The organism is Klebsiella sp. JN_Kp121, assembly GCF_040062145.1.
In the GTDB taxonomy this organism is placed as follows: Bacteria; Pseudomonadota; Gammaproteobacteria; order Enterobacterales; family Enterobacteriaceae; genus Klebsiella; species Klebsiella aerogenes.
On sequence record NZ_JBEAHX010000004.1, the window covers coordinates 56,999 to 112,608 of the forward strand.

Annotated in this window: 54 protein-coding genes, 1 tRNA gene, 3 pseudogenes and 1 riboswitch; of the genes and pseudogenes, 31 read left to right on the forward strand and 27 right to left on the reverse strand. The window is 55.8% G+C overall.

Translation table 11 applies throughout. The features are described 5' to 3' along the window. Positions 1-108: 108 nt before the first annotated feature. The 3 genes from ABLU86_RS08425 (at position 109) to ABLU86_RS08435 (ending at position 4,163) form a co-directional block, all read left to right on the forward strand. Positions 109-1,797 carry an arylsulfatase gene (locus ABLU86_RS08425; protein WP_015369607.1) on the forward strand — a complete coding sequence of 563 codons (1,689 nt, stop codon included), beginning with the start codon at positions 109-111 and terminating at the stop codon, positions 1,795-1,797. 71 nt (positions 1,798-1,868) lie between these two features. Beyond that, on the forward strand, positions 1,869-3,131 hold the full coding sequence (locus ABLU86_RS08430) for an anaerobic sulfatase maturase (RefSeq protein ID WP_015369608.1): 1,263 nt from the start codon (positions 1,869-1,871) through the stop codon (positions 3,129-3,131). A 36-nt stretch (positions 3,132-3,167) separates the two neighbouring features. Continuing rightward, positions 3,168-4,163, forward strand: a complete 996-nt coding sequence (locus ABLU86_RS08435; protein WP_047043300.1) for an HAD family hydrolase — start codon at positions 3,168-3,170, stop codon at positions 4,161-4,163. Between the two features lie 112 nt (positions 4,164-4,275). Here ABLU86_RS08435 and ABLU86_RS08440 read toward each other — a convergent pair whose 3' ends face one another. The 8 genes from ABLU86_RS08440 to ABLU86_RS08475 all read right to left on the reverse strand — a co-directional run bounded on the left by ABLU86_RS08440 (position 4,276) and on the right by ABLU86_RS08475 (position 13,044). Further along, a complete protein-coding gene (locus ABLU86_RS08440; RefSeq protein ID WP_348796158.1) occupies positions 4,276-5,274 on the reverse strand; it encodes an oxygen tolerance domain protein in 999 nt (332 codons plus the stop codon). After that, positions 5,271-6,794, reverse strand: a complete 1,524-nt coding sequence (locus ABLU86_RS08445; protein ID WP_348796159.1) for a VWA domain-containing protein — start codon at positions 6,792-6,794, stop codon at positions 5,271-5,273. Before ABLU86_RS08445 ends, ABLU86_RS08440 begins: the two co-directional genes overlap by 4 nt. Beyond that, positions 6,791-7,768, reverse strand: a complete 978-nt coding sequence (locus tag ABLU86_RS08450) for a VWA domain-containing protein (protein WP_213759555.1) — start codon at positions 7,766-7,768, stop codon at positions 6,791-6,793. The genes ABLU86_RS08445 and ABLU86_RS08450 overlap by 4 nt, the downstream gene beginning before the upstream one ends. Beyond that, a complete protein-coding gene (locus ABLU86_RS08455) occupies positions 7,761-8,201 on the reverse strand; it encodes a DUF4381 family protein (protein WP_087876720.1) in 441 nt (146 codons plus the stop codon). The genes ABLU86_RS08450 and ABLU86_RS08455 overlap by 8 nt, the downstream gene beginning before the upstream one ends. Then, positions 8,202-9,104 carry a DUF58 domain-containing protein gene (locus ABLU86_RS08460; protein ID WP_087876719.1) on the reverse strand — a complete coding sequence of 301 codons (903 nt, stop codon included), beginning with the start codon at positions 9,102-9,104 and terminating at the stop codon, positions 8,202-8,204. Then, positions 9,104-10,102, reverse strand: coding sequence for a MoxR family ATPase (locus ABLU86_RS08465; protein WP_087876718.1), 999 nt, complete (start codon positions 10,100-10,102; stop codon positions 9,104-9,106). The genes ABLU86_RS08460 and ABLU86_RS08465 overlap by 1 nt, the downstream gene beginning before the upstream one ends. Beyond that, positions 10,099-11,394 carry an anaerobic sulfatase maturase gene (locus ABLU86_RS08470; protein WP_087876717.1) on the reverse strand — a complete coding sequence of 432 codons (1,296 nt, stop codon included), beginning with the start codon at positions 11,392-11,394 and terminating at the stop codon, positions 10,099-10,101. Before ABLU86_RS08470 ends, ABLU86_RS08465 begins: the two co-directional genes overlap by 4 nt. 81 nt (positions 11,395-11,475) lie before the next feature. Then, the gene (locus ABLU86_RS08475; RefSeq protein WP_020077900.1) at positions 11,476-13,044 is read right to left on the reverse strand and encodes an arylsulfatase; all 1,569 of its coding nucleotides are present in this window, start codon (positions 13,042-13,044) and stop codon (positions 11,476-11,478) included. Between the two features lie 322 nt (positions 13,045-13,366). Here ABLU86_RS08475 and ABLU86_RS08480 point away from each other — a divergent pair, with 322 nt between their 5' ends. Beyond that, positions 13,367-14,059 carry a helix-turn-helix domain-containing protein gene (locus tag ABLU86_RS08480; protein WP_015703536.1) on the forward strand — a complete coding sequence of 231 codons (693 nt, stop codon included), beginning with the start codon at positions 13,367-13,369 and terminating at the stop codon, positions 14,057-14,059. Positions 14,060-14,319: 260 nt separating this feature from the next. Here the strand turns inward: ABLU86_RS08480 and ABLU86_RS08485 are convergent, their stop codons facing one another. After that, positions 14,320-14,556 (reverse strand): hypothetical protein, encoded by a 237-nt coding sequence (locus tag ABLU86_RS08485; protein WP_227505315.1) that lies wholly within the window; start codon positions 14,554-14,556, stop codon positions 14,320-14,322. A 36-nt stretch (positions 14,557-14,592) separates the two neighbouring features. On the opposite strand from ABLU86_RS08485, the gene ABLU86_RS08490 reads away from it, so the two are divergent. The 7 genes and pseudogenes from ABLU86_RS08490 (at position 14,593) to ABLU86_RS08520 (ending at position 17,643) form a co-directional block, all read left to right on the forward strand. Next, positions 14,593-14,763, forward strand: coding sequence for a hypothetical protein (locus ABLU86_RS08490; protein ID WP_227505316.1), 171 nt, complete (start codon positions 14,593-14,595; stop codon positions 14,761-14,763). A 228-nt stretch (positions 14,764-14,991) separates the two neighbouring features. After that, positions 14,992-15,288: a hypothetical protein gene (locus ABLU86_RS08495; RefSeq protein WP_015703534.1), complete on the forward strand. Its 297-nt coding sequence runs from the start codon at positions 14,992-14,994 to the stop codon at positions 15,286-15,288. A gap of 218 nt (positions 15,289-15,506) precedes the next feature. Continuing rightward, positions 15,507-15,935: a hypothetical protein gene (locus tag ABLU86_RS08500; RefSeq protein WP_047039153.1), complete on the forward strand. Its 429-nt coding sequence runs from the start codon at positions 15,507-15,509 to the stop codon at positions 15,933-15,935. Between the two features lie 57 nt (positions 15,936-15,992). Next, a complete protein-coding gene (locus ABLU86_RS08505) occupies positions 15,993-16,205 on the forward strand; it encodes a hypothetical protein (protein WP_047043316.1) in 213 nt (70 codons plus the stop codon). Between the two features lie 243 nt (positions 16,206-16,448). Further along, positions 16,449-16,748, forward strand: a complete 300-nt coding sequence (locus tag ABLU86_RS08510) for a DUF1889 family protein (protein ID WP_047043319.1) — start codon at positions 16,449-16,451, stop codon at positions 16,746-16,748. Positions 16,749-16,823: 75 nt separating this feature from the next. Beyond that, a pseudogene (locus ABLU86_RS08515) lies at positions 16,824-17,185 on the forward strand (phage tail protein). Positions 17,186-17,195: 10 nt separating this feature from the next. Beyond that, positions 17,196-17,643, forward strand: a pseudogene (locus tag ABLU86_RS08520) (phage virion morphogenesis protein). Here the strand turns inward: ABLU86_RS08520 and ABLU86_RS08525 are convergent. After that, complete coding sequence (locus tag ABLU86_RS08525) at positions 17,597-18,391, reverse strand: DUF6216 family protein (RefSeq protein ID WP_047043322.1); 795 nt, start codon at positions 18,389-18,391, stop codon at positions 17,597-17,599. The pseudogene ABLU86_RS08520 and the gene ABLU86_RS08525 overlap by 47 nt on opposite strands. 102 nt (positions 18,392-18,493) lie before the next feature. Here ABLU86_RS08525 and ABLU86_RS08530 point away from each other — a divergent pair. Further along, a pseudogene (locus ABLU86_RS08530) lies at positions 18,494-18,562 on the forward strand (phage baseplate assembly protein V); the annotation flags it as partial. An 18-nt stretch (positions 18,563-18,580) separates the two neighbouring features. Beyond that, positions 18,581-19,649, forward strand: a protein-coding gene (locus tag ABLU86_RS08535; protein WP_260576995.1) for an IS3 family transposase whose coding sequence is annotated in 2 segments (ribosomal slippage) — positions 18,581-18,792 and positions 18,791-19,649 — 1,071 coding nt in all. Because the reading frame shifts where the segments join, the coding sequence is not laid out codon by codon here. A gap of 130 nt (positions 19,650-19,779) precedes the next feature. On the opposite strand, the gene ABLU86_RS08540 is transcribed toward ABLU86_RS08535, so the two are convergent. Beyond that, positions 19,780-19,855 (reverse strand) — tRNA-Ile (locus ABLU86_RS08540). Positions 19,856-19,980: 125 nt separating this feature from the next. On the opposite strand from ABLU86_RS08540, the gene mug reads away from it, so the two are divergent. Next, positions 19,981-20,487: a G/U mismatch-specific DNA glycosylase gene (mug, locus tag ABLU86_RS08545; RefSeq protein ID WP_045359807.1), complete on the forward strand. Its 507-nt coding sequence runs from the start codon at positions 19,981-19,983 to the stop codon at positions 20,485-20,487. Between the two features lie 69 nt (positions 20,488-20,556). On the opposite strand, the gene rpoD is transcribed toward mug, so the two are convergent. The 3 genes from rpoD to rpsU all read right to left on the reverse strand — a co-directional run bounded on the left by rpoD (position 20,557) and on the right by rpsU (position 24,690). Then, a complete protein-coding gene (gene rpoD / locus ABLU86_RS08550; protein ID WP_015369628.1) occupies positions 20,557-22,401 on the reverse strand; it encodes an RNA polymerase sigma factor RpoD in 1,845 nt (614 codons plus the stop codon). Positions 22,402-22,551: 150 nt separating this feature from the next. Next, a complete protein-coding gene (gene dnaG, locus ABLU86_RS08555) occupies positions 22,552-24,297 on the reverse strand; it encodes a DNA primase (protein ID WP_015369629.1) in 1,746 nt (581 codons plus the stop codon). 177 nt (positions 24,298-24,474) lie between these two features. After that, on the reverse strand, positions 24,475-24,690 hold the full coding sequence (rpsU, locus tag ABLU86_RS08560; RefSeq protein ID WP_001144069.1) for a 30S ribosomal protein S21: 216 nt from the start codon (positions 24,688-24,690) through the stop codon (positions 24,475-24,477). Positions 24,691-24,928: 238 nt separating this feature from the next. Here rpsU and tsaD point away from each other — a divergent pair, with 238 nt between their 5' ends. Beyond that, the gene (tsaD, locus tag ABLU86_RS08565; RefSeq protein ID WP_032712539.1) at positions 24,929-25,942 is read left to right on the forward strand and encodes a tRNA (adenosine(37)-N6)-threonylcarbamoyltransferase complex transferase subunit TsaD; all 1,014 of its coding nucleotides are present in this window, start codon (positions 24,929-24,931) and stop codon (positions 25,940-25,942) included. Between the two features lie 53 nt (positions 25,943-25,995). Here tsaD and ABLU86_RS08570 read toward each other — a convergent pair whose 3' ends face one another. After that, entirely contained in the window at positions 25,996-27,465 is a 1,470-nt protein-coding gene (locus ABLU86_RS08570; RefSeq protein WP_020077904.1) for an MFS transporter, read from the reverse strand. 213 nt (positions 27,466-27,678) lie between these two features. Then, on the reverse strand, positions 27,679-28,299 hold the full coding sequence (plsY, locus tag ABLU86_RS08575; RefSeq protein ID WP_015703522.1) for a glycerol-3-phosphate 1-O-acyltransferase PlsY: 621 nt from the start codon (positions 28,297-28,299) through the stop codon (positions 27,679-27,681). 233 nt (positions 28,300-28,532) lie between these two features. Between plsY and folB the strand changes: the two genes are divergently transcribed. Both folB and bacA read left to right on the forward strand, forming a co-directional pair. Continuing rightward, a complete protein-coding gene (gene folB / locus ABLU86_RS08580) occupies positions 28,533-28,916 on the forward strand; it encodes a bifunctional dihydroneopterin aldolase/7,8-dihydroneopterin epimerase (protein WP_020077905.1) in 384 nt (127 codons plus the stop codon). A 69-nt stretch (positions 28,917-28,985) separates the two neighbouring features. Then, positions 28,986-29,807 carry an undecaprenyl-diphosphate phosphatase gene (gene bacA / locus ABLU86_RS08585; protein ID WP_020077906.1) on the forward strand — a complete coding sequence of 274 codons (822 nt, stop codon included), beginning with the start codon at positions 28,986-28,988 and terminating at the stop codon, positions 29,805-29,807. An 11-nt stretch (positions 29,808-29,818) separates the two neighbouring features. Here bacA and ABLU86_RS08590 read toward each other — a convergent pair whose 3' ends face one another. Next, a complete protein-coding gene (locus ABLU86_RS08590) occupies positions 29,819-31,060 on the reverse strand; it encodes a multifunctional CCA addition/repair protein (protein ID WP_348796160.1) in 1,242 nt (413 codons plus the stop codon). A gap of 61 nt (positions 31,061-31,121) precedes the next feature. Next, positions 31,122-31,742, reverse strand: coding sequence for a TIGR04211 family SH3 domain-containing protein (locus tag ABLU86_RS08595; RefSeq protein ID WP_015369636.1), 621 nt, complete (start codon positions 31,740-31,742; stop codon positions 31,122-31,124). Positions 31,743-31,954: 212 nt separating this feature from the next. Here ABLU86_RS08595 and ABLU86_RS08600 point away from each other — a divergent pair, with 212 nt between their 5' ends. From ABLU86_RS08600 to hldE, 3 genes are read left to right on the forward strand one after another with little or no spacing between them, the layout of a single operon-like run. Beyond that, positions 31,955-33,250, forward strand: coding sequence for an inorganic triphosphatase (locus tag ABLU86_RS08600; protein ID WP_160184249.1), 1,296 nt, complete (start codon positions 31,955-31,957; stop codon positions 33,248-33,250). A 21-nt stretch (positions 33,251-33,271) separates the two neighbouring features. Beyond that, complete coding sequence (gene glnE / locus ABLU86_RS08605) at positions 33,272-36,109, forward strand: bifunctional [glutamate--ammonia ligase]-adenylyl-L-tyrosine phosphorylase/[glutamate--ammonia-ligase] adenylyltransferase (protein WP_199912064.1); 2,838 nt, start codon at positions 33,272-33,274, stop codon at positions 36,107-36,109. A gap of 58 nt (positions 36,110-36,167) precedes the next feature. After that, entirely contained in the window at positions 36,168-37,601 is a 1,434-nt protein-coding gene (gene hldE, locus ABLU86_RS08610) for a bifunctional D-glycero-beta-D-manno-heptose-7-phosphate kinase/D-glycero-beta-D-manno-heptose 1-phosphate adenylyltransferase HldE (protein WP_015369639.1), read from the forward strand. 77 nt (positions 37,602-37,678) lie between these two features. On the opposite strand, the gene ABLU86_RS08615 is transcribed toward hldE, so the two are convergent. Further along, the gene (locus tag ABLU86_RS08615; RefSeq protein WP_015369640.1) at positions 37,679-37,828 is read right to left on the reverse strand and encodes a hypothetical protein; all 150 of its coding nucleotides are present in this window, start codon (positions 37,826-37,828) and stop codon (positions 37,679-37,681) included. On the opposite strand from ABLU86_RS08615, the gene glgS reads away from it, so the two are divergent. Next, positions 37,820-38,017 (forward strand): cell surface composition regulator GlgS, encoded by a 198-nt coding sequence (gene glgS, locus ABLU86_RS08620; protein WP_015369641.1) that lies wholly within the window; start codon positions 37,820-37,822, stop codon positions 38,015-38,017. The two genes, ABLU86_RS08615 and glgS, sit on opposite strands and share 9 nt — an antisense overlap. A 34-nt stretch (positions 38,018-38,051) precedes the next feature. Here the strand turns inward: glgS and ABLU86_RS08625 are convergent, their stop codons facing one another. Further along, complete coding sequence (locus ABLU86_RS08625) at positions 38,052-38,321, reverse strand: accessory factor UbiK family protein (protein WP_015369643.1); 270 nt, start codon at positions 38,319-38,321, stop codon at positions 38,052-38,054. 127 nt (positions 38,322-38,448) lie between these two features. Then, a riboswitch (FMN riboswitch) is annotated at positions 38,449-38,600 on the forward strand. A 105-nt stretch (positions 38,601-38,705) separates the two neighbouring features. Between ABLU86_RS08625 and ribB the strand changes: the two genes are divergently transcribed. Both ribB and ygiD read left to right on the forward strand, forming a co-directional pair. Beyond that, the gene (ribB, locus tag ABLU86_RS08630) at positions 38,706-39,359 is read left to right on the forward strand and encodes a 3,4-dihydroxy-2-butanone-4-phosphate synthase (protein ID WP_015703517.1); all 654 of its coding nucleotides are present in this window, start codon (positions 38,706-38,708) and stop codon (positions 39,357-39,359) included. 205 nt (positions 39,360-39,564) lie between these two features. Next, entirely contained in the window at positions 39,565-40,359 is a 795-nt protein-coding gene (gene ygiD / locus ABLU86_RS08635; RefSeq protein WP_032715843.1) for a 4,5-DOPA dioxygenase extradiol, read from the forward strand. A gap of 55 nt (positions 40,360-40,414) precedes the next feature. On the opposite strand, the gene ABLU86_RS08640 is transcribed toward ygiD, so the two are convergent. From ABLU86_RS08640 to tolC, 3 genes are all read right to left on the reverse strand, one after another. Beyond that, a complete protein-coding gene (locus ABLU86_RS08640) occupies positions 40,415-41,575 on the reverse strand; it encodes a glutathionylspermidine synthase family protein (protein ID WP_015703515.1) in 1,161 nt (386 codons plus the stop codon). A gap of 5 nt (positions 41,576-41,580) precedes the next feature. Then, positions 41,581-42,252, reverse strand: coding sequence for a DUF1190 family protein (locus tag ABLU86_RS08645; protein ID WP_015369647.1), 672 nt, complete (start codon positions 42,250-42,252; stop codon positions 41,581-41,583). A 166-nt stretch (positions 42,253-42,418) separates the two neighbouring features. Further along, the gene (gene tolC, locus ABLU86_RS08650; RefSeq protein ID WP_015703513.1) at positions 42,419-43,873 is read right to left on the reverse strand and encodes an outer membrane channel protein TolC; all 1,455 of its coding nucleotides are present in this window, start codon (positions 43,871-43,873) and stop codon (positions 42,419-42,421) included. 195 nt (positions 43,874-44,068) lie between these two features. Here tolC and nudF point away from each other — a divergent pair, with 195 nt between their 5' ends. Genes nudF through parE form a run of 5 tightly spaced genes read left to right on the forward strand, consistent with a single transcriptional unit; the run spans position 44,069 to position 48,475 of the window. After that, the gene (gene nudF / locus ABLU86_RS08655) at positions 44,069-44,698 is read left to right on the forward strand and encodes an ADP-ribose diphosphatase (RefSeq protein WP_015369649.1); all 630 of its coding nucleotides are present in this window, start codon (positions 44,069-44,071) and stop codon (positions 44,696-44,698) included. Between the two features lies 1 nt (position 44,699). Then, positions 44,700-45,122: a DUF1249 family protein gene (locus tag ABLU86_RS08660; RefSeq protein WP_015703512.1), complete on the forward strand. Its 423-nt coding sequence runs from the start codon at positions 44,700-44,702 to the stop codon at positions 45,120-45,122. Between the two features lie 24 nt (positions 45,123-45,146). Further along, positions 45,147-45,974 carry a 3',5'-cyclic-AMP phosphodiesterase gene (cpdA, locus tag ABLU86_RS08665; RefSeq protein ID WP_015369651.1) on the forward strand — a complete coding sequence of 276 codons (828 nt, stop codon included), beginning with the start codon at positions 45,147-45,149 and terminating at the stop codon, positions 45,972-45,974. Further along, positions 45,974-46,549, forward strand: coding sequence for an esterase YqiA (gene yqiA / locus ABLU86_RS08670; RefSeq protein ID WP_015369652.1), 576 nt, complete (start codon positions 45,974-45,976; stop codon positions 46,547-46,549). The genes cpdA and yqiA overlap by 1 nt, the downstream gene beginning before the upstream one ends. A 30-nt stretch (positions 46,550-46,579) precedes the next feature. Next, on the forward strand, positions 46,580-48,475 hold the full coding sequence (gene parE, locus ABLU86_RS08675) for a DNA topoisomerase IV subunit B (protein WP_015369653.1): 1,896 nt from the start codon (positions 46,580-46,582) through the stop codon (positions 48,473-48,475). A 64-nt stretch (positions 48,476-48,539) separates the two neighbouring features. Here the strand turns inward: parE and ABLU86_RS08680 are convergent, their stop codons facing one another. From ABLU86_RS08680 to qseB, 4 genes are all read right to left on the reverse strand, one after another. After that, positions 48,540-48,854 carry a putative quinol monooxygenase gene (locus ABLU86_RS08680; protein ID WP_015369654.1) on the reverse strand — a complete coding sequence of 105 codons (315 nt, stop codon included), beginning with the start codon at positions 48,852-48,854 and terminating at the stop codon, positions 48,540-48,542. A 35-nt stretch (positions 48,855-48,889) separates the two neighbouring features. Then, on the reverse strand, positions 48,890-49,471 hold the full coding sequence (locus tag ABLU86_RS08685; protein ID WP_032709174.1) for an NAD(P)H-dependent oxidoreductase: 582 nt from the start codon (positions 49,469-49,471) through the stop codon (positions 48,890-48,892). Positions 49,472-49,577: 106 nt separating this feature from the next. Next, positions 49,578-50,927: a quorum sensing histidine kinase QseC gene (gene qseC / locus ABLU86_RS08690; RefSeq protein ID WP_045364186.1), complete on the reverse strand. Its 1,350-nt coding sequence runs from the start codon at positions 50,925-50,927 to the stop codon at positions 49,578-49,580. Then, positions 50,924-51,583 (reverse strand): quorum sensing response regulator transcription factor QseB, encoded by a 660-nt coding sequence (gene qseB, locus ABLU86_RS08695; protein ID WP_015369657.1) that lies wholly within the window; start codon positions 51,581-51,583, stop codon positions 50,924-50,926. The genes qseC and qseB overlap by 4 nt, the downstream gene beginning before the upstream one ends. Positions 51,584-51,733: 150 nt before the next feature. Between qseB and ABLU86_RS08700 the strand changes: the two genes are divergently transcribed. The 3 genes from ABLU86_RS08700 to parC all read left to right on the forward strand — a co-directional run bounded on the left by ABLU86_RS08700 (position 51,734) and on the right by parC (position 55,456). Further along, positions 51,734-52,129, forward strand: coding sequence for a YgiW/YdeI family stress tolerance OB fold protein (locus ABLU86_RS08700; RefSeq protein ID WP_015369658.1), 396 nt, complete (start codon positions 51,734-51,736; stop codon positions 52,127-52,129). Between the two features lie 77 nt (positions 52,130-52,206). After that, positions 52,207-53,076: an AraC family transcriptional regulator gene (locus ABLU86_RS08705; protein ID WP_063445123.1), complete on the forward strand. Its 870-nt coding sequence runs from the start codon at positions 52,207-52,209 to the stop codon at positions 53,074-53,076. A gap of 121 nt (positions 53,077-53,197) precedes the next feature. Further along, entirely contained in the window at positions 53,198-55,456 is a 2,259-nt protein-coding gene (gene parC, locus ABLU86_RS08710) for a DNA topoisomerase IV subunit A (protein ID WP_047039218.1), read from the forward strand. Positions 55,457-55,610 lie beyond the last annotated feature (154 nt).

Here is a 55,610-nt window from a genome sequence, read left to right on the forward strand (position 1 = left end):
CCGATGTCGCTCATCTCATATCGAGACTTATCTAATCTGACAACGCCTGCCTGATATTAGCCAAATCGTAAGTTAAATCAGGCGCATGCTGAGCAATGAGGTTTGAAGATGAATAAAAAATACAAGGGTATCGGCGTGCTGGCTTTTGCCGCCGGTTCGTTATTACCCGGCGCGACGGCCAATGCCGCCGATCAAAATGCGGCTGGCCCCAGCGATGGTGCGGCAAAGAAGCCCAATATTATCCTGATCGTCTCTGACGATACCGGCTATGGCGACCTCGGCGTCTACGGCGGCGGCGAAGGCCGCGGTATGCCGACGCCAAACCTCGACAGAATGGCCGATGAGGGGATGACCTTTTTCGACTTCTACGGCCAGCCGAGCAGTACGCCGGGCCGCGCGGCGATGCAGACCGGGCGCATTCCCAACCGCAGCGGTATGACCACCGTGGCTTTCCAGGGGCAGGGCGGCGGTTTACCGAAAGAAGAGTGGACGCTGGCCTCGGTACTGAAAACCGGCGGCTATAAAACCTTCTTTACCGGTAAGTGGCACCTCGGCGAAGCCGATTACGCGTTACCTAATGCTCAGGGCTACGACGAAATGAAATACGTCGGCCTCTACCACCTGAACGCCTATACCTATGCCGACCCGACCTGGTTCCCGGATATGGATCCGCAACTGCGTGAAATGTTTACCCGTGTCACCCGCGGCGCGCTCTCCGGCAAGGCGGGCGAAGCGCCGAAGGAAGAGTTCAAAATTAACGGCCAGTATGTGAATACCCCGGTCGTTGATGGCAAAGAGGGCGTGGTCGGGATCCCATTCTTCGACCGCTACGTTGAGAAGGCCTCGCTGGACTATCTCGAAGCAAACGCAAAATCTTCCGAACCGTTCTTCATGAGCATCAACTTTATGAAGAACCACCAGCCGAACATGCCGGATCCGGATTACGTCGGCAAGTCGATGTCGAAGAGCAAATACGCCGACTCGATGGTGGAAATGGATGCCCGCGTTGGCCATATCATGGATAAGCTGCGCGAGTTGGGGATCGATAAAAACACCCTTGTGGTATGGACCACCGATAACGGCGCCTGGCAGGACGTCTATCCGGATGCCGGCTATACGCCATTCCGCGGCACCAAAGGCACCGACCGCGAGGGCGGCAGCCGCGTTCCGGCTATCGCCTGGTGGCCGGGCAAGATTAAAGAGCACAGCCGTAACCACGATATCGTTGGCGGCCTCGATCTGATGGCGACCTTTGCTTCGGTGGCCGGGATTAAATTACCCACCAAAGACCGTGCCGGGCAGCCGATTATCTTCGATAGCTACGATATTTCACCGGTACTGTTTGGCACCGGTAAAGATCCGCGTACCTCCTGGTTCTACTTCACTGAAAATGAGCTGACCCCGGGGGCGGCGCGCGTCGGTCACTATAAGGCGGTGTTTAACCTGCGCGGCGATAACGGCGCGAAAACCGGCGGCCTGGCGGTGGACTCCAACCTCGGCTGGAAAGGGCCGGAGTCGTATGTCGCAACGGTGCCGCAGATTTTCGACCTCTGGCAGGATCCGCAGGAACGCTACGATATCTTTATGAACAACTATACCGAGCATACCTGGACGCTGGTGACCTTCAATGAAGCCATCACTAAGTTGATGAAAACCTACGTCGAGTATCCGCCGCGTAAGCCGCAGAGCGAAGCCTACAGTGGGCCGATTACCCTGTCGCAGTATCAACGCTTTAGTAATATCCGCGAGCAGTTACAAAAAGAAGGGTTCCAGTTGGCGATGCCGACCGGTAATTAAAATGACGTTGGCCCGGGCGAGATGTCCGGGCCTTTTGCTGTTGTGAGCATTCTAGAGATAGGTTCTGGTCGATGAAAAAAAGCACCACCATTCCATTAACGCCATTACAGAACCAGGGGCGCTATCTGCCCGCCTATAAACGCCGCTATCACATGATGGCGAAACCCAGCGGCTCCACCTGCAACCTGGACTGTCAATACTGTTTTTATCTGCATAAAGAGCAGCTTTTACATCAGCCGCACGACAAAGGAATGAGCGACGAGGTACTGGAGAATTTCATTCGTCAGTACATCCAAAGCCAGGACGGCGAAGAGATTATTTTCTCCTGGCAGGGCGGCGAGCCAACCCTGATGGGACTGGAGTTTTTCGAAAAGGTCGTTGAGCTGCAAAAGAAATATCAGCCGAAGCACCAGCGCATTGAGAACGATCTGCAGACCAATGGCGTGCTGATTAACGATAAGTGGGCGGCCTTCTTAAAGGCGCATAACTTCCTGGTCGGGGTATCGATCGATGGCCCGCGCGAGATCCACGATCGCTTCCGCGTGACGCGCAGCGGCAAGCCGACCTTCGATAAGGTTATGGAAGGGATCGCGGCGCTGAAGCGCCACGGCGTGCCGTTCAACGCGCTGGCAGTCGTTAACCGGGTGAATGCCCGTTTCCCGCGCGAGGTATATCGTTTTCTTACCCGTGAACTCGGTGCCACCTATATCCAGTTTACGCCCTGCGTAGAGGCCGCCGAGTTTAAAACCACCGCGCCGCAGTTCTGGCGCGAAGAGACGATCCCCATCACCGGCAGCCGCCGGGCGAAACCGGGGGATCTGGATTCAATCGTCACCGACTGGTCGGTGGATCCGGACGATTGGGGACATTTTCTGACCGAAGCTTTTGATGAGTGGGTGACCTGTGATCTGGGCCGCGTGCAGGTAAATTTGTTCGAAACCGCCGTGGTACAGACTATGGGGCTTCCATCCCAGTTATGCATCACCGCGCCGTTTTGCGGCAAGGCGCTGGCGATTGAGAAAAACGGCGACGTCTACTCCTGCGATCACTACGTCTACCCGGAATATAAGCTTGGCAATATTAAGGCGCATAAGCTGGCGCATATGGTCTTTTCCGAGCGGCAGAAAGTGTTTGGCATGGGCAAGAAAGAGACGCTGCCCGCCTACTGCAAAAGCTGCCCGCATCTGAATTTATGCTGGGGCGAATGCCCGAAAAACCGCATCGTGCGCGCCCCGGACGGCGAAGAAGGGCTCAATTATTTGTGTCCTGGCTTTCGCCATTTTTACGCGACGGTTAAACCGACGCTTGAGAAGATTGCCGCCATGCTGAAGTAGGTCTGTTTTTTGGCGGTGGAATAAGAAGGAAAAACAATGAAAAAAACAGTACTGCTCAGCATGCTGCTATTGAGCTTCACCAGCGCGGCAGCCACCGATATGCTGCCGGCATGGAAAGATACCCCTGCTAAACAGGCGATTGAGCAATGGGTGCAGGGGGCGACGCGTGAAGGCGGGGCGGACTTTATTCCGCTGGATAAGCGCTACGTGGTTTTTGATAATGACGGCACCCTGTGGCCGGAAGCGCCGCTGACTTTCCAACTACAGTTCGCGGTGGATGAAGTGAAACGGCTGGCGCCCGACCATCCGGAGTGGAAAAAGGATCCGCTGGTGGCGGCGGTACTGAACAACGATTTGAAAACGGTAGCGGCGGGCGGCGAAAAAGGGTTGCTCAAGCTGCTGGCGTTAACCCATAGCGGTATGACCACCGAAGAGTTTAGTCAGCGGGTCAGCGCATGGTTTGACAGCCATCAGGATAAACGTACCGGCTGCCGCTATGACCAGTTAGGATATCAGCCGATGCGCCAGTTGCTGGACTATCTGCGCGCCAATGGTTTTAAAACGTGGATCGTTTCAGGCGGCGGGATTGATTTTATGCGGGTGGTATCGGAAAAAATGTACGGTATCCCGCCGGAGCAGGTTATCGGTTCGTTCGCGCTCAGCGAGTTTAGTCTGACGGACGATGGCACCGAGCTTCGCAAGACGATGAAAGGCGCATTTAATGATGATGCCGCGGCCAAGCCGGTGGCGATCCACCTGTTTATGGGGCAGCGCCCGGTTGCGGCTTTCGGCAACAGCGATGGCGATCTGGCGATGCTACAGTACACCGCAGCCAACCCGAACTATAAAACCTTCGAGCTGCTGGTACACCATACCGATGCGGCGCGGGAGTATGCCTACGACAGCCATCCTTCCGCCAGCGGCAAGCTGGTGAAAGGATTGACCGAGGCGAAACAGAAGGGCTGGACGGTTGTCGATATGCAGCAGGACTGGAAGACGGTATACGACCCGGCGCAGTGTCAGGCGAAATAAAAAACGCCGCCGGGCAATGGCGGTGAGTTCGGAACCGTATTTTTGCCGGATGGCGGCTGCGCCTTATCCGGCCTACGAATCGTATCCGGTCAACCGCCGGGAAGTGCTTTGTCTAAGGGGCCAGCGGTGGTAACGGCTGCGGCTGCCAGAAACGCCGCCAGCGTCGGCTAATGCCGAGAAGCGTTCGATAACACCAGCGGCGGCCAAACCATCCCCCACCGGCCGCGGCAGCGGCAATCACTATCCACATCAGGCTCTGCCAGGTGACCATTCCCGTGGTACCGCGCAGCGCTTGCTCCGCGCCGCCCTGTCGCGCCGCGGCGACGTTCAACGTTTCTCCCGCCAGCTTCGCCGTTTGCCATTGATGATTAACGGTATCCCACCAGCGCAAGCTAATCGGTGGTAGCGTCAGCGTGCCGCTATGGCTGGGCAGATAACGCAGCCGCTCCACCCGATGAGCGCCGATGACATCGCCGCGCTCGCTTTTTAATGCCTCACTGACCGGCGCCAGACGCTGGCTTTCGCTACCGCTAATGGCGTACAGCAGCGGTGGAATTTGCCCCGGTAGCGCATCCTGCGCCTCGACGCTCACGATACGGTCAACGACATCACCAACCCGCAGCGTGGCGTCTTTCCCCGCGTGGTACTGTTGAATTTGCTGGCTGAGCGTCAGCTGGCTGGCCGGTAAAAAATGGTCCGCCTGAGTGGTATTGGCCGGCCAGTTTACCGGGCGTTCCAGCGCCGGAAGATGTACCGTGACCGGCGCCTGATTGGCGGATGATGCAGTAATGTCGATCGCCGGCAGGCGTAGCACGCCCTGCTGCCAGGCGCTGACCTGACGTTCAAGGCGAATGCCGCTCCAGACGATCCCGTTCTTTTTGCGCGTCACCAGCTGTGAAGGCAACGCGGTATTCAGAAGTTCGCCGTTTTTGACGGCAAACTCGGGCCACTGCGGCGGCGGGTTAAACCAGCTATCGGTCCACCAGGTGATCGCCACCCGAACCGGCTGGCCGGGGACGATCTGCGCCGGCGCTTCCAGTTCACGGGTGATATCCATCGCCGCATGCGCCGGAAGCGTGGCAACCAGCAGAAAAAGTAGCGCTTTGTTCATGGTGCGGTATCTCCTGAGCCGTTGCGATACAGGCTTTTCAGTAGCCCGGTAGGCGAAACATCCAGCGCATCAAACCATTGATTAACCTGCGGACTCTCCCCGGCAATAGCGCCGATTTGCTGCTGATCGATGCCCTGGTTTTTCTGCAGGTCGTGGACCAGCTTATCCGGGCCGTCGTCCATCGCATCGCCCTGCGCCTGTTGGCGCTCGCGCTCTTGCTGGCGAATGCCCATCACAATCTGCGAGATTTTATCGCGATTTTGCAGCGCCATGGACCAGTCAGGATGTAGGTAGAGGGCGCGATCGTAGCTGTCGAGCGCCTGCTGCCACTGCTTTTGCTGAGCATAGCTGTTGCCCAGCCACAGCAAGGTTTCCGCGGTTGGCGGCGCGGCGCGAAACGCGCTGGCGGCGGCAGGAAAGTTGCCCGCCCGATACCAGGCGATACCTTGCCATAACGGATCGCGATAATGCCCGGCGGCAGCGGCGTAGTCGCCGCGGCGAAAGGCGTGCTGTCCCTGAATATCGGGGCGAACCCAGGCATCGAGCCAGGCGGCATCGCTGTGCGGCGACCACAGCAGCGCGGGAAATAGTAGCGCTACCATCAGTAACTGGCGTCGCCAGAACAGCAGCAGGAACAGCATCGGCACGATCAGCAGGTAGCCGCTGTTTTTCCAGTGCAGATCCTCGCGGGCGTTATTTTGCTGAGTCACCGATTGTTGAATGTGGCTGGCGATGATCGGCAGATCGTCGCCATCATTGCTGGCCAGCGTCACCGGGATCCCGGCGTCGCGCAGCTGACGGAAACGATCGACGTTTAGTCGGGTATCGATGCCGAGGCTAGCGTACTTATCCGGCAGCGTTCCACCCGTGGCGGTACCGGGGACCCAAATTTGCAGCGGTAGATTTTGCCCTTTCAGCCAGGTGACATCGGCAGGCGACAGAGTATCGGCAACGAGGATTAGGCTACGCGGGCTGTCTTTGTCTGTAGGCAGATTTTTTAACGCCAGTGCGACGGCCTGCGGCAGGGCGGAACCGCTACCTTCCGGCAGCAAAGAGGGCGACTGAGCGTTGAGAAATAGCTGATAAAACTGCGGATCCTGCGTTAACGGCGTGGTGAGAAAGGCCTGGCTACTGTAGACCACCAGACCGAAATGCGAACCGGGCTGCCGTTGCATCAGCGCGGAGATTTTATGCTGCATGCGCTGATGACGCGAGGGGGGAAGATCCTGGGCATACATCGCCAGATCCTGCTGCAGAATCACCATCACGTTGCTTTGCGGCGTCAGCGCCGCCGGGAGTTCGCGCTGCCAGCTTGGGCCCGCCAGTGCGATGACACCGAGCGCCAGTAGCCACGGCAGCAGCCGGGTTAACCTGCGACGGCGTTGAATAATCAACGCGCGAAAAGGTTTATCCATTAGCGTTGACCATGCGGAAGCGCCATAGCCAGGAAGCCAGGCCACCAGCACACACAGCAGCAGCGCAGTTAAGCGCCACGGATAGAGGAAGTGAAAATCGCTCATGCCATTTTCTCCCTGAGGACACGGCCGCAGGCGGCCAGCAGTAACAGTAACAGCGCGGCGGCGAGCGGCCACGGATAGAGCGCCTGATGCCAGGACCAGCCGAGGCTTTTAACCTGCGCCGGAGTGAGGGCGTCGATTTGTTGCCAGACGCTATCCAGCGCGCTGCCGGAATGCGCGGCGGTCCAGCTCTGGCCGCCGGTGGTTTTCGCGATGCGCTGCAGTAGCGGCAAATCGACTTTGTCTTTACTGGTATCGCTGAGGTCGCCAAAGGCGATGGTATGAACCCGGACATTGTGGTCGGCAGCAAGCTTTGCCGCCAGTTCAGGCGACAGCTGCGAAGCGGTATCATTGCCGTCGGTGAGTAAAATCGCCAGCTTATCGGCCTGCTTATCGGGGCCATTATCCAGCACCTTAACCGCCACGCCCAGCGCATCGCCGATAGCGGTTTGCTGGCCAATCATGTCCGGCGCTAGCTGATTGATGCGCGTTTGCAGCGCCTGTTTATCTTCGCTTATCGGAGCGAAGGGCCAGGCTTTGCTGGCGAAGATGACCATGCCGATGCGGTCGGATTGGCGGGCGGCGACAAACTTGCGCACCGATTGCTGTACCGCCTGCAGGCGCGTATTACCGCCCTGGACGTCATTTTTCGCCATTGACCCGGAGACATCGAGGATCAGCACGATGTCGCGCATCGGCCTGGTAATATATTGTGGCGGCGTCAGGTATTCCGGCCGCGCCAGCGCGCAAACCAGCAGTGACCAGATAAGCCAGAACAGCACGGCGCTGGCCCCATTTCCGCGTTTTGGCCGAGTATCGAGCTGTAGCGCGTCAATGAGTGAGGGTAAAAACGGTACCCGCACGCGCTCGTCGGTGGTTTTTGCCGGTAGCGGGAGAAAACGAGTGAGCAGCGGCAGTGCCAGCAGTAGCGCGGCCCAGGGCCAGGCGAAATCAATGTGGGCGAGCCATTCAGACATGTGGAAGCTCCTTTAGCCACTGCGCCAGCTGAGCGCGAAGCCGCGCCGTCTGCTGGTCGTTCAGGGCGTTGTCGGCCCGGCAGTAGCGGGCGATGAGCTGGTTGCGCAGGTCAGCATCCAGCGTCAACGACACCAGCACGGCTTCCGGCGCCAGCGTTTGGCTAACGGTTTGGCGCGGCTGGTGGACCAGCTGCACGCGTTTAATCAGCTGCATCCAGCTATCGACGGTATGCGGATGATTGAGCGCCAGCAGCGCTTCTCGTCGCCAGCGGTTGCGCCGCCAGCGGGCGTAGCGGACAAGCAGGAACAGCGCCGCCAGGCCTACGGCAATCGCGAGCAGAATCAGCCAGCCGATTGGTAGCGGAAACCAGCTGGGAGCGGGGGGCAGCGCGGGCGTTAGTAGCTCCGGCACCGCATAGCCTTTCTCAAACATTTAAAGCCCTTTTTGTAACTGGCGCAGCAGGTCCTGAGTTACCGTCAGATGATTAACCCGAATACCCAACTGGTTGAGTTGCTGCTGCTGACGCGCCAGCCGACCGATGATGTGTTGACGAATATCGGCGCTGAGCGCGGAGGTGAGGTTGACGCTGGCGCTGCGCCCGCCGTAGCAGGCTGCCAGCGTGCCGGAGCGCGGCAGGCGAAGGTGTAAGTCGTCGAACAGCACAAATGCGCTGACCTCGCAGCGACGGCGCAGATGCGCCAGCATGGCCTTCGCTTGGGCGTCGAGATCGTGAAAATCGCTGAGGATCGCAACCCAGGCGCCGCGCGGAATCGTGCTGACCGCGCGCTGTAGCGCCTGCGAAAGCGTCTGCGTACGCTCAGTCTCGTGAGGATATTGCTGCGCCAGCAACTGGTTGTAATGCGTCAGATCATCCAGCAGCGCGGGTAGAGTGCTACGCGGGGCGCGGCAGGGGTGTAGCGCCAACGTGGTATCGTTAAATACCAGGCTGCCGAGGCGATCGCCATCGTGATGGCTACGCCAGGCCAGCAGCGCGGCGGTTTTGGCCGCGGCGCTGGCTTTAGTTTGCCCGCGGGTGGCGAAATGCATATCTAATCGTTGGTCGACCAGCAAAAAGACCGGGCGCTCGCGCTCTTCATTGTACTGGCGCACCCACGGCGTACGTAGACGGGCGGTCGTCTGCCAGTCGATCATGCGTATGTCGTCGCCGGGTTGATAACGACGCAGGCTGTCGAAATTGAGCCCACGGCCCTGCTGGCGGGAGGCGCGTTCGCCGGATAACGCCCCTGGTGGGATCTGTCCCGGTGGGTTAACCATCAACCGCGCCTGCGGCGCGAGGTCGAGCAGCATCTGGCGATTCACGCAGAGTTCGTTCATTAGATCACCACGGCGTTCAGCAGCATGGTAATCACATCGTCGGCGCTGCAACCATCGGCGCTGGCCTGATAGCTCAGCATCAAGCGGTGGCGCATCACCGCCGGCGCGATAAAGCGCACGTCTTCCGGGCGAACCGCGTCACGTCCCGCGAGCCAGGCCTGCGCGCGGGCGCAGCGCTCCAGCGCTAAGGTGCCGCGTGGGCTCAGGCCGTAAGCCAGATAACTAGCTAATTGTTCGCTGATGCGCTGCGGCTGGCGGGTGGCGTTGACCAGTTCGACTATCCAGGTTTCGATAATCGGCGCGACGTGGATGGCGCTTATCTCCTGCCAGCAGGAGGCGATCTCTTGTTGGCTGAACTGCAGTGATTCCGCTTCCGGCGCGGGGGCGGTTTTTGCCGCTACGCCATATTTCGCCTGTTGCTCGGCGCGAACCAGCTGCATCACCTGCCGCTCATGCTCTTTTGATGGATAGTCGACCTGGACTTTCATCAGAAAGCGGTCGAGCTGGGCTTCCGGTAGCGGCCAGGTGCCTTCCTGGTCGACGGGGTTCTGCGTCGCCAGCACCATAAACACGCCCGGCAGCGGCCAGCTTTTGCCCGCCACGGTGACGTGGCGCTCTTCCATCGCCTCCAGCAGCGCCGACTGCACGCGGGCCGAGGCGCGGTTGATTTCGTCCGCCAGAATCATGTTGCCGAAAACCGGTCCCGGGCGAAAACGAAACTGCTCCTCTTCGCGGCTGGCATTTTGCTGATAAATCTCGCTGCCGGTGATATCTGATGGCAGCAGATCCGGAGTGAACTGGATACGGCGAAACTCGCCGAGGATATGCCGCGCCAGCTCGCGGACGGCGCGGGTCTTCGCCAGCCCCGGCAGCCCTTCGAGCAGGATATGCCCATCGCAGAGCAGGGCAATGAGCAGCATCCGCACAACGTTTTCCTGGCCGAGCACCTGCGCGTTCATGCGCTGCTCCAGCTGTAACATTTTATCGCGAAGGTTCATCGGCTAACTCCTTTAAAATCACGTTTCACCAGCGTGACAATGCCCGCCAGAATCGGCTCGGCATAGTTGAAAAAGGCTTTAATGCCCGGGCAGAGATAGTTCAGCCCGGCTTCGCCATCGGCGGTAAGCACCAGACGGTTTTTCGGGCACTCGCCGTGGCAAAGCTTCAGGTAAGGGCACTGCTTGCACTGCTGGGGCAGCGTGTCGCATTTACCCATACCGAAAGCCTGCTGACGTTCGGAGAAAGCCATTCGCGCCAGGCTGTTATCGGCGATATTGCCGATTTGATACTCCGGATAGACGTAGTGGTCGCAGGAGAAAACATCGCCGTTTTTCTCAACCGCGAGCCCTTTGCCGCAAAACTCCGCGGTGGTGCAAATTTGCGCCGGCATGCCCATCATCTGGGCGACGGCGGTTTCGAACAGATTGACCTGTACGCGGCCAAGATCGTTGTTCACCCACTCTTCGAAAGTCGCGATCAGGAAGCGTCCCCAGTCGTCCGGGTCGACCGACCAGCCGGTGACGATGGAGTCTAAATCGCCGGGGCGCGCGCGGCGGCTGCCGACGGTGGGGATACTGTCATCACGCCAGAAATGAGGCGCGGTCTGGGTAAAGTCCACCGGTTCTACGCAGGGGTTAAACTGCACGTAGGTCGCCCCCAGTTCGCGGGTAACAAAGCGGTAAACCTCTAATGGGAAACGGGCGTTGGTACGGTTGACGGTGACCAGCGCATTGAATGGAACGCCGTGGCGCTTCAGGGCGTCGACGCCGGCCATCACTTTATCAAATGTCGGTTTGCCGCTGCGGGTGATGCGATAACGGTCGTGCAACTCTCGCGGGCCGTCAATCGACAGGCCGACAAGGAAATGATTCGCTTTGAGGAATTCAGCCCAGGCATCGTTAATCAGGATACCGTTGGTTTGCAGATCGTTTTCGATCCGCTGGCCGGGCTTTTTATATTGCTGCTGGAATTTCACCACTTTGTGGAAAAACTCCAGTCCCATCAGGGTCGGTTCGCCGCCCTGCCAGGAGAAGACCACCTGTTCGCCATCCTGTCCATCGATGTACTGGCGGATAAAGTTTTCCAGCGTTTCATCGCTCATATAGCTGCGCTTTTCCTGCTGGAGTAAGTGTTCTTTGTGCAGGTAAAAGCAGTAGCTACAATCGAGATTACAGGCGGAGCCGGTGGGTTTCGCCATCACATGAAAGCGACGTTGGTAGGCGGGGCCGTTACCCGCGTACTTTTCTGCCGAAGGTAATGCGTTAACAGGCACGGTGGTGCTGTGTTTCATAAATAACTCCCGGATTAGTCAGGTCGAGGGTAAGGCGAGAAGAAAACAGGGCGGCGAACCGCCCTGGAGTTGATAACAGGGTTATTTATGCGCGCCCTGGTCAAGCATCGCGCTGACATCGGAGACGGTGAAGGAGCCCGGTTTCTGACGCGGCGGGAATTCTTTAAACGTCGCCAGCATTTCTTTTGCCGACTTCTGCGCGCCGCCCATCAGGAACATGCGATCGTAGAACCAGGATTGGTAACCCATCCCCTGGTCGCCTTTCTCCAGTGGATCGACGGCAAGGTCAAAGATCATCGGCGCACGCAGTTTGGTGAACGGATAGCGCCACAGATCGAGACCGGTGTGTTCCTGGATCATAAAGTGGATCTTCCAGCGGCCCTGACGCATTGCCAGCAGATCGCCGTCATCGCTCCAGTAGAAGAATTCGTTACGCTGGTCTTTCCCTTTGCCCTGCAGGAAGTCGAGCTGGTTATAGCCATCAAGGTGAACCTTGTAGGTGATGGACGGCGTTTTATAACCTTTCAGCATTTCCTGTTTGATGTTGCTGTCGCCGGCAGCGGCAACCAGCGTCGGGAACCAGTCGTAGCTGGCGAACATGTCGCTCACCACGGTGCCCGGTTTGATGTGGCCCGGCCATTTGATCATTGCCGGAACTCGGAAGCCGCCCTCCCAGCCGGTGTTTTTCTCACCGCGGAACGGAGTTTCGCCTGCGTCCGGCCAGGTGGCGGTCATCGGGCCGTTGTCGGTGGTGTAGATAACGATGGTGTTATCTTCGATGCCGAGATCTTTAATTTTCTGCAGCACCTGGCCGACGATTTTATCGTGCTCAACCATGCCATCGGCATAGGTTCCCAGCCCGGTGACGCCAACGCTGTCGTCTTTGAGGTGGGTTTTGTTGTGCATACGAGTGGTGTTGAACCAGGTAAAGAATGGTTTACCGGCTTTCACCTGACGCGCCATAAAGTCGTTGTTGGCGGCCAGAGTCTCTTCATCCACGGTCCCCATACGCTTCACAGTCAGCGGACCGGTATCTTCGATCTTGCCGTCAGCGGTACTCTTAATTACCCCGCGCGGGCCAAACTGTTTGCGGAAGTTGGGATCTTTCGGGTAATCCGGATTTTCCGGCTCTTCTTCGGCATTCAGGTGATAGAGATTGCCAAGGAACTCATCGAAACCATGTGCAGTCGGCAGGAATTCATCGCGATCGCCAAGGTGGTTTTTACCAAACTGCCCGGTGGCGTAACCCAGTTGTTTGAGGACGTTGGCGATGGTCGGATCTTCTTTCTGCAGACCCTGCGGCGCTCCCGGCATCCCGACTTTACTCATCCCGGTACGGAACGGCATCTGGCCGGTAATGAAGGCGGAACGACCCGCGGTGGAGCTCTGCTCGGCGTAGTAGGAGGTAAACTTCGCGCCCTGGGCGGCGATGCTGTCGATGTTTGGCGTCTGGTAGCCCATCAGACCCTGATTGTAGGTGCTCAGGTTCAGGTAGCCGATATCATCGCCAAAGATAACTACGATGTTAGGCTTTTTAGCATCCTGCTTCGGCGCTGCGGCGTCGGCTGCGTGAGCAACGGTCACCGCGCCGGAAGCTAATGTCAGCATACTGGCCAACATTGTTCTCTTAAAGGGAATATTTTTAAACATAGCTCGCTATCCTTTTATTTTTCCGGGTTTTTAAATGATCTGGAAAAATAGGTTGTTAACGAAGCGTCTAATTTATTTTTAAATTAGCAAGGATGTTTTCGGTTAAAAATAAATTAGACGCTTCAATGGGCAAGAAAACGTTAAACGGTTCTCGTCGGTGTTGGTATTTTATTTAGACGTATCGGTCGACACGAGAGTGGAGTCTCTAAACGGACTGAAATAAATGGCAGGATGAACTAAAAATGCTATCTTTAATTGACAGGGTTAACTTTGCCAGATTATTTTTATGCATATTTAAATAAATAGGTATTAATGAGGTAACATGAAAACGACTTATTCCGATGTTATTGATCAATATAACCATGTTGTCGCCAGCGATCTTGAGTTGATTCAACCGCTGATCTCGGCAAATCAGCCACGAATCATCAAAGATAACGGTGTATTTAAAATAGAACCCGGCGAAGTGGTTATTGTTGTTGAAGGCATTATTGCGATAGAGGTGGAATACAACGCGGGCTTTGGTTCCGCGAGTAAACGCGGCGCGCGGAGTAAAACGCTGGACATGCTGCAGATCGGTAAAGGGATCCGCGGTATGATCTTTGGCATTATTGAAAGCTATGGTCCGGCGCTATCGCTAAAATATACGGCGAAGAAAAATGTCAAAATAGTGACCTGCGGTAAGGAAGCGTTTGAACACTATTTTATTCAACGCGATCGGTTTGCTTATCTGATGGAAATCATGGCATTTCAGCTATCGCTGATTATTGATGCGCATCACGAAAAGAATTTACCTTCACGCTATGATACGATTAAATCAATGATTTACCGTTACAAAAAACAGCAGGATGCGGGAGTATTACATGATAGAAGCCTGGCTAGCTTTATTCTGAAAAGAACCAAAATGTCGCGTAGCTACCTTTTCAAAATTCTTGCTGAGCTTAAAGAAGGGGGATATATCAAAATGGAGAACGGTGAACTGATCGATATTGCGCACGAACTGCCGGAGAAATTTTAACCTCCTGTGACTGGGCGCGAACGTCATTTCAGTGGCGCAGAGGCCGTCTAACAGATCCTGGGATTACTTTACTCTTTATTACGCTTGCCTGCTGGGCGACGAATCATGTTTGCCGAAGCCAGTTGCCGTGCGGAATCTAGCCCGTCGTGTTTCTCTTACCGCGATGAGAATGGGGAGATAGTTGCTCTACAATGACCGTTTGTAGGTTTGCTTTTATTTGTGGTTATATCTAGAATGCAGTTAATTATTCTGTCATAAATTCATCCTGCTAGTGAAATAAACCATTGTTTTTTCGTTTTAAGGGATACGATTTTGCTGAGAAGGGAGGCTTCTTTGTGTTCAATGGTGCAGTGCGCTCTGACGTAAACAATTTCGTTAACATAGAAAAGGGAAGGCGCGGTAGAAAGAGTCAGCCGTTTATCTCTTTCTCCAAAAATGGGGGGCATGTCAGGATCGCGGCTTTCATTGCTCGTCACGGAGAACATGTTGATATTCAAATAGATTATTCCACCAGAACCATCAGGGTTAAGAAGGTGGAACATCACGGCGTGCGTATTAACGTCGGCGGCGTCTTTACCCGTAAGGTACTGGTGAAGCAGTTTCTGTTTGGCGGGAAGAAGACCATCCGCGTCGATCTCACCCAACAGGACGATGGCTGGTTTTATGGCGACTTGCCGGTAGAGTTCACGGCCAATTGCGCATAGTGCGTTATTGCCTGAATTAGCCATTATCCAACTATGTTGATACGGAGATAGCGGATAATGGCTTTTTTATATCAATGAGATATAAATACGAGTCATTATAGTTTCGTATTAAAAATTTATTTTTAAGTAAATAAGTACCATTAAATCCTATTAAATAATAGTTATTTCCAATGATATCTTTGCAATAATTAAGGGAAAATAGAGACTCAAAAAAGGAAACGATAATTAATGGAACATTTACTCAGACATTGTGAACAGGTTGCCGTTGGCCCCTATAGCCGCGATGCCCGTGCGCTGGCGCATGAAGTGATCGATACCATTTCGGCGGGCGTTCCGCCGGAGCAACTGATTCTCCCCTGGATGTCGGTTAAAGAGGGGCTGCCCGACGCCAATAGCGGGCGCTACGTGTGCGCTTATACACCCGCGAAATCTCAGGACCGCCGCTATCAGCTGGTCTCCGCTGCCATGTTCCGCACCGTTTGTCGGGACGCCACCCACTGGTTTTATATGTGGGAAGCGCTGTGATGGTGGGGGTGTGGGGGGATTTGTAGTGGTTTATGCTTCAATGCATAGATTATTTTACTAGTACAGTGAATCAAACTTTAACAACGTCAATATAAAAATATTTGGTAGTTAAATCATTCGCACCGCTAAATCCTTATATAATAAATATACTATTGAGATAGTCGTTAGGGAGCAGGATTGGACTGTGGTTTTTTTTATACAAGTTGTTGAGGGGAAGCATGATCGAAATAATAAGTGATAAGAAAATATTAAGAATCTCCGCATTTGAAAGAGAAAATACACCTAATGCACCTGCTTATGATTGGATAAAAACCTACGTCGAATATCACCTCCCTGAATTGAATGTACAATATCAAGCTTCTTTCAACGTTGGTGAACTTTCCGAACTGAAAGATAAACTTATCGCGTTACATACCCACTTAATAAATGAAGATGCCCATACCGATGTTATTTTTGAAAGCACCGAAAATCAGCTAAATCTGGTATTTACACCATCATCTTTTGGCCATGGAGCACTTATGTCGTTAACGTTGAGGCCAGAAAACCCGGCTGAAAGCGTAGTGATCAGTGATTGTTTGGGGCTTGATGAAAGCTATTTTCCCGCGCTCATTGCTGGTCTGGAAGAGATCATCAATTTACAAAGATGATGCATTAGAGTATTGATAAGTCAGATATTTAATTAGAAGCCGCCAGGATGCTACTCTATGAAATCTGCTCTTGCTAATCTATGCCAATCCATCGGGATTCAGTCCGCGAGTCTGCTGGAAGCTATCACAACCTGCCTTTGTTCTATCGCCGCGCTGGGTAGCCTTTTTGTGCTTGAAGGCTGGGGCATGAAGATGGCTGGTTTTGTCGGGTTTTTGGCGCTGGCTTACGTGGTTGCCTGGATAGTGGATATAGTAAAAGGCAAAAAGTAGAGCCAAACATTTTGATTCATTACTCAGATTCTTGAGATTTGGACGGATTGGACTTATCACTATCAGAGGATCTTTTTTGCCGGAGGGTGTGAGCACATGTAAGAGGGGCTGCCAGATAAAAAATCAGCCATTTGTACACAGCTCACATTTGAACAATTAAATGGATAAACCTTTTGATACTTAAGCAAAATATAGTCCATATTATAGCCTTGTACCGAACGTGGATATTTTAAGGATAAGAATATGTCAGCAGTAATTGATAAAGCACTGGATTTTATTAATGGCATGAACACGTCATCTTCAGCACCGCACACCATGGATGAAAGTACGGCTAAAGGCATTTTCAAGTATCTTAATGAGTTAGGCGCACCGGCCAGCGCGGCTGATGTATATGCCCGGGGCACTCAAGAGGGCTGGGATCCCGAATTTACTAAAACGTTAGCGGGATGGGCGGAACGAATTGAGTCCGGCGAGCGTATAGTTATTAAGAATCCTGAGTACTTTTCTTCATACATGCGCGAGGAGTTGCGGACGCTGGTATAAGGCAGTTCTGCTCAATTTGAGCATCAGCTTTAGGGGTGACGTGTGCGGATGGGAGTGCGTTCCACTTTCGCTGTATTGCACCCCACTGGCGAAACGCCTGATGCCACTACAGATGAAGGCTCACTGGTGGCAACCGGGGCCAGATCCATATCGTGGGAATACTGTTACACCCTGAATGTGGTGATTAAAGATTTCAGCGGCGATAAAATCTGTTGATGGCCCCGGTGCTGTTGTGGTTGATGGAAAACCAGCCGGATGCCATCAACAATCCCGAACTGTGTGAAAAGCTGTTTTCCTTTAAGGTGGATATTCTGCGCAACGATATTTGCGATATCAGTCTGGATTTGCAACTGACGGAGCGCATTCTGGTGAGCGATGAGGGCGGGACCTCAACCGTTAAGGCAGGGCCGGAGCCAGATGTGCAGGAAGAAATGTAGACGGTTAATCGTGGGTGAACTGCAGAAAGTCGATGCTTGGTTGGCTGCACTGCTGGCAAATCTGGGGGGCTGCAGCGCGCAAGCGCGTGATGTAGGAACTGGAGCAGCGGTTACGCCGAAACCAGCAGAGCAATATCCGTCTACAACGCAATCCCGATGGAACCGGCTATGAGCCTCGCCGGGTAACAACCCGAACAAAGAGGGGCCGAATAAAGCGGTAACTGTTCGCCAAGTTCCGCACAACGAAGTATCTGAAAATCGTAGCCGCCGCCAACTTTGCCGGCGTGCAGTTTGATAGGCAGGTGCAGCCTATTGCGCGTGTGCACCACTACGGCTTATGGGATCGTGTAAGCCGTAAGAGGCCAGAGATTCGGTATGCTGAGCGGCAATTGCTGGGCGTTAACAAAGAGTCTATCGCTCTAACTCTTGATATATTGCATAGATACCTTCGGCTCTGAATTCGCCGTGAGCGCAATGTATAGCCTTTCTTTGCTCAGCCAGAATATATCTTCTTACTTTTTGAGAGTAAATGAGGCTAAGGATTAAACCAAGTATCATCCATGAAAAATAAAAGGCGATGACTCCAGATATTAAAAATATAATCATTCTGTTCTTTTTGAAATTTATGATGGACTTTTCTAATCGTTCTTTTTCAGGAGAAACCAACATTAAGTTGCATAATTGTGTGGCATGTTCGGCTGTAATGAACTTTGTGTCATAGCTGATCTTGGCAGATGCTAAATCGCAATCAGACGCTTTTAAAGTCCATTTTGGCGGGGAGGTAATTGTTGCTTCGGTCGCTCGTAACTTGGATATATAAAAATTTTCGTTAGTAGACTCCCAATTCCACAGTGCTGATCCATCAGGTGTCTTGGAAGCAAGAATTAACTCTGGAGAGAAATAACCGCTTCCGCCCAGGAAAATAACTAGTAGTGCGCCAGCAAGTATTTTTTCTGGCCATCCGGTCGCTGGAAGACTCTTTACCGGAATGGTAAATATAAAGAAATTCAGCGCAAAAGCAGGGACTCCTGCTTTTTTCAAAATTTTATTATGAGATTTTCTGTATCTGAAAAGTGCTCTAACAATTATTGTTATCACCGTTATAAGCGTTCCAATAATGGAAATCCATGCTGCAACTGCGGCTGCCGGGGAGTTTAAAAATTCGGCATTAAATATATTGGAACTAATGGGGTTTATAACGCTCATTCATCCTCCTGTTGATTGTTTTTATCCTTTAATTAATTTGTACCATCGATGCCACAATTTGCAAGAAGTTATAAACAAGCTTGCAGCTGTCATCATTTCTCTATGAACACACGACTTACCGAAATCATGCACCTTATCACCAACCTGATCCGCACCGGAACTGTCACTGAACACCCGATCATCGCCATTCTGAAGTCCGTTGAAGCCGGACGTACCGTCAAGGATGTGTGCCGTGAGGCCGCTATTTCTGAAGCCAGCTATTACAACTGGAAAGCGAAATATGACGGGATGGAAGCGGCCGATATTAAAAAAATCAAAGACCTTGAGGATGAGAAGCGACGTTTGAAACAGATGTTTGCCGACCTGAGCCTTGAGAACCGGGCACTTAAAGACGTTATCGAAAAAAGCTTTAAAACCAGCGATAAAGCGTGAACTCGTCAGCTATCTGACGGCACAATTTGCCATGAGTTTACGCCAGGCCTGCAGGACGTTATCGCTGAGCAGGACGGTCTATTTTTATCAGCCCGATACCCGGCGTGATGAACCGGTGATCCATGCGCTGACTGAACTGGCAGAACACTATCCGCGCTACGGTTTTAAGAAGCTGTTCCAGCTGCTGCGCAGGCAGGATAATACCTGGAACCATAAACGTGTTCACCGGATTTACTGTCTGCTGAAACTGAATTTTCGTCGTAAGGGAAAACAGCGACTGCCAGTGCGTAATCCAGCGCCACTGGCAACTCCGCAAGCGTTAAACCAGAGCTGGTCCATCGATTTTATGCACGACGCCCTGGTCTGCGGCAGACGATTCCGGACCTTCAATGTGGTGGATGATTTTAACCGTGAAGCACTGGCGATAGAAATCGACCTGAATATCCCGGCTCAGCGAGTCATCCGGGTGCTGGACAGGATCGTGGCAAACCGCGGCTACCCGCTGAAAATGCGGATGGACAACGGGTCAGAACTGGTCTCGCTGGCGCTGGCACAATGGGCCGAAGAACACGGCGTGATGCTCGAATTTATCAAGCCGGGGAAGCCTACACAAAATGCCTTTATCGAACGGTTCAACCGGACATACCGGACAGAAATCCTGGATTTTTACCTGTTCAGAACACTGAATGAAGTACGGGAAATTACAGAGCGCTTGCTGATGGAATATAACAACGAGCGGCCTCATGAATCCCTGAACAACCTGACGACGGAAGAGTACCGGCTGATGGCTGAAAAAACGGAACTCTCAAAAAGTGCGTGGAACTAAAATAGGTGTGCTTACAGTATCGCCAAAGTTACCAATCGACTTATACCTAACCTTACTTATAGATGGCACCCCATGGGACCCCCGAGAAAAGCAAAAGGGCCGGCGATTTCTCGCCAGCCCTTGCTGTGTTTGGTGGCCCCTGTTGGGTTTGAACCAACGACCAAGCGATTATGAGTCGCCTGCTCTAACCACTGAGCTAAGGGGCCGTGGCGAGGGATTATAATGTAACTGCACGCTGCAATCCAGCGTAAAGCGCTCGGCTGCTGTTTTTATAAACAATGCATTTTCAATCCTTTATAATCAGCTTTTTAGTCATTCAGCCGGAGAAATTATGATTAGCGATATCCTGGCGCCGGGGCTGCGGGTGGTCTTTTGCGGGATCAATCCGGGGAAGTCCTCCGCGCATACGGGGTTCCATTTTGCCCATCCCGGCAATCGTTTCTGGAAGGTCATTCACCAGGCGGGGTTCACTGAGCGGCAGCTGAAGCCGGAAGAGGAGCAGCATCTACTGGATACCGGCTGCGGTATCACCATGCTGGTTGAGCGGCCGACGGTACAGGCCAGCGAGGTTGCCCTGCTGGAGCTGCGTAATGGCGCGCAGGAGCTAATAAGCAAAATCCAGGACTATCAGCCGCAGGTGCTGGCGGTACTCGGCAAGCAGGCCTATGAGCAGGCGTTCAGGGTGCGTGGCGCAAAGTGGGGAAAGCAGGAAGCGACCATCGGTGAAACCGAAATCTGGGTACTGCCCAATCCCAGCGGTTTAAACCGGGCGACGCTGGACAAGCTGGTTGAAGCCTATCGCGAACTGGATGAGGCGCTGGCGGGGCGAGGGCGCTGATGGCACCTGAATCGCAGGCATAAAAAAGCTCCCCGCGGGGAGCTTTTTACTCTCTTTGCAGCGCGACGATTAATCGTCGAGGAAGCTACGCAGCACTTCAGAACGGCTTGGGTGGCGCAGTTTACGCAGCGCCTTGGCTTCGATCTGACGAATACGTTCGCGGGTAACGTCGAACTGTTTACCTACTTCTTCCAGCGTGTGGTCGGTGTTCATGTCGATACCGAAACGCATACGCAGCACTTTCGCTTCACGAGCGGTGAGGCCCGCCAGTACGTCGTGCGTTGCCGCACGCAGGCTCTCGGTGGTCGCAGAATCCAGCGGCAGCTCGAGGGTGGTATCCTCGATGAAGTCACCCAGATGCGAATCTTCATCGTCGCCGATCGGCGTTTCCATGGAGATTGGCTCTTTGGCGATTTTCAGCACCTTACGGATTTTGTCTTCCGGCATCAGCATGCGCTCAGCCAGCTCTTCCGGCGTCGGCTCGCGGCCCATTTCCTGCAGCATCTGGCGGGAGATACGGTTGAGCTTGTTGATAGTCTCAATCATATGCACCGGAATACGGATGGTGCGCGCCTGATCCGCGATGGAACGGGTGATCGCCTGACGGATCCACCAGGTGGCGTAGGTGGAGAACTTGTAGCCACGACGGTATTCAAACTTATCTACCGCTTTCATCAGGCCGATGTTGCCTTCCTGAATCAGGTCGAGGAACTGCAAACCGCGGTTGGTGTATTTCTTGGCGATAGAAATAACCAGACGTAAGTTCGCTTCAACCATCTCTTTCTTCGCACGACGGGCTTTCGCTTCGCCGATGGACATGCGACGGTTGATATCTTTAACCTGCTCGATGGTCAGACCGGTTTCTTCTTCAATCTGCTGCAGTTTCTGCAGGCCGCGCTGAACGTCTTCTTTAACGTCATGCAGCTTCTCGGACCACGGCTTGTTCATCGCCACGGCGGCGTTGAACCAGGTTTCGCTGGTTTCGTTGCCGGTGAACAGGGTGATGAAGTTTTTCTTCGGCATTTTGCACTGTTCAACGCACAGCTTCATGATGATACGTTCTTGAGTACGAACGCGATCCATCATGCTGCGCATGCTGTTGACCAGGTAATCGAACTGTTTCGGCACCAGGCGGAACTGTTTGAAGACCTCGGACAGCTTGAGGATCTCTTCCTGCGCGGCGGCGTGGCTGCGACCTTTCGCTTTGATGGTGTCGCGAGTCAGCTCGTACTGGGTGCGCAGCTCGGCGAATTTCTCGCGGGCCAGCTCCGGGTCGATGCTGTTATCGTCATCGCTGTTGTCGTCGTCATCATCTTCTTCTTCATCTTCGTCGTCGTCCATCTCTTCCTGAGACAGCTCGGAACCGACGTGAGTGGCGGTCGGCGCCATATCTTCTTCAGCGTTCGGATCGACGAAGCCGGTGATCAGGTCAGACAGGCGAGCTTCTTCAGCTTCGACGCGATCGTACTGTTCCAGCAGATAGGTGATGGCTTCCGGATATTCCGCAACGGAGCACTGGACCTGGTTGATCCCGTCTTCGATGCGTTTAGCGATGTCGATTTCGCCTTCGCGGGTCAGCAGTTCAACGGTACCCATTTCGCGCATGTACATGCGCACCGGGTCGGTCGTACGGCCAATTTCAGATTCAACGCTCGACAGCACCTGGGCCGCCGCTTCTTCTGCGTCTTCATCGGTATTATTGGAGGTTTCAGCAAGCAGCAGATCATCGGCATCCGGTGCTTCTTCCATCACCTGAATACCCATGTCGTTGATCATTTGGATGATGTCTTCGATCTGATCGGAGTCGACGATATCTTCCGGCAGATGGTCATTGACCTCGGCATAGGTCAGATAGCCTTGCTCCTTACCACGTTGGACAAGAAGCTTCAGCTGTGACTGCGGGTTTTGCTCCATAAGACGGTATCCACACTTAATTCGTTTGATTGGTGCAGGCAGACGAACTGCCAACATTTAAAGCGAGGGCGTACTTATATTATTGCCGCTGCGCCTCAGCGCGGCTGTCGGGGGCTTCCCGATCGATATTCGGCACTTAAGCCGTTAAATTCATTTTTTGGCCAGTTCCTGGCTGATAGTCCAGAGTTCCCGGCGCTCCTCACTGCTTAAACCGTGTGTGCGATCGCGAGCTATCAACTCTTCTTGTCGCAGTTCCAGCAGTGAGTCAAACATATGGTTGAGCGAGTCGGTGAAGGTTTGTTCAGCGATATCCTTATCTGCTATATCGTCCCACATCGACAGTTTTTCAAGGGTTGCTGCTTCATTTGTCCCGCGATACTGTTCTAAAAGTTGCCCGGTGGTCAGACCTGGCTGCGCCAGACACGTATTGACCAGTTCGCTGAATAAACCAAGTCCTGGCATCTTCTGCTGATCCAGACCCGTCAAGGGCGGAACCAGCGGCGCCAGATCGGGGTTCTGCACCAGTAACCCTATAAGTATACGCATGGTCGTGCGTTTTAGCTGCGGCGCCGGGCGTTGAGCGCTATTTTCCGCCTGTTTCGGCATTAAACGTTCAAGCTGGGCGTCATCCAGAATACCCAGCTTGTTACCCAGCTCCTGACGCAAATAGATGCGCAGCGTTTCACCCGGCACCTGAGTTATCAGCGGCAGCGCCAGCGTGCTCAGCTGCGCCCGCCCATCCGGAGTGCTCAGGTCGACCTGCGGCATCAGGCTATTGAATAAAAACGTGGAGAGCGGCTGTGCCTGCTCCATCCGCGCTTCAAACGCCTCTTTGCCCTCTTTACGCACCAGCGTATCCGGGTCTTCGCCATCAGGTAAAAACATAAAACGCAGTTGGCGGCCATCGGTCATATACGGCAGCGCCGTTTCCAGCGCGCGCCATGCCGCGTCGCGGCCAGCCCGGTCGCCGTCGTAACAGCAGATGACCTGATTGGTCGCCCGGAACAACAGCTGAATGTGGTCGGCGGTCGTCGAGGTGCCCAGCGAGGCCACGGCATAATTAATGCCGTACTGCGCCAGCGCGACGACGTCCATATAGCCTTCGACCACCAGCAGACGCTGAGGTTCGGCGTTATCCTGCTGCGCTTCATACAGGCCGTACAGCTGGCGGCCTTTATGGAAAATATCGGTCTCCGGGGAGTTCAGGTATTTTGGCAGCGCATCGCCCAGCACGCGCCCGCCAAAACCAATCACCCGGCCTCGCTTATCGCGGATCGGGAACATTACCCGTTCGCGGAAGCGGTCGTAACTGCGCCCCTGATCGTTGGTGACCAGCATGCCTGCATCAATAAGCGACTGGCGGTTTTCCTGATTGCCGCCAAAACGTTTTAAAACGTTATCCCAGCCAGGGGGAGCGAAGCCTATTGCGAAGCGGGTAATCACCTCGCTGCTTAAGCCGCGTTTTGCCAGATACTGGCGCGCGGGTTCGGCGGCGGGTTGATTCAGAGACTGTTGGTAAAACGTGTTCAGACCGTCCAGCAGCTGATAGAGATTTTGCCGCTGATGCCGTTCTATCTGGCTCGGTCCATTACCTGCTTCATAGGGCACTTCAAGGTTGTGCATGGCGGCCAGCTCTTCGACGGTTTCGACGAACTCGAGCTTGTCGTAGTTCATCAGAAAGTCGATGGCGTTGCCGTGCGCACCGCAGCCGAAGCAATGGTAAAACTGTTTTTCACCGTTGACGGTGAAGGAGGGGGTTTTTTCGTTATGGAATGGACAACACGCGTGATAATTCTTGCCCTGCTTTTTCAGCTTCACCCGAGCATCGATCAGATCGATGATGTCGGTGCGCGCCAGCAGGTCATTGATAAATACGCGTGGGATTCGTCCAGCCATATGCCCCGTAATCTATACACTGCATCCTGCAAACGGCCTCGATGTATTGCCTGAAGACAGTTTGAACGATCTCGTGTATCTGCTAATGCATAAACGAAAATAAGCCGCGCATTCCTTTCGGAAGCACGGCCTTACAACTACAACTCGGTCTGAATTGAGAGCTTCGCTCTCAACAGATTAGTACAGACGAGTGCGGCGTGCGTTTTCGCGAGCCAGTTTCTTCGCGTGACGTTTCACTGCAGAAGCTTTAGCGCGCTTACGTTCGGTAGTCGGTTTTTCATAGAACTCACGACGACGAACTTCCGCCAGAACACCTGCTTTTTCGCAGGAACGCTTGAAGCGACGCAGAGCTACGTCGAACGGCTCGTTTTCACGTACTTTAATTACCGGCATGTGCCTCTCACCTTTGATTAATTCGGTTTGCCGCTGGCCGCAATGCCAGCTTATTTCAAAATGGTGCGGAATTTTACTGCAACTACTGCTGCTTTGTAAAGCACCGGCGCCTTTTTTGAAAGGGGACTTTTATAAGGGTGAGGAGTATACACGAAGAGAACACCAGGGGTGAGCAAAGTTTTACATCGCCGGTCATTGGTCCTACACTGCGCGGTATTGAAACGAGGTAAAACAACTCATGCGTGTACTGGGAATTGAAACATCCTGCGATGAAACCGGCATCGCTATTTACGACGATAAACAAGGTCTGTTAGCCAACCAACTGTATAGTCAGGTGAAATTACATGCTGACTACGGCGGCGTGGTGCCTGAGCTGGCGTCGCGCGACCACGTACGTAAAACCGTTCCGCTGATTCAGGCGGCGCTCAAAGAAGCGGGCCTGACGGCGAAAGATATTGATGCCGTTGCCTATACGGCAGGCCCTGGCCTGGTGGGCGCGCTGCTGGTCGGCGCGACCGTTGGCCGCTCCCTGGCGTTCGCCTGGAACGTGCCGGCGATCCCGGTACACCATATGGAAGGGCATCTGCTGGCGCCGATGCTGGAAGATAACCCGCCGGCGTTCCCGTTCGTCGCTCTGCTGGTTTCCGGCGGCCACACCCAGCTGATTAGCGTCACCGGCATTGGTCAGTATGAGCTGTTGGGCGAGTCAATCGACGATGCCGCTGGCGAAGCCTTTGATAAGACGGCGAAACTGCTGGGGCTGGATTATCCCGGCGGGCCGATGCTGTCGAAAATGGCGTCCCAGGGCACGGAAGGTCGCTTCGTCTTCCCGCGGCCGATGACCGATCGTCCAGGACTTGATTTCAGCTTCTCCGGCCTGAAGACCTTCGCCGCCAATACCATTCGTAACAACGGCGACGATGAGCAAACCCGTGCCGATATCGCCCGCGCATTTGAAGACGCGGTTGTCGATACGCTGATGATTAAATGCCGCCGCGCGCTGGAGCAAACCGGCTTTAAGCGTCTGGTGATGGCGGGAGGCGTGAGCGCTAACCGTACGCTGCGCGCGAAGCTGGCGGAAATGATGAGCAAACGCGGCGGCGAAGTATTTTATGCCCGCCCTGAGTTCTGTACCGATAACGGCGCGATGATCGCTTACGCCGGGATGGTCCGCCTGCAGGGCGGTGCTAATGCCGGCCTCGGCGTGACCGTGCGGCCGCGCTGGCCGTTGGCAGAACTGCCGGCCGCCTGATAAGCCTGTTACAAACAAAAGCCGCCCATCGAGGCGGCTTTTTTACGCGTGGATTAAGGTTGCTGATAATCCTCGGCGTCGATGTCGTAGCCCGACGGCTCCCAGCGGATAGCCAACAGCGACAATAGCCCAATCAGCGGCGCGGCGGCGATGATCCAGAAAACGCGGGTATCCAGCGCGGCGACCAGCAGCGGGAAGAGGAATAAAGAAAGCGTTGAGCTGCCGCGCATGAGCGTCTGGTTGAGCCCGACGCCAACGCCGCGCAGCGATGTCGGATAGCTTAACGAGGCGAAGGTCATGGTGTGCGCGCCAGGGCCGAATCCCTGGCCGAAAAGGAACAGCGCCAGCATCGCCACGGCAGCGACGCCTTCACCTGCGCCATCAGGGCGGCCAATCAGCGCCAGGCCGAGCAGCGCCGTCAGCTGGCAGCCATAACCCGCCAGCGACATCCGCCACGCCCCGAAGCGCGGTACCAGGCGTACCGCCAGTATCCCTCCCACGAAAGCGAACAGCAGATTCAGCGCCAGCGAAATCAAAATCGTCGTCAGCATCGATTGCACGAAGAAGCTGGAGATGATCACCGGCAGGCCGAACGCGACGGCGTTATAGGCAAACGAGGAAACCACTGACAGCAGGGTAGAGAGCGTCGTGCGGCGCAGGTAGACGCCGCGGAACAGGCGCAGATAGTTACTCCATTGGGCGCTACGAACTTTCGGCGCCGGTTTTTCCAGCGCGTCCTGGGCAACGTGCGCATTGATGTTGTACGCCTGGCGTAGAATAGAAGCAGCTTCACGCAGGTTACCCTGGTTGGCGGCCCACACCGGCGATTCGCTCATGTAGCGGCTGCGGATGGCGATAATCACCAGCGCCGGGATGGCGCCAAAACCAAGGATAATCCGCCATAGCCAGTCACTATGGCTTTCCGGCAGGACGGCATAAAAAAAGAGTACCAGCAGATATGAAATGCTGATCGCCGCGTACCACGTTGGGCACCACATCGCCACGCTGGCCGCCTTGTTGCCGGGACCTTTGAGCCTCGCGAATTCGCTGAGAAACGCCATCGCCACCGGCAGGTCGATCCCGACGCCCAGCCCCATCACGAAGCGCGCGCCGGTAAGGACGTATTCATTCGGCGCCAGCGCGCAGGCGATGGCCGCTACCACGAAGAACAGCATATCCGCCATAAACACGCGGTAGCGGCCAATTTTGTCGGTCAGATAACCGCCGAGCAGCGCGCCAACGATAGCGCCGAAGGTGATGGCCGAGGCGACCATCCCGGTACCGGCAGGCGTCAGGTTGAATTCCCGGGTGATATCTTTCAGCCCGAAGGCCAACGAGCCAAGATCGTAGGCATCAAGGAAAATACCGCCGAGGGCGATTCCCATGACGATACGCGCGTTATTGCGCCCGCTGCTGCCTTCGTTTATGAGGCGCGAGACGTCCGCCGCGCTGCCGATCCATTTTACTTCCCCGCCGGGCGACGCAGAGGTTGCCGCAGGCGTCGCGTTAATTACATCAGTCATGGTGTTGTGCTTTTTTCTCTTATAAAGAGTTTCAGAGTAAACAGCGACGCGGGGGTGAAAAAATCACTTTTGGTTATAACTCATAACTAAGTCATTGTAGTGAAAGGATTATCTTTGGTTTTCTCATTTGCCGCTATGATTGGCTAAAAAAGTGGGAAATAGAATGCGTTTGTGGCGGCAAAACGGCCCGGCCCAGGCGGCCGGGCGCGGAGATTATTTCTGCTCTGGCGTTTTTTTCTTCTTCTTAAAGCGTGACCAGATTTTCGTTTCCTGACGGCGCCACAGACGCTGGATATTGTCGTGATGGCGTAGCAGGATCAGGCAGGAGAGCATGGAGACCGGGAAGGTGTACTGCGGTTTGAACCACCAGACGTAGAAAGGGGCTACCAGCGCGCTGACGATAGCGCCCAGCGAGGAATACCCGCTGAGCAGAATAGTCAGCAGCCAGGTGCCGGCCATTACGCCGGTGAGATCCCAGCCGATGGGCGCGATAGCGCCAAATGCGGTCGCCACGCCTTTACCGCCGCGGAAATTAAAGAACACCGGCCAGATATGGCCTACGCAGGCGGCGATCGCCACCAGCCCGAGCCAGAACGGCGTCAGACCGAGCGCCCAGGCGCCCCAAACCGGCAGCATCCCTTTCAGGACATCAAAAATTAATACCGTTACGGCTGCTCCCTTGCCGCCAATTCGGAGTACGTTCGTCGCCCCGGGGTTGCCGGAACCGCTATCGCGAGGGTCGGGCAAACCAGCAAGACGGCACACCAGAATGGCGCTGGAAATTGAGCCGCAGAGGTAGGCGAGGATAACTAGTCCAGGCGCGATTGCACTCATCAGCTGTTCCATTTTGAAAACGTCGTTAGAACCCCACCCATTTTCGTGTTAACAGCTTGTTGGCTTTCTCTGCGCGATAGGTTACATAGTGATGCTGCTATGTTCCCGTAATCTTGCTGCGTCGCCGCTGTCAGGGCACGTGAATTCTTTAGGGGATGTCTTTGCATCTGTGGATAATACGCATAATTCGCCGGAAGTGGTATCCGGTTTAGCCAAAAAGCAGGCAGGTCGTGATGGATATTGTATTTATAGAGCAACTTTCGGTAATCACCACTATCGGTGTTTACGACTGGGAACAGACCATCGAACAGAAATTAGTGTTCGATATCGAAATGGCGTGGGATAACCGCAAAGCGGCCGCCAGCGACGATGTGAGCGATTGCCTGAGCTATGCTGATATCAGCGAACTGGTTATCAACCACGTTGAGGGCGGGCGTTTTGCGCTGGTCGAACGGGTGGCGGAAGAGATAGCCGATCTACTGCTGCAAAAATTCAATTCTCCGTGGGTGCGGATTAAAGTCAGCAAGCCTGGTGCGGTGGCCCGTGCGGCCAACGTTGGCGTGATCATTGAACGTGGCAGTAATCTGAAACAAAACGTTTCTCGTCATAATGTTTAAACAAATTTGTTTTATACCGGTCTTAGTGCCTGGATTTTAATTTTACTTTTTATTTTAAGGGTTTATTGAATGGGCGATTTACACTCGCTGCTGATAGCGGCAATTTTGGGTGTGGTTGAAGGGTTGACGGAGTTTTTACCGGTTTCCAGTACGGGACATATGATTATCGTTGGCCATCTCCTTGGTTTTGAAGGGGATACCGCCAATACTTTTGAAGTCGTGATTCAACTAGGTTCTATTCTCGCCGTCGTCGTGGTGTTCTGGCGTCGACTGTTTGGCCTGATTGGCATTCATTTTGGCCGTCCTCTGCAGCATGAGGGCGTAAGCCAGGGGCGCTTGTCGCTGATTCATATCCTGTTAGGCATGATCCCGGCGGTGGCGCTGGGGCTGGTGTTTCATGACCTGATTAAATCGCTGTTTAACCCGGTTAACGTGATGTACGCGCTGATTGTCGGCGGCTTCCTGCTGATCGCGGCGGAGCTATTTAAACCGAAAGAGCCGCGCGCGGTGGGCATTGATGATATGACCTATCGTCAGGCGTTTGCCATCGGTTGCTTCCAGTGTCTGGCGCTGTGGCCGGGCTTCTCTCGCTCCGGGGCGACCATTTCCGGCGGCATGCTGATGGGCGTTAGCCGCTATGCGGCATCCGAGTTCTCATTCCTGCTGGCGGTACCGATGATGATGGGCGCCACCGTGCTGGACGTCTACAAGAGCATCGGCTTCCTTAATACCGGGGATATTCCGATGTTCGCCGTCGGTTTTATCATGGCGTTCATCGTGGCGCTGATTGCGATTAAAACCTTCCTGCAGCTGATTAAACGTATTTCGTTTATTCCGTTTGCAATCTACCGCTTTATCGTCGCGGCAGCCGTCTACGTGGTCTTCTTCTAAGGCCCTGGCCCTCAGCCTTGCGGCTGGGGGCAACGTTGTTCTTTCCACTGCCCCACGGCCGCAATTCTGCGCCGCGTCAGCTCTTCGCGAATCTCCGGTCCTTTGAAACCTTCCGCTACCACCTCTTTAGTGGAAACCGACTGCGCGACTTCCCAGGCCTCAAGCAGCAGGCGCCCCTGCGGATAATCGCAGGATTCAAAACCGGTACGCCCGCGCACGTCGGCCTCGCTGGTGAGGGCGATTTGCTGTACACGCTGCGGCTTGCGCCAGGCATCGATGCTATCAAACAGCTTCACGATGGTTTTTGGCTGCAGAATCGGCAGGGTGTGGATCAGATCGTGGAATTCGGCGACCAGTCTGGCCAGATCGCGAATATCGTTCGGCACCCGCAGGCGCTGGCAAATCTGTTCCACCAGTTTTACACCCGCCGGGCCGTGGCCGTGGTGGCGCGGCCAGAACTCTTTGGGCGTTAAACCTTTGCCGAGATCGTGGCACAGGGTGGCGAAACGGACATCGATGGCCGGCGATAGCATCGCCGCCATGGTGAGCGTCATCAGGGTGTGAACGCCGGTGTCGATTTCCGGATGCCATTTGGCCGGCGCGGGGACACCGTACAGGGCGTCGATTTCTGGGAACAGCACCTTCAGCGCGTGGCAGTCGCGCAGGGTCTGGAAAAAGACCTGCGGATTACGCGTGCCAAGCGCGTTTTCCGTCTCTTTCCATACCCGCTCCGCGGTCAAATGCGCCAGTTCGCCGGCGTCCGCCATCGCGCGCATCAGCGCCATGGTTTCATCGGCAATGCGAAAACCGAGATGGGCATAACGTGCGGCAAAACGCGCGACGCGCAGTACGCGTAGCGGATCTTCGCTAAAGGCCGGGGAGACGTGGCGCAGCAGGCGCTGGCGTAAATCGGACTGGCCGCCATAGGGATCGTAAATCTGACCGTCAGTGTCCTGAGCCAGCGCGTTAATGGTGAGATCGCGGCGCAGTAGATCTTGCTCAAGGGTGACGTCAGCGGCGGCATAACAGGTGAAACCGGTATAGCCGGAACCGGATTTACGTTCGGTACGCGCGAGGGCGTACTCTTCACGGCTTTGCGGGTGAAGAAACACGGGAAAATCGCGGCCTACCTGCTGGTAGCCCGCGTCGAGCAACTGCTGGGGCGTGGCGCCAACCACCACCCAGTCTCTGTCTTTGACCGGTAGTCCTAATAACGCATCTCGTACCGCACCACCGACCAAATAAATCTTCACGCCTGTTTCTCCCGCATCGACTTTTCGCAAGATGATACGTAAGTCTGGCAGAGAAGACGAATTAGTTCATCCACCGGTCTTTACGCTTGCGGCTCGGTACCAGATGCGGCAGCACCAGACCAAGGATCAGACCGACGCCAAGCACGCCGCCGCCGTACATAAACCACTGCATGATAATGGTACGCTGTTTATCATCAAGCTGCAGATTCGCCGCGTTCACCTTTTTCTGAGCGACAACCAGCTCGTTTTTCAGCTTTTGGTTCTCTTCTTTCAGGGCATTGATCGCGCCATCGCTACCGGCGACTTTTTTCTGCATGTCGGCGGTACGCTGGTTCCAGGTGGCGTCAATATTGTTCAGCTTGTCGGTCAGCGTTTTGACCTGATTTTCCAGATCCGGCACGCGAATGCGCAGGCTGGGCTCGTTGCTCAGCTCTTTCAGCGGGATCCAGGCGGTACGGCCGTTGCTATCGCGTACCTGCGCGTAATTCGTGCTGTCGTTGGTTTGCAGAACGTCGACGGCTTCGCCGGCGTTAATGGTGCCGACCAGACGATAGTTATCGCCAGGACCGCTGCGAACCCAGGTGCTCAGCTCATCGGAAACGTAGCGCTTTTCTTCTGCGTGAACCGCCGTAGCGGCGCTAAGCGCTAGCAATGTAAAGGTAATAAGGCGTAATTTTGGCATCAGGTCATCGTTTGGTCATAAAAAGTTGAACGATAGTAGTGGCATCGCCAGAGCGACGCAAAGTTTTCCGCCACAATCGGAATCATCCAAATGCAGCTGGCAAATGCGCATTGCATGGCGATTCGCCGCAAAATACTATTTACTGACAAAAAATATCGTCATTAGTTCGCCGCATTTTCCCGGCGACGCTTATCAGGTGGAAGAATTCAGCCATGGCTCAAGAAATCGAACTGAAGTTTATCGTTGCCCACGACGGCGTTGAGGCGCTGCGCCAGCATCTCAATTCGCTGGATGCGCAGCACACGCCGGCAGGCCAACTGCTGAATATTTACTACGAAACCGCCGATAACTGGCTGCGTCGGCACGACATGGGGCTGCGGATCCGCGGCGATCGGGAGCGTTATGAAATGACGCTGAAAATTGCCGGTCGGGTGGTGGGCGGCCTGCATCAGCGTCCGGAATACAATATTCCGCTGGAAAAAGCAGAGCTGGCGCTGGATAAACTGCCGGCAGAAGTTTGGCCGCAGGGGCAGTTGCCGGCAGAACTGGCGCAAAATGTGCAGCCGCTGTTTAGCACTGATTTCCTCCGCGAAAAATGGGTGGTGAAAGAGGGCAGCAGCCAGATTGAGATAGCTCTTGACCTTGGCGAAGTGAAAGCCGGTGAGCATCAGGAAGCCATTTGCGAACTGGAGCTTGAGCTGTTGAGCGGCGATACCGCCGACATTCTGGCGCTGGCGCATCGTTTACTGGCAACCGGCGTGCTGCGTCAGGGCAGCCTGAGCAAAGCGGCGCGCGGCTATCAGTTGGCGCAGAGCAACGAAGCGCGCCCGGTTAAACCGTTAACGGTAGTAGGCGTGGCGGCGAAAGCCAGCGTCGAGCAGGGGCTGGAAGCGGCGCTGGAAAGCGCGCTGGCGCACTGGCTCTATCATGATGAAGTCTGGAACCAGGGCAACGCGGCAGCTAAGCGTGAAATCCAGCGGGCGATGGCTCGCGTACGCCATGCGCTGGTGCTATTTGGCGGCATTGTGCCGCGAAAAGCCACCGTACAGTTGCGTGAATCGCTCACTGAGGCCGAAGCGGCGCTGGACGGCGCGGAGAAAGCCGAAGCGGCGTTGTTCAACCGCGCCACGGTTGGCGCCAAACTGCTGCTGACCGAATGGCTGGTTACCCGCGGTTGGCGTTCGTTCCTCAACGAGGCGGGGCAAAAGAAAATCGCCGGTTCGTTCAAACGCTTTGCCGATATCCAACTGTCGCGAGCGGCGGCGGAGCTGAAAAGCAACTTCCAGCAGACGCAGGACGACTATAGCGATCGGCTCACGCGTCTGGCGCGCGAGATCGACAGCATTCAATTGCTTTCCAGCGCCTATGCCGGGGTAGCCGAGGCCTGGCTGGAAAACTGGCAAGAGGTGCGCCGCGCTATCGAGAACAATGACCGCAGCGTCATCGAATATTTCCGTCGTCAGGCGCTGGCCGCGGAACCATTCTGGCTGCATAGTGGAAAACGATAATTTCAGGCCAGGGAGACCCCTATAATGGCGCTTTCTTCGCAGTTACAGCAGCACTGGCAGACGGTTGTGAACCGGCTTCCGGCAGATTTTCCCCTGCAAACGTTAAGTTTGCAGGCGCAGTCGGTGATGACATTCAGCGAGTTCGTTGAACAGAATCTGGTCGCTCAGCCGCAGTGGCTGGCTGAACTGGAAAGCGCTCCGCCGCATGCCGACGAATGGCGCCATTACGGCGACTGGCTGGCGGAACAGCTACAAGAGGTGACTGACGAGGCCGCGCTGATGCGCGAGCTACGCCAGTTCCGCCGCCGGATGATGGTGCGTATCGCCTGGGCGCAGGCGCTGCTGCTGGTGAGCGAAGAGAGCAGTTTGCAGCAGCTCAGCGCCCTGGCGGAGACCTTAATCGTCGCCGCCCGCGACTGGCTGTACGCCGCCTGCTGCCGGGAGTGGGGGACGCCGTGCAATGCGCAGGGCGAAGCGCAGCCGCTAATGATCCTGGGCATGGGGAAACTGGGCGGCGGAGAGCTTAACTTCTCTTCCGATATCGATCTCATTTTCGCCTGGCCGGAACACGGCGCCACCCAGGGCGGACGCCGCGAGGTGGATAACGGCCAGTTCTTTACCCGTCTGGGCCAGCGATTAATCAAAGTACTCGATCAGCCGACGCAGGATGGCTTCGTCTACCGCGTGGATATGCGTCTGCGACCATTTGGCGACAGCGGCCCGCTGGTGTTGAGCTTTGCGGCGCTGGAAGATTATTACCAGGAGCAGGGGCGCGACTGGGAGCGCTACGCGATGGTAAAGGCGCGGATCATGGGCGATAACGACGGCGTGTACGCCAACGAACTGCGCGCCATGCTGCGCCCGTTCGTCTTCCGCCGCTACATTGATTTCAGCGTCATTCAGTCTCTGCGTAACATGAAAGGGATGATCGCCCGTGAAGTGCGCCGCCGCGGCCTGACAGACAACATCAAGCTCGGCGCGGGCGGCATCCGCGAAATCGAATTTATCGTTCAGGTTTTCCAGCTGATCCGCGGCGGTCGCGAACCGGCCTTGCAGCAGCGCGCGCTGTTGCCGACGCTGACGGCGATTGACGAGCTGCATTTGCTGCCGGAAGGCGATGCCGCCCAGCTGCGCGAAGCCTATCTGTTCCTGCGCCGTCTCGAAAACCTGCTGCAGAGCATTAACGACGAGCAAACCCAAACCCTGCCGCAGGATGAGCTTAACCGCGCGCGCCTGGCGTGGGGGATGCGCGTCGCCGACTGGCAGACACTCAGCGCACAGCTTGAAGAGCAGATGCGCCGCGTGCGTCGCGTCTTTAACGAGCTTATCGGCGACGACGAGGCGCAATCGCCGGATGAACAGCTGGAAGAGTACTGGCGTGAACTGTGGCAGGACGCGCTGGAAGAAGACGACACTACGCCGGCGCTGGCGCACCTTGATGACAACGATCGGCGCAGCGTGCTGGCGCTGATCGCTGATTTTCGCAAAGAGCTCGACCGGCGCACCATTGGCCCGCGCGGGCGGCAGGTACTCGACCAGCTGATGCCGCATCTGCTCAGCGAGGTCTGCTCACGGGCGGATGCGCCGCTGCCGCTGGCGCGAATCACCCCATTACTGACCGGAATCGTCACCCGTACCACCTATCTGGAGCTGCTCAGCGAATTCCCCGGCGCGTTAAAACACCTGATTAGCCTGTGCGCTGCTTCACCGATGGTTGCCAGCCAGCTGGCGCGCCACCCGCTGCTGCTGGACGAACTGCTGGATCCGAACACGCTTTATCAACCGACGGCGACCGATGCGTACCGCGATGAACTGCGCCAGTATTTGCTGCGCGTGCCGGAAGAAGATGAAGAACAGCAGCTGGAAGCGCTGCGTCAGTTTAAACAGGCGCAATTGCTGCATATCGCCGCCGCCGATATTGCCGGCACGCTACCGGTGATGAAAGTGAGCGATCACTTAACCTGGCTGGCGGAGGCGATGATCGACGCGGTGGTGCAGCAGGCGTGGCTTCAGATGGTCGCCCGCTACGGTCAGCCGACTCATCTTCGCGACCGTCAGGGGCGCGGTTTTGCGGTAGTGGGTTACGGTAAACTTGGCGGTTGGGAACTGGGTTATAGTTCCGATCTCGATCTGGTCTTCCTCCACGACTGTCCGATGGAGGTGATGACCGACGGTGAACGGGAAATCGATGGCCGCCAGTTCTATCTGCGCCTTGCCCAGCGAATCATGCATCTTTTCAGCACCCGCACCTCGTCGGGCATCCTGTATGAAGTGGACGCTCGCTTACGTCCATCCGGCGCGGCGGGCATGCTGGTGACCACCGCCGATGCCTTCGCCGATTATCAGCGCAATGAAGCCTGGACCTGGGAGCATCAGGCGCTGGTTCGCGCCCGGGTGGTGTATGGCGACCCGGCGCTGCAGGCGCGCTTCGATGCGATCCGCCGCGATATCCTGACCACGCCGCGTGAAGGCGCAACGCTGCAGACCGAAGTACGTGAGATGCGGGAAAAGATGCGCGCTCATCTCGGCAATAAGCAGCGCGATCGCTTTGATATCAAAGCCGATGCCGGAGGGATCACCGATATTGAATTTATTACCCAATATCTGGTGCTGCGCTACGCGCATGAAAAGCCAAAGCTGACGCGCTGGTCCGATAATGTGCGTATTCTGGAACTGCTGGCGCAGAACGGCATCATGGATGAGGACGAGGCGCGGGCGCTTACCCATGCCTACACTACGTTACGCGATGCGTTGCACCATCTGGCGCTGCAGGAGCTGCCGGGCAACGTTGCGCCGGATGCTTTCGACGGCGAACGTCAGCAGGTGAGCGCTAGCTGGCAGAAGTGGTTGATGGCTTAACTAACAAATCGGGTGTGCTATTATCGCGCGCAAAGTTTGCATCTCGCAGGAGAGAGTAATGAAAGTAACGCTGCCAGAGTTTGAACGTGCAGGAGTGTTGGTGGTAGGCGATGTGATGCTGGACCGCTACTGGTACGGCCCCACCAGCCGTATTTCCCCGGAAGCCCCGGTGCCGGTGGTGAAGGTGGAAAATATCGAAGAACGCCCTGGCGGCGCGGCTAACGTGGCGATGAACATTGCGTCGCTCGGCGCGACTTCTCGTCTGGTCGGCCTGACCGGTATCGACGATGCCGCGCGCGCGCTTAGCAAAGCGCTGGCTGACGTAAAAGTGAAGTGTGATTTCGTGTCGGTACCGACGCATCCGACCATCACCAAGCTGCGCGTGCTGTCGCGCAACCAGCAGCTGATCCGCCTCGATTTTGAAGAGGGTTTCTCCGGGGTCGATCCACAGCCGATGCATGAACGTATTCAGCAGGCGCTGGGTTCGATCGGCGCGCTGGTGCTGTCAGACTACGCGAAAGGCGCGCTGGCCAGCGTGCAGACCATGATTAAGCTGGCGCGGGATGCCGGCGTTCCGGTGCTGATTGATCCGAAAGGCACTGAATTTGAACGCTACCGCGGGGCAACGCTGCTGACGCCGAACCTGTCTGAATTCGAAGCGGTCGCCGGAAAGTGTAAAGATGAAGCGGAAATCGTCGAACGCGGGATGAAAATCATCGCCGACTTCGAGCTTTCCGCACTGCTGGTAACGCGCTCCGAGCAGGGTATGACGCTGCTGCAGCCGGGTCGTCCGCCGCTGCATATGCCGACCCAGGCGCAGGAAGTGTATGACGTCACCGGGGCAGGCGACACGGTTATCGGCGTGCTGGCGGCGACGCTGGCGGCGGGTAACACGCTGGAAGAGGCCTGCTATTTCGCTAACGCCGCGGCCGGTGTGGTGGTCGGCAAGCTGGGGACTTCCACCGTTTCGCCAATCGAGCTGGAAAACGCGGTGCGCGGGCGTGCCGATACCGGTTTTGGCGTGATGAGCGAAGAAGAGCTGAAACAGGCGGTCGCCGCGGCGCGTAAGCGTGGCGAAAAAGTGGTGATGACCAATGGCGTCTTCGACATTCTGCACGCGGGTCACGTTTCGTATCTGGCCAATGCGCGCAAGCTGGGCGATCGTCTGATCGTCGCCGTCAACAGCGATGCCTCAACCAAACGTCTGAAAGGCGAAACCCGCCCGGTGAACCCGCTTGAACAGCGGATGATCGTGCTGGGAGCGCTGGAAGCCGTCGATTGGGTCGTGTCGTTTGAAGAAGATACGCCGCAGCGGCTGATTGCCGGGATCCTGCCGGATCTGTTGGTGAAAGGCGGTGATTACAAGCCGGAGCAGATCGCCGGCAGCGAAGAGGTATGGGCCAACGGCGGCGAAGTGCTGGTGCTCAACTTTGAAGATGGCTGCTCGACTACCAATATTATCAAGAAGATTCAGAAAGATAGCGACAAGTAATCAATACGCTTTACCGCTCTGAACGGAGCGGTCTACAACGGCCTGCGGGGATACCTTCGCGGGCCGTTTTTATTTAATCATGCGGAAAATGATTTAGCGCAATAAATAACCCGGTTAAGCGCATTTTTCGTACAAAATACGTTAAGGTAAGCGTAAATACTGAAGTGAGTAAAAGGCATATGACCAATCAGAACGCCAACGGCTGAAGGAGTATGCGGATGAACCATAACGATATGTATTCTATGAAGAACTTCGATTTTCTGGCACGTAGTTTCGCCAGGATGCACGCGCAAGGCCATTCGGTTGATCTTCAGGCTATTGTCGGCAATATGGATGAGGAACATCGTGAATGGTTTTGCCAACGCTATGAGCTTTATTGTCGTCAGGTGAATAGCCCGGCCGAGTTAGAGCACTAAGCCAAATGAAAACGGGCCATTCAGGCCCGTTTTTTTATTGCTGTTCTTCGCTCTTCGGCGCAGCTGAACGGCTTTCCAGATCGCTAATGCGCTGCTCCAGTAAAGCCAGCTTTTCGCGGGTGCGCAGCAGAACCTGAGTTTGCACATCGAACTCTTCGCGGCTGACCAAATCCAGACGAGTTAACTGCGATTGCAGTACCTGGCGGATTTTCTTTTCTACGTCATCTCCAAGATCGCGAAGGCCTTTCGGCATCGATTCATGGACCTGGCGGGCGATTTGTTCAATTTTTTTCGGGTCAATCATGGCGGATTCCTGCACTGGTCTAGTTAGCGTTCATTGTAGTGCGAACGGGAGCGCCTATAAACCACAAATGTAAGATGTCGAGTGAGTAGCCATTGATGAAGATAGTTAATGGCGTTATAGTTATCTCGCTTATTCTCAGGGCGGGGCGAAATTCCCCACCGGCGGTAAATCAACCTGCGCGTTGAAAGCCCGCGAGCGCTTCCAGTGAAAACGGGAAGGTCAGCAGATCCGGTGTAATTCCGGGGCCGACGGTTAAAGTCCGGATGGGAGAGAGTAACGGCTCAGTCGGGTTACGATCCGCTTGCGTTGACTTTTGCCGCTAAACCGGCACTCCTAAGACTGCCCTGATTCTGGTAACCATAATTTTAATGAGGTTTTTTTACCATGAATCAGACGCTCCTTTCTTCTTTTGGTACCGCTTTTGAACGTGTGGAACACGCTTTAGACGCACTGCGCGAAGGCCGCGGTGTGATGGTGCTTGATGATGAAGACCGTGAAAACGAAGGCGATATGATTTTCGCCGCCGAAACCATGACCGTTGAGCAAATGGCGCTGACCATTCGTCACGGCAGCGGCATTGTCTGCCTGTGCCTGACCGAAGATCGCCGCAAGCAGCTTGACCTGCCGATGATGGTGGAGAACAACACCAGCGCCTACGGCACCGGCTTTACCGTGACCATTGAAGCGGCAGAAGGCGTAACCACCGGCGTATCTGCCGCTGACCGCATCACGACCGTGCGCGCCGCCATTGCCGATGGCGCGAAACCCTCCGATCTCAACCGTCCGGGCCACGTCTTCCCGCTGCGTGCGCAGCCTGGCGGCGTAATGACCCGGGGCGGCCACACTGAAGCGACCATCGACCTGGTGACCCTTGCGGGCTTTAAACCGGCAGGCGTTCTCTGTGAACTGACTAACGACGATGGCACCATGGCGCGCGCGCCGGAGTGCATCAAGTTCGCTCAGCAGCACAACATGGCTGTTGTCACCATTGAAGACCTGGTGGCTTACCGCCGCGAGCACGATCGCAAAGCCAGCTAAGTTACCGCTGTTCTGATGACAAGCCCACTTTACGGTGGGCTTTGTTGTTTCTGGGTCGAGCTAATATGCTTTCTCTACGGGTACATGGGAGAGATTTTTCACCTTCAAATTTTCTGATGATGATCATCACGCTTATCTGAGTTTATCTGCGGCTAAAAGCGCGTAATGTGAAGGAATCAAATACTCCCTACTGAAGGATACCATCATGTCCCGTACCCGTATGCCAGCGTTGTTTTTAGGCCATGGTAGCCCGATGAACGTGCTGGAAGATAATATCTATACCCGCGCCTGGCGTCATCTCGGCGAAACGCTGCCGCGGCCGAAAGCTATCGTGGTTATTTCCGCGCACTGGTTTACTCGCGGGACGGGCGTGACGGCGATGGAAGCGCCGAAAACCATTCATGATTTTGGCGGTTTCCCGCAGGCCTTATACGATACGCACTACCCTGCGCCGGGATCGCCGGAGCTGGCGCAACATCTGGTTGAGCTGCTGGCGCCGGTGCCTGTCACCCTCGATAAAGAGGCGTGGGGGTTTGACCACGGTTCGTGGGGGGTACTGATCAAAATGTACCCTGATGCCGATATTCCCATGGTTCAGTTAAGTATCGATAGCACTAAGCCCGCGGCATGGCATCTGGAGATGGGGCGTAAGCTGGCGTCGCTGCGTGATGAAGGCATTATGCTGGTGGCGAGCGGCAACGTGGTGCATAACCTGCGTACCGCGCGCTGGCATGGCGAAAGCACGCCGTATCCGTGGGCCCAGTCGTTTAACGACTATGTCAAAGCGAATCTGAACTGGAAAGGGCCGGTCGAAGCGCATCCGCTGGTGAATTATTTAAGCCATGAAGGTGGTTCGCTCTCTAACCCAACGGCTGAGCACTTCCTGCCGCTGCTCTATATTCTGGGAGCGTGGGATGGTGAAGAGCCGATAACGATCCCGGTCGAAGGGATGGAAATGGGGTCGCTGAGCATGCTGTCGGTGGTCGTGGGCGCCGCGTAACGGCAGCTATCGCACATGAAAAAACCCCGGCCACTCAGGTTGCCGGGGTTTGCCGTTATTCGACGAAAATGTGCGGATAGAAACGCGAAAGATCCTGGGTGATCAGCGCCCGATCTTCACGGATGCCGATCCCGGCAGGCTGGTCGTTAATAAGCCAGCTGCCAATCAGCGTATAGCTATCGCCAAATTTCGGCAGCGGATAAAACTCCTGCACGATGGTGCCTTCTTCCCCGTACGGACCTTCCACCGCCTCCACCACTTTGCCATTTTCAACGATCGACACGTTGGCGCCTTCGCGGGAGAAGATCGGCTTAATGACGTACTTCTCAAGCTGCGGATGGTTATCTTCGCTGAAGTAAGCCGCCAACAGGTTAGGGTGGTTGGGGAACATTTCCCACAGCATCGGCAGCAGCGCCTTGTTGGAGATAATGCTCTTCCACGCCGGCTCCAGCCAGCGTACGCCGGCGTCTTCCAGCTTGGTGGAGAACATCTCGCGCAGCATAAATTCCCACGGATAGAGCTTGAACAGATTGCCGATGACCTGATCCTGTAAATCGGTAAACTGACCTTTCTCGCCAAGACCGATATCTTCGATATACAGGAACTCGGTGGCGACGCCCGCTTCTGCCGCACAGTCCTGCAGATACTGCACGGTGCCGCGGTCTTCAACGGTATCGCGGCAGCAGGCCATATGCAGCAGCTGGAAGCCAAACTGTTCACGCAGCTCGCCGAAGCGTTCAATCAGCTTTTCCTGCAGGCTGTTGAACTGATCGCTGTCGGCAGGCAGATTACCGGCGTTAAGCTGATCTTCCAGCCAGATCCATTGAAAGAACGCTGCTTCATATAGCGAGGTTGGCGTATCCGCGTTGTTTTCCAGCAGCTTCGGTTCGCCCACGCCATCCCAGGCCAGATCCAGACGCGAATACAGCGACGGCTGGTTGGTTTTCCACGACTGACGCACAAAGCCCCAGGTGTGCTTAGGGATGCGGAATTTGGTCATCAGCTCGTCGCTGGCGATCACTTTCTCAACGACCTGTAGACACATTTGATGCAGCTCGGCGGTGACCGCTTCGAGCTTTTCAACCTGCGCCAGCGTCAGCTTGTAGTAGGCCTCTTCGCTCCAGTACGGCTCGCCGTACATGGTGTGAAAGTTGAAGCCATACTCGGTCGCTTTCTCGCGCCAGTCCGGGCGCTCGGTAATGCTGATTCTTTCCATGCCGCTTAACCGCCCATCGAGCGTGAAGAGGAGCTGGAGCCCGCGGCGCTACGCTGCATCGTCGATTGCTTAGCGACGGATTCGCCAAAACCGCCGCGGGTGACGGTCGTGGTGGTGGCCGGTTTCGGCGCCATCGCGGTTTTCGGCACGTTCATGGTACGGCCCGGTTGCGCTGCGCCATAGCTCTTACCGCTGGCATCGGTGTACTGGCCGTAGGCCGGGCTGGCCGGGTTCTTCGAGCTAAACAGCGGCTGCTGCGCGGCCATGCCGCCGCCCATCAGGCGACCCATCATGTAGCCGGCCATCAGCGGCATCCAGAAGCTGCCGCTGCTTTGCGCCTGTGCCTGGTTTTCCGGGGCGACGCCCGCCTGAGCCGGCGCCTGCTGGCATTGGCCTTCGCCAAACTCGGCGACGCAGTCTTCACGGCTGGCGTATTTCGGCGCGGTGCGCGCGGCTTCTTTCACCGCGTTATTGTAGGCGGTGGTGCACTCTGCGGCTTTGCTTGGGTTAGCCGCGGAGCAGTCATCGGCGTTCTGATACAGAGAAACCGTCTCGTCAGTTTTTTCACAACCGGCGAGCATAAAGACGGCGGTGACGGCAAGGGCGACCGGCGTCAGGTGGCGAGCGCTCCAGCTTTTGCGGAACGACGCATGATTAATATTTTTTGTCCGTTTCATATTTGTCTTCCAGGACCCAGTGGTAGTGCGTTTGTCAACGCTCAGGATAGAGTATGAGTGGTGGAAAATGAAGCGAAAGAGGGGAAAAGCGGAGGTCTTTACGTTGCCTTACGTTTAACGCCCCGCCTGACCCGAAGGCCAGACGAGGCGTCATCGCGTTCAACGATTAGTGGCTAAACGGATTAGAACCGCTGGTCTTCGTCGTACGGGCGGCAGCCGGCTGTGCGGAAGCGGTGTTCGCATAACCGTCAGCGGCGGCGTCCTGCTGCGGATTTTCCGGCGCGACGCTGTCCGGTGAAGTCGGAATCGCTTTACCCAGCGTGTTGTTCAGCGCGATCAGATCCTGCTCGTTCAGCGTGCCGAGAGCGGACTTGATGTTCAGCTCGTTGATCAGGTAGTTATAACGGGCGTTGGAGAGCTGCTGCTTGGCGTTGTACAGCGTGGTGGTCGCATCCAACACGTCAACGATGGTACGCGTACCCACCGAATAACCCGCTTCCATCGCATCCAGGGAGCTCTGCGCAGAGACAACGGCCTGTTTGTAGGCATTGATGCTGCTGATGGAGGCATTCACGTTGTTAAACGACGAACGCACGGTCTGCACCACGCTGCGGTGCGCGCTTTCCAGCTGCTCGCTGGCGCCGACGAAGTTGTACTGCGCCTGTTTCACCTGCGAGTTAACCATCCCGCCCTGATACAGCGGCAGGGAGAAGCTCAGGCCGACTTTGTTTTGCCCGACATCGGCGTCCTGGGAAATGTTTTTGGAACCGCTGTAACGGTTATTAGAGACACCGGTAGAAGCATTCAAATCAAGAGTAGGTAAATGACCATCCTGCGCCTGGCGAATCTGCTCACGCGCCAGATCCTGGTTCAGACGCGCCTGCAGCAGCGACAGGTTGCGGTTTTCCGCTTCCTTCAGCAGCGCGTTCACCGCCTGCGGTTTGCTGGTTTTGAAGCCGTTAACGTTCAGCGACGCCAGCTCCGGGTAGTAGTTGCCGGTGACCTGACGAAGCTCTTCAACGGCGTTGTCGAGGTCGTTACGCGCGGTCACTTCATTTGCCAGCACGGCGTCGTATTGCGAGCGGGCGTTTTGTACGTCGGTGATGGCAACCAGGCCCACGTTAAAGCGCTGGGTGGTTTGGTCCAACTGACGATAGATAGCCTGTTTCTGTGCTTCGGTATAGGAGAGCGTATCGATAGCGGCCAGGACTTTAAAGTAAGCCGTCGCGGTATTCAGAATCAGCGTTTGCTGGTCAGTCTGATAGGTGACATCCTGAATGCCCGCCGCTTTTTCCTGCAGGGTCAGCGCGCGCCATTTCGACATATCGAACAGGGTTTGCGTTAACTGCAATGAACCGCTGGTGACGTTGGAGTTCTGGTTTTTGTAATCACGGAACCCGCTGGTATAGGTATAATCCGCGCCCAGACCGAGTTGCGGCAGTAATGGGCTTCGCGCTTCGTTGATCTTTTCGAATGCAGCATCGCGATCGGCTGCCGATTTACGCAGGTCAGGGTTGCTAATACGCGCCTGCTGATAAACCTGCAACAGGTTCTCTGCCTGGCTCATGGCGCTGAAGCCAGTCAGGCCCAGGCCGATAAGGATGGGAAAAAGTTTCTTCATTTGCATTCCTTGTTGTGAAGCATTTAGCGCTACTCAAATTCTAAAAATAATCGCTGATTGTATCGACTCTGTCGCCGTAAAAAGTTGGCGTTACGTGCCATAGGGCGGTAATTTGCACCAATCTAACATACAGGCTGTAAAACGGTAGCCAAACGGCCTATAAATCCCTACTTTCGGATGAGCAGGACACAGACAATGAGCAAACCTAATCAGCAGGGAATTACCTTCTCTAAAAACGATGTAGAAATTATTGCACGGGAAACGCTCTATCGCGGTTTTTTTTCGCTCGATTTGTATCGTTTTCGCCATCGCCTGTTTAACGGCGGGATGAGCGGCGAGGTTACCCGCGAAATTTTTGAGCGCGGGCACGCCGCGGTCTTGCTACCCTTTGACCCGGTGCGTGATGAAGTTGTGCTGGTCGAGCAGATCCGTATCGCCGCCTATGATACCAGCGAGAGCCCGTGGCTGCTGGAAATGGTCGCCGGGATGATAGAAGAAGGCGAAACGGTAGAAGATGTCGCCCGCCGGGAAGCGCTGGAAGAGGCCGGGCTTGAAGTTGGGCGCACCAAACCAATATTAAGCTATCTGGCAAGCCCAGGCGGCACCAGCGAGCGGTTATCGATCCTGGTGGGCGAAGTTGATGCATCGACGGCAAAAGGCATTCACGGCCTGGCCGAAGAAAACGAGGATATTCGGGTGCATGTGGTGAGCCGGGAACAGGCTTACCAGTGGGTAGAAGAGGGGAAAATCGACAACGCGGCTTCTGTCATCGCCCTGCAATGGCTGCAGCTGCATTATCATAGCTTACGAAACGAGTGGAAATAATATGAAGCGTTATACACCTGACTTCCCGGAAATGATGCGCCTGTGCGAAACCAATTTCGCCCAGCTGCGCCGCCTGTTGCCTCGCACTGAGGCGGTCGGCGATATGGCGAACTATCAGGTGGGGGCGGCGCAATATCGATTAACGGTGGTCGAATCGACCCGCTACACTACATTAGTGACAATAGAACAGACTATGCCTGCGGTGAGCTACTGGAGCCTGCCGTCAATGACGGTGCGCCTGTATCACGACGCCATGGTGGCTGAAGTGTGTTCAAGTCAGCAGATTTTTCGCTTCAAAGCGAGATATGATTACCCTAATAAAAAGTTGCATCAACGCGACGAAAAGCATCAAATTAATCAGTTTCTGGCCGACTGGCTGCGTTACTGTTTAGCACATGGAGCGATGGCGATTCCGGTTTGTTAGCGTCGTGAAACCTAAGGACACCATTTGGAAAGCCTGTTAAACCTACCTCTGGCTGGTGAGACCAGAGTCAGGATATTACAAATTACTGATACTCACCTGTTTGCTGAAAAACATGAAACGCTGTTGGGTATCAATACCTGGGAAAGTTATCAGGCTGTATTGGATGCGATACATGCCTCACAGCGTGAATGCGACCTGATTGTAGCAACAGGCGATCTGGCGCAAGACCACTCTGCCGCGGCCTATCAGCATTTCGCTGAAGGCATCGCGAGCTTTGCCGCACCCTGCGTCTGGCTGCCGGGAAACCATGATTTTCAACCGGCGATGTACAGCACGCTGCACGATGCCGGCATCTCCCCCGCAAAACGCGTCCTGTTGGGCGATCATTGGCAAATCCTGCTGCTGGACAGCCAGGTCTTTGGCGTGCCTCACGGTGAGCTGAGCGATTTCCAACTGGAGTGGCTTGAGCATCAATTGAATGCGGAACCTGAGCGCTACACGCTGCTGTTACTGCATCATCATCCGCTGCCGGCGGGCTGCAGCTGGCTTGATCAGCATAGCCTGCGCAACGCCGGGGCGTTAGACCACATCCTGAGCAACTATCCGCGGGTTAAGCACCTGCTATGCGGCCATATTCACCAGGAGCTGGATCTCGACTGGAACGGGCGGCGGATGATGGCGACGCCATCGACCTGCGTGCAGTTTAAACCGCATTGCGCTAATTTCACCCTCGATACCGTCTCTCCAGGCTGGCGCTGGCTTGAACTGCATCCTGATGGCGTGTTGACGACTGAAGTCTGTCGTCTCAGCGGCGCCGAGTTTCACCCGGATATCGCTTCAGAAGGATACTGATGTCTACTCTTCTTTATCTGCACGGATTTAACAGCTCGCCGCGCTCGGCAAAAGCGACGGCGCTGAAAACGTGGCTGGCGCAGTACCACCCGGAAATTAACATGGTGGTGCCGGAACTGCCTGCTTTCCCGGCGCAGGCGGCAGAGATGCTGGAAGCCATCGTGCTGGAGCACGGCGGCGAGCCGTTAGGCGTGGTGGGGTCGTCGTTGGGCGGCTACTACGCCACCTGGCTGTCGCAATGTTTTATGCTGCCGGCGGTGGTGATTAACCCGGCGGTGCGGCCATTTGAACTGCTGAACAATTTTCTTGGCCCCAATGAGAATCCGTACACCGGGCAGCAATATGTGCTAGAGTCTCGCCATATTTACGATCTTAAAGTCATGCATATCGACCCGCTGGAAGCGCCTGACCTTATCTGGTTATTGCAGCAAACGGGCGATGAAGTGCTTGATTACCGCCAGGCTGTTGACTACTTCGCCTCCTGCCGTCAAACGGTCGAGGAGGGCGGTAATCACGCATTTGTTGGCTTTGAAGATCATTTCACCCAGATTATCGATTTTCTGGGCCTGCGCTAAGCGGTTCAGAACGACCTACGAATACACACCATGACGCAATCTTCATATAACGCTGATGCCATTGAGGTACTCACCGGGCTTGAGCCGGTTCGCCGCCGCCCGGGAATGTACACCGACACAACCCGTCCTAACCATCTTGGTCAGGAAGTTATTGATAACAGTGTGGATGAAGCACTGGCCGGCCACGCCAAACGCGTGGAGGTCATCCTCCATGCCGATCAATCGTTGGAGGTTATCGACGACGGGCGCGGGATGCCGGTTGATATCCACCCGGAAGAAGGGGTTCCGGCGGTTGAGCTGATCCTTTGTCGGCTGCATGCGGGCGGGAAGTTTTCTAATAAAAACTACCAGTTCTCCGGCGGCCTGCATGGGGTGGGGATCTCGGTCGTCAACGCCTTGTCTAAGCGCGTGGAAGTCAACGTGCGCCGCGATGGTCAGGTCTACAGCATCGCCTTTGAAAATGGGGAAAAAGTTGAAGACCTGCGCGTCACCGGCACCTGCGGTAAACGCAACACCGGTACCAGCGTCCATTTCTGGCCGGATGAAAGCTTCTTCGATAGCCCGCGTTTCTCCGTCTCGCGGCTAACTCACCTGCTGAAAGCGAAAGCGGTGCTGTGCCCGGGCGTGGAAATTGTGTTCCGCGACCAGGTGAACAACAGCGAACAGCGCTGGTGCTATGCGGACGGCCTTAATGATTATCTGTGCGAGGCGGTCAACGGCCTGCCGCTGCTGCCGGAAAAACCGTTTGTCGGCAACTTCTCCGGCGAAACGGAAGCGGTGGATTGGGCGCTGCTGTGGCTGCCGGAAGGCGGCGAACTGCTGACCGAAAGCTACGTAAACCTGATCCCGACTATGCAGGGCGGTACGCATGTTAACGGTCTGCGTCAGGGGTTGCTCGACGCGATGCGCGAGTTTTGCGAATACCGCAATATCCTGCCGCGCGGCGTGAAGCTGTCGGCGGAAGATATCTGGGATCGCTGCGCGTACGTACTGTCGGTGAAGATGCAGGATCCGCAGTTCGCCGGGCAGACGAAAGAACGTCTGTCGTCGCGTCAGTGCGCGGCATTCGTCTCCGGGGTGGTTAAAGACGCCTTCAGCCTGTGGCTGAACCAGAACGTACAGGCGGCGGAGCTGCTGGCGGAAATGGCCATTTCCAGCGCCCAGCGCCGCCTGCGCGCCGCCAAGAAAGTAGTGCGCAAAAAGCTCACCAGCGGCCCGGCGCTGCCGGGTAAGCTGGCGGACTGCACCGCGCAGGACCTGAACCGCACCGAACTGTTCCTTGTCGAAGGGGATTCTGCGGGCGGTTCGGCGAAACAGGCGCGCGACCGTGAATATCAGGCGATCATGCCGCTGAAAGGCAAGATCCTGAATACCTGGGAAGTCTCTTCCGATGAAGTGCTGGCTTCGCAAGAGGTGCACGACATTTCGGTGGCGATTGGTATCGACCCGGATAGCGATGATTTAAGCCAGCTGCGTTACGGTAAGATCTGTATTCTCGCCGATGCCGACTCGGATGGTCTGCACATCGCTACCCTGCTGTGCGCGCTGTTCGTGAAGCATTTCCGTACCCTGGTGAAAGAGGGCCACGTGTATGTCGCGCTGCCGCCGTTGTATCGTATCGACTTGGGTAAAGAGGTTTACTACGCGCTGACGGAAGAAGAAAAAGCCGGCGTGCTGGAGCAGTTGAAGCGTAAGAAGGGCAAGCCGAACGTACAGCGCTTTAAAGGGCTGGGCGAGATGAACCCGATGCAGCTACGTGAAACCACGCTCGACCCGAACACCCGCCGCCTGGTGCAGCTCATCATCACCGATGAAGACGAGCAGCAAACGACCGCGGTGATGGATATGCTGTTGGCCAAGAAGCGTTCTGAAGACCGTCGCAACTGGCTGCAGGAAAAAGGCGATATGGCGGATCTCGAAGCCTAAGCCGACGTCAGCCGCCAGATGCGAAAAAGGGAGCCTGAGGCTCCCTTTTTTACTTCTGTCGGGCTTATACGCCAGCCTGCAGAATGCGGATGCTGGTTTCCAGCACGTCGCCTTTGACCGCTTCAGCGTAAGCCTTCATGTGCGGCGTTTGCAGATGCGCTTCAAGATGCGCGACGCTTTCCCACTGCTCGACCATAACGATCGAATCCGGGGCGGAGGTCTGAAAACTCACGCCAGCGGCGTGGTCAACCAGCGGCGCGTAGCCGTGGCAGCCTTCTTCCTGCAGTACCACAGGGACAATTTTAGCGAACTGATCCAGTACCGCCTGACGGTGGTGTTGGCCCGGACGAGTACGAATTTCGGCAATCACTGTTAACATGGTTAACTCAACTCCTTCTGTATGTAGGCTTCTAGTTAACCAAAAATCGCCGCCAGATGCTTGCGATATTCTGCGATGACGTGTGGAACGTCAGGCATTTTAATCACGTCGTTGGCGATAAAGGTCGGCATCGCGCTCATGCCAAGGAACTGATTGGCTTTGTGGAACGGCAGGTAAACGCCATCAACGCCGACGCCGTGGAAGAATTGATCTTTATCGGTGAAGGCTTCCATCGGCGCATTCCAGGTCAGCGACAGCATATACTGTTTACCCTGAATCAACCCGCCGGAGCCATATTTTTTGCTGTCATCGGAGCGGGTACGGCCATCGCTGGCGTACAGAGAACCATGGCCTTCGGTGAAGACGTCATCCATGTACTTTTTCACGGTCCACGGCGCGCCCATCCACCAGCCCGGCATCTGCCAGATAACCACGTCGGCCCACAGAAAATTCTGCACTTCTTCTTTTACATCGTACTCGCTTTCCGCGCGGACGATTTTAACATCATGCCCGACGTCGCGCAGGTAACCATCCGCGACCTCGGTCAGGGTGTCGTTCAATTGGCCATTAGAGTGAGCGAATTTTTTCGCCCCGTTGATAATCAGGATGTTGCTCATTTTTTGCCCTCAACCTATTAAATTTGTCGGCAATTTTACCCCGCGAAGCGGGGCAGTAAAATGAGCAAAATGTGCAAAGTCTTTTGCATTTTTGGCAATAATGTGGCTACCAGTAAACGCGCGCCTCGAAGCCGCCGTCGCGCGCGTTAGCAAAATCAACCCGCATGCCGTGCAGTGCGGCGATGCGGCGAACGATCGATAAGCCTAATCCGCTGCCGGGGGCATCCTGGCCCGGCGGGCGATAAAAACGCTCGCCAATGCGCGCCAGCGCTTGCGGGCTAATGCCTGGACCATTGTCGCGGACCCGGAATTCGCGGGCGGAAAGGGTGATATCCACCTGGCTACCGCGCGGGCTGTAGCGTATGGCATTATCCAGCAGATTGCGTACCAGCAGGCTGAGCAGCAGCGGCTGGCCGGTGCGGACGATATTGCTGGCGTTCAGATGCAGGCGTAACTCAATGGCGGACTGCTGCGCGTGGTGATACATCTCCATTACAGCCGACTGCAACAGGTCGTCGATAGCGACCGACTGCACGTCATCCAGTTGCGCAAGGGAATCCAGCCGCGACAGCGTAAGTAATTGATCGACCAGCCGAGTGGCGCGGTCGATGCCCTGATGTAATTGCGCCAACGCTTTATCCCGGCCTTCGGGATCGTCCATCGAAAGCTGGGCGACTTCGGTTTGCACCTTCAGCGCCGCCAGCGGGCTGCGCAACTCGTGGGCGGCATCAGAAGTAAAACGGCGCTCGCGCAGCATGGTTTCGTGGGTACGGCTGAATAGCTGATTCAGGGCATCGACCAGCGGGCGAACTTCCGAAGGGATTTTGTCGTCCGACAGACGTTCCGCCGAATCCGGCGCGCGCTGGCGCAGGGTTCGAGCCAGTTTCTTCAATGGCGCCAGCTCGCGGCTTAATAGCACGATGAGCAGCACGAACATCAGCGGTAGCGCGACCAGCCACGGCGTGAGCTGCGAGGTAACGATATCCATCGCCATTTCCCGGCGATAATCCCACTCCTGGCCGACGGCGATACGATGACGGCCGTCAGCGGTGGTCAGCCACAGAAAACGCCATTCGTCGTCATCGCCACGCAGGTAGCCATCGCTGAAGCCTTCGCGCTGCGAACCCCATTGAATATCTTCGCCGTTTTCGCCATCGTTAAGTACCATTTTTCCGTCGCGGGTGAAGATAGCGAAGGCCAGCGCGTCATCATCAAGATGGCCGTGTTTAACTTTTTTCTTTTCGCGGATTTGCGTCGGTCGCGCCTGTAGCTCATCGACATTCATCGCGCTCAGGCGGCGGGCGAAGAGCAGTTGTTGGGTATCAAACAGCTTATCCAGCTTTTCGCTGGTCTGCTGCCAGGCGATCACGCTGGCAATCCCCCAGGCGGCGCTGGTCAGCAGGACAAACAGCAGCGTCAGGCGCAGGCGCAGGCTCAGACGGGCGAGTCGTTTCATGCGTCACCCAGGGTATAGCCGATGCCGTGCACGGTGCGGATAAAACCGCTGCCGAGTTTGCGACGCAGATGGTGAACGTGAACTTCCACGGCGTTGCTGGAGACCTCGTCGTCCCAGTTATAAAGCTTTTCCTCGATAAGCTTACGCGGTAATACGCGCCCCGCGTTGCGCATAAGCAGTTCCAGCAGGGCGAACTCCTTCGGCTTCAGCGCCAGGCTTTCACCATCAAGGCTGGCGGTTAAGCGGTTCGGGTCGAGAGTCACCTTTCCGTGGCGTAGCTCGCTGCTGCTCTGGCCGTGAGCGCGGCGGATCAGCGCCTCGAGACGCGCCGCTACCTCAATGAGGGCGAAGGGTTTACACAGATAGTCATCGGCGCCAAGCTGTAGCCCTTCGACCCGCTGGCTCAGCGCGTCGCGGGCGGTGAGGATCAGTACGGGTTCATTACGACCTTTATCGCGCCATTCGCGCAGAATATCGAGACCGTCAATGCCGGGGAGAGTCAGGTCAAGTATCGCGGCGTCGTAAGGGGCGCTATACAGGGCGTTTTTGCCCTCCTGGCCTGCGGTGAACCAGTCGATGCTGAAGCCCATTTTGCTCAGCCCGGCTTTGATGCCGTCGCCGATCAGTTTGTCATCTTCCACCAATAATATGCGCATGTTTCCCTCCGACGATCCCGTTTCTTTGCGCAGTAAACCGCGTTGATGCAGGGGATGTACAGCATTAAAATTTCTTTTTTCCGCTTAAGAAGTCGTTAAGTTTTGTCAGGCGTAATAGGAGCCATACCAACACATAAGGGAGATTATAAAATGAAAAAAATTGCTGCGATGACCGCGATTATTGCTTTGGTTTCCATGCCGGTACTGGCCGCCGGGCAGGGTGGATTCACCGGACCGTCTACTACCACTACCTCGCAGGCCGGCGGCTTCACCGGGCCGAGCGGCGCGGTGACCACCGTGGCGAACGCCAAGTCGCTGCGCGATGACACCTGGGTGACCCTGCGCGGTAAAATCGTCGAGCGCATCTCTGATGATCTGTATAAATTCCAGGATGCCTCCGGCGTGGTGAACGTCGATATCGACCACAAGCGCTGGAATGGCGTGACCGTCGGCCCGCAGGATACGGTAGAAATTCAGGGTGAAGTCGATAAAGACTGGAACTCGGTAGAGATCGACGTGAAGCAGATCCGTAAAATCACGCCATAATGCCCGCGCCAGAGTGCGCAAGATCGGTCAGGAATCGCTATCCTCGCTCTGGCAGAGTGTGTCGCGTGGAGGAGACGATGAACGATATTAAGGCCAGCCCGGCGTACGTCGGGCGTTTTCAGCGAGTCTGTTTGTACATTGAGAACCATCTTGATGAGCCGCTAACGCTGGAGGCGCTGAGCGCGATTGCGTATAGCTCGCCTTACCATTTTCACCGGCAATTTAGTGCGTATACCGGCGTTCCGCTGTACCGGTATATTCAGTGGTTACGCCTGCGGCGCGCCTGTTGGCGCCTGGCCTTCAACCCGCACGATAAAATCATCGATATTGCCCTTGATGCGGGATTTCAAAATTCGGAGTCGTTCAGTCGCGCCTTCCGTACCGCGTTTGATCAAAGCCCGACTCAGTTCCGTCAGCGACCGGATTGGGCCGAGTGGCATCGACGCGTACCGAAACATACGCTACAGGAGCAAACTTCGATGGACGTAAACATCATTCAATTTCCAGCCACAAGGATCGCCGTATTGCAACATCGCGGGAGCCCGGACCTGGTCAACGCCACCGCCGCGCGTTTTATCGCATGGCGCAAAACGAGCGGGCTGTCGCCAGTCGCCACCAGCGAAACCTGGGGCATTGCCTGGGACGATCCGCAAACAACGCCAGGCGACGCGTTTCGTTTTGATATCTGCGGCACCGTCGATCGGCCGATTAGTGAAAACGCGTTTGGCGTGATTAACGGCGAGATCCCGGCAGGCCGTTGCGCCGTGGCCCGCCACCACGGTTCGCTGGACACGCTGGCGCAAAGCGTCTGGTTCCTCTATCGCGACTGGCTACCCGCCGCCGGGGAGACGCTAAGGGATTTTCCGGTGTTCTTCCGCTACCTCAATTTTGTGCATGAAGTTGGCGAGCATGAACTCCGCACCGATATTTATTTGCCGCTAGCCTGATTGATATCCTCATCCTCTTTAACCGATCTCACTTCCTGTGACTCAGGGCGTGAGATCGGGTATTATCGCGGGTAGTTTTGCCGCCGCAATGGCCGCGTCCCAGATTGAGGATCCACGATTAATGAGCGATATGGCAGAGCGCCTCGCGCTACATGAATTCACGGAAAATGCCTACCTGAACTACTCCATGTACGTCATCATGGACAGGGCATTACCGTTTATTGGCGATGGCTTAAAGCCGGTTCAGCGCCGCATTGTCTATGCAATGTCCGAGTTGGGCCTGAACGCCAGCGCCAAGTTCAAAAAATCCGCCCGCACCGTCGGCGACGTGTTGGGTAAATATCACCCGCACGGCGACAGCGCCTGCTATGAAGCGATGGTGCTGATGGCGCAGCCGTTCTCTTACCGCTACCCGCTGGTAGACGGGCAGGGGAACTGGGGCGCGCCGGACGATCCGAAATCCTTCGCGGCGATGCGTTACACCGAATCCCGCCTGTCGAAATACGCCGAACTGCTGCTCAGCGAACTGGGTCAGGGCACCGTCGATTGGGTGCCGAACTTTGACGGTACGCTGCAGGAGCCAAAAATGCTGCCGGCGCGTCTGCCGAACATCCTGCTGAACGGCACCACCGGCATTGCGGTCGGTATGGCTACCGATATTCCGCCGCACAACCTGCGTGAAGTGGCGCAGGCGGCGATTACGCTGCTGGAAAAACCGAAAACCACGCTCGATGAGCTGCTGGATATCGTGCAGGGGCCGGACTACCCGACCGAAGCGGAAATCATTACCCCGCGCGCGGAAATTCGCAAAATCTACCAGAACGGCCGCGGTTCGGTGCGCATGCGCGCCGTGTGGACGAAAGAAGACGGCGCGGTGGTGATTAGCGCGCTGCCGCATCAGGTGTCCGGCGCGCGCGTGCTGGAACAGATCGCCGCGCAGATGCGTAACAAAAAGCTGCCGATGGTTGATGATCTACGTGATGAATCGGATCATGAAAACCCGACCCGTCTGGTGATCGTGCCGCGTTCCAACCGCGTGGATATGGAGCAGGTGATGAACCACCTGTTCGCCACTACCGATCTGGAAAAGAGCTACCGCATCAACCTCAACATGATCGGCCTGGACAATCGTCCGGCGGTGAAAAACCTGCTTGAAATCCTGACGGAGTGGTTGACCTTCCGTCGTGATACCGTGCGTAACCGCCTGAACTACCGTCTGGAAAAAGTCCTCAAGCGCCTGCACATCCTCGAAGGTTTGCTGGTCGCGTTCCTCAACATTGATGAAGTGATTGAGATAATCCGCCACGAAGATGAACCGAAGCCGGCGCTGATTGCCCGTTTCGGCATCAGCGAAACCCAGGCGGAAGCGATTCTGGAATTAAAACTGCGTCATCTCGCCAGGCTGGAAGAGATGAAGATCCGCGGCGAGCAGAGCGAGCTGGAAAAAGAGCGCGATCAGCTGCAGGCGATTCTGGCCTCCGAACGCAAGATGAATAACCTGCTGAAGAAAGAGCTGCAGGCCGATGCCGATACCTTTGGCGACGATCGCCGTTCGCCGCTGCGCGAGCGCGAAGAAGCGAAGGCCATGAGCGAGCACGATATGCTGCCGTCCGAGCCGGTCACTATCGTTCTGTCGCAGATGGGTTGGGTGCGTAGCGCCAAAGGCCACGATATCGATGCGCAGGGGCTGAGCTACAAAGCCGGCGATAGCTGGAAAGCGTCGGTGAAAGGCAAGAGCAACCAGCCGGTGGTGTTTATTGATACCACCGGGCGCAGCTACGCCATCGACCCGATTACGCTGCCTTCCGCCCGCGGCCAGGGCGAGCCGGTCACCGGTAAAGTGACGCTGCCGCCGGGCGCCAGCGTAGAACATATGCTGATGGAGGCAGACGATCAGAGGCTGCTGATGGCCTCCGATGCCGGCTACGGTTTCGTCTGTACCTTCAACGACCTGGTGGCGCGCAACCGCGCCGGTAAGGCGCTGATTACGCTGCCGGAGAACGCGCATGTGATGCCGCCGCTGGTCATTGAAGACGATGCCGATATGCTGTTGGCGATTACCCATGCCGGACGCATGCTGATGTTCCCGGTGAGCGATCTGCCGCAGCTGTCGAAAGGCAAAGGCAACAAGATTATCAACATTCCGTCGGCGGAAGCCGCCTCCGGCCAGGATGGTCTGGCGCACCTGTTTGTCCTGCCGCCGCAGAGCACGCTAACTATCCACGTCGGCAAGCGTAAGATCAAACTGCGTCCGGAAGAGCTGCAAAAAGTCACCGGCGAGCGCGGCCGTCGCGGTTCGCTGATGCGTGGCCTGCAGAAAATCGACCGCGTGGAGATCGACTCCCCGCGCCGCGCCTCAGCTGGCGACAGCGAAGAGTAAGATCCGCATCCTTCACCCGGCTGGAGGATGCGAAAATTTGCCGCAAAATCGTTGTTTATTCAGGCATTGCGATTAACATGTCCTCCAGGGGCGGAGATTTTCCGCCCCGCGTTGAGAGGGCAGCGGTGTCCTGAGCCTGTGATTCAACGGATAT

Excerpts from the sequence above, each read along its gene's own strand:
- ABLU86_RS08425 (WP_015369607.1), top strand. The coding sequence starts at position 109 with ATGAATAAAAAATACAAGGGTATCGGCGTGCTGGCTTTTGCCGCCGGT.
- ABLU86_RS08430 (WP_015369608.1), top strand. The coding sequence starts at position 1,869 with ATGAAAAAAAGCACCACCATTCCATTAACGCCATTACAGAACCAGGGG.
- ABLU86_RS08435 (WP_047043300.1), top strand. The coding sequence starts at position 3,168 with ATGAAAAAAACAGTACTGCTCAGCATGCTGCTATTGAGCTTCACCAGC.
- ABLU86_RS08440 (WP_348796158.1), bottom strand. The coding sequence starts at position 5,274 with ATGAACAAAGCGCTACTTTTTCTGCTGGTTGCCACGCTTCCGGCGCAT.
- ABLU86_RS08445 (WP_348796159.1), bottom strand. The coding sequence starts at position 6,794 with ATGAGCGATTTTCACTTCCTCTATCCGTGGCGCTTAACTGCGCTGCTG.
- ABLU86_RS08450 (WP_213759555.1), bottom strand. The coding sequence starts at position 7,768 with ATGTCTGAATGGCTCGCCCACATTGATTTCGCCTGGCCCTGGGCCGCG.
- ABLU86_RS08455 (WP_087876720.1), bottom strand. The coding sequence starts at position 8,201 with ATGTTTGAGAAAGGCTATGCGGTGCCGGAGCTACTAACGCCCGCGCTG.
- ABLU86_RS08460 (WP_087876719.1), bottom strand. The coding sequence starts at position 9,104 with ATGAACGAACTCTGCGTGAATCGCCAGATGCTGCTCGACCTCGCGCCG.
- ABLU86_RS08465 (WP_087876718.1), bottom strand. The coding sequence starts at position 10,102 with ATGAACCTTCGCGATAAAATGTTACAGCTGGAGCAGCGCATGAACGCG.
- ABLU86_RS08470 (WP_087876717.1), bottom strand. The coding sequence starts at position 11,394 with ATGAAACACAGCACCACCGTGCCTGTTAACGCATTACCTTCGGCAGAA.
- ABLU86_RS08475 (WP_020077900.1), bottom strand. The coding sequence starts at position 13,044 with ATGTTTAAAAATATTCCCTTTAAGAGAACAATGTTGGCCAGTATGCTG.
- ABLU86_RS08480 (WP_015703536.1), top strand. The coding sequence starts at position 13,367 with ATGAAAACGACTTATTCCGATGTTATTGATCAATATAACCATGTTGTC.
- ABLU86_RS08495 (WP_015703534.1), top strand. The coding sequence starts at position 14,992 with ATGGAACATTTACTCAGACATTGTGAACAGGTTGCCGTTGGCCCCTAT.
- ABLU86_RS08500 (WP_047039153.1), top strand. The coding sequence starts at position 15,507 with ATGATCGAAATAATAAGTGATAAGAAAATATTAAGAATCTCCGCATTT.
- ABLU86_RS08505 (WP_047043316.1), top strand. The coding sequence starts at position 15,993 with ATGAAATCTGCTCTTGCTAATCTATGCCAATCCATCGGGATTCAGTCC.
- ABLU86_RS08510 (WP_047043319.1), top strand. The coding sequence starts at position 16,449 with ATGTCAGCAGTAATTGATAAAGCACTGGATTTTATTAATGGCATGAAC.
- ABLU86_RS08525 (WP_047043322.1), bottom strand. The coding sequence starts at position 18,391 with ATGAGCGTTATAAACCCCATTAGTTCCAATATATTTAATGCCGAATTT.
- mug (WP_045359807.1), top strand. The coding sequence starts at position 19,981 with ATGATTAGCGATATCCTGGCGCCGGGGCTGCGGGTGGTCTTTTGCGGG.
- rpoD (WP_015369628.1), bottom strand. The coding sequence starts at position 22,401 with ATGGAGCAAAACCCGCAGTCACAGCTGAAGCTTCTTGTCCAACGTGGT.
- dnaG (WP_015369629.1), bottom strand. The coding sequence starts at position 24,297 with ATGGCTGGACGAATCCCACGCGTATTTATCAATGACCTGCTGGCGCGC.
- rpsU (WP_001144069.1), bottom strand. The coding sequence starts at position 24,690 with ATGCCGGTAATTAAAGTACGTGAAAACGAGCCGTTCGACGTAGCTCTG.
- tsaD (WP_032712539.1), top strand. The coding sequence starts at position 24,929 with ATGCGTGTACTGGGAATTGAAACATCCTGCGATGAAACCGGCATCGCT.
- ABLU86_RS08570 (WP_020077904.1), bottom strand. The coding sequence starts at position 27,465 with ATGACTGATGTAATTAACGCGACGCCTGCGGCAACCTCTGCGTCGCCC.
- plsY (WP_015703522.1), bottom strand. The coding sequence starts at position 28,299 with ATGAGTGCAATCGCGCCTGGACTAGTTATCCTCGCCTACCTCTGCGGC.
- folB (WP_020077905.1), top strand. The coding sequence starts at position 28,533 with ATGGATATTGTATTTATAGAGCAACTTTCGGTAATCACCACTATCGGT.
- bacA (WP_020077906.1), top strand. The coding sequence starts at position 28,986 with ATGGGCGATTTACACTCGCTGCTGATAGCGGCAATTTTGGGTGTGGTT.
- ABLU86_RS08595 (WP_015369636.1), bottom strand. The coding sequence starts at position 31,742 with ATGCCAAAATTACGCCTTATTACCTTTACATTGCTAGCGCTTAGCGCC.
- ABLU86_RS08600 (WP_160184249.1), top strand. The coding sequence starts at position 31,955 with ATGGCTCAAGAAATCGAACTGAAGTTTATCGTTGCCCACGACGGCGTT.
- hldE (WP_015369639.1), top strand. The coding sequence starts at position 36,168 with ATGAAAGTAACGCTGCCAGAGTTTGAACGTGCAGGAGTGTTGGTGGTA.
- glgS (WP_015369641.1), top strand. The coding sequence starts at position 37,820 with ATGAACCATAACGATATGTATTCTATGAAGAACTTCGATTTTCTGGCA.
- ABLU86_RS08615 (WP_015369640.1), bottom strand. The coding sequence starts at position 37,828 with ATGGTTCATCCGCATACTCCTTCAGCCGTTGGCGTTCTGATTGGTCAT.
- ABLU86_RS08625 (WP_015369643.1), bottom strand. The coding sequence starts at position 38,321 with ATGATTGACCCGAAAAAAATTGAACAAATCGCCCGCCAGGTCCATGAA.
- ribB (WP_015703517.1), top strand. The coding sequence starts at position 38,706 with ATGAATCAGACGCTCCTTTCTTCTTTTGGTACCGCTTTTGAACGTGTG.
- ygiD (WP_032715843.1), top strand. The coding sequence starts at position 39,565 with ATGTCCCGTACCCGTATGCCAGCGTTGTTTTTAGGCCATGGTAGCCCG.
- ABLU86_RS08640 (WP_015703515.1), bottom strand. The coding sequence starts at position 41,575 with ATGGAAAGAATCAGCATTACCGAGCGCCCGGACTGGCGCGAGAAAGCG.
- ABLU86_RS08645 (WP_015369647.1), bottom strand. The coding sequence starts at position 42,252 with ATGAAACGGACAAAAAATATTAATCATGCGTCGTTCCGCAAAAGCTGG.
- tolC (WP_015703513.1), bottom strand. The coding sequence starts at position 43,873 with ATGAAGAAACTTTTTCCCATCCTTATCGGCCTGGGCCTGACTGGCTTC.
- nudF (WP_015369649.1), top strand. The coding sequence starts at position 44,069 with ATGAGCAAACCTAATCAGCAGGGAATTACCTTCTCTAAAAACGATGTA.
- ABLU86_RS08660 (WP_015703512.1), top strand. The coding sequence starts at position 44,700 with ATGAAGCGTTATACACCTGACTTCCCGGAAATGATGCGCCTGTGCGAA.
- yqiA (WP_015369652.1), top strand. The coding sequence starts at position 45,974 with ATGTCTACTCTTCTTTATCTGCACGGATTTAACAGCTCGCCGCGCTCG.
- parE (WP_015369653.1), top strand. The coding sequence starts at position 46,580 with ATGACGCAATCTTCATATAACGCTGATGCCATTGAGGTACTCACCGGG.
- ABLU86_RS08680 (WP_015369654.1), bottom strand. The coding sequence starts at position 48,854 with ATGTTAACAGTGATTGCCGAAATTCGTACTCGTCCGGGCCAACACCAC.
- ABLU86_RS08685 (WP_032709174.1), bottom strand. The coding sequence starts at position 49,471 with ATGAGCAACATCCTGATTATCAACGGGGCGAAAAAATTCGCTCACTCT.
- qseC (WP_045364186.1), bottom strand. The coding sequence starts at position 50,927 with ATGAAACGACTCGCCCGTCTGAGCCTGCGCCTGCGCCTGACGCTGCTG.
- qseB (WP_015369657.1), bottom strand. The coding sequence starts at position 51,583 with ATGCGCATATTATTGGTGGAAGATGACAAACTGATCGGCGACGGCATC.
- ABLU86_RS08700 (WP_015369658.1), top strand. The coding sequence starts at position 51,734 with ATGAAAAAAATTGCTGCGATGACCGCGATTATTGCTTTGGTTTCCATG.
- ABLU86_RS08705 (WP_063445123.1), top strand. The coding sequence starts at position 52,207 with ATGAACGATATTAAGGCCAGCCCGGCGTACGTCGGGCGTTTTCAGCGA.
- parC (WP_047039218.1), top strand. The coding sequence starts at position 53,198 with ATGAGCGATATGGCAGAGCGCCTCGCGCTACATGAATTCACGGAAAAT.